Genomic DNA, 56,516 nt, shown 5'->3' on the forward strand with positions numbered 1-56,516 from the left:
CATATTCCTCGACCTTGTCCGCCGACATGAGCCGCTTTTCCAGCAACCAGGTTCGGGTCTTCTCCTGGAGCTTCGGCCAATACGGGTGCAGCCGCCGGGGAAACGCCGCCTCGATCACCGGAAGAGTAAGCGACGGTGGTACTGCCACCGCCTTCGACGCCGCACCGACGCCGCGTGTGGTGCTGTATGGGAGAGCGTGCACGAAGTACCCCTCTCAGCCGCCGTTCGCGCACACCCCTCCTGTCGTACCGGGCGTGCGCCGTCGCGTATCCCCGCACTCTCCATTCAGCACCACAACTGACCGTTCTGGGAACGGATTTGCTTCATTCACTACCCCAACGTGCCGAGAATCTCCCCCTATGTGACTGCTTATCGATCAAGAGATGTGCGCAGGGGATCGAACGTGCGACGGACAGACGAACGGCGTCCGCTCGGGCGGTGAGGCCCGAACGGACGCCGTTCCTGGGGTCGGTGTGCCGCGTCAGTCGTTGGCGACGACGGGGTAGCGCGGCTCGTTCTCGGCCATCTGCCGCAGCACGTCCTTGCGTTCACGCTTGGAGAGCCGGTCGATGTACAGGTAGCCGTAGAGGTGGTCGGTCTCGTGCTGCAAACAGCGCGCGAAGTAGCCGGTACCGCGCACCTTGACCGGGTTGCCCTGCTCGTCCTGCCCGGTGACCTCGGCGTAGTCGGGGCGCGCGAGCGGCGCGTACGCCGTCGGCACGGACAGGCAGCCCTCGTTGCTGTCGTCCAGGATGCGCCGGTCGGCCGGCAGCTCGACCAGCTTGGGGTTGCAGACCACGCCGACGTGCCGCACGCCGTTGTCGTCCTGGCAGTCGTAGACGAAGACCTTCAGGTCGACGCCGATCTGGTTGGCGGCCAGGCCCACGCCCTCGGCGGTGCGCTGCGAGGCGAACATGTCCGCGACCAGCTGCTGGAGCTCGTCGCCGAAGTCGGTGACGTCCTTGCACTCCTTGTGCAGGACCGGGTTGCCGACGACCGTGATCGGCCGCGAGGTGCCGCGCTCACGCCAGGCGGTCTCGCGCTCCTCGCAGTCCTCCGTGTCCACGACGAAACCCTCGTCGTCGACGGGGAGCACGCCCACGTGCTGCTGATCGGTGTCCTGCTGCGCCATGACCGACGTAAGCCTTCCTGAACAAAACAAAGGGATGCTGATACAGGGTACGGCGGGTCTAACAGACCTCTTCCAGATCCCGCCAGTCGCGCGAGTCCGGGCTGTCCGCGACCCAGCCGTCCAGCAGCCCCCGGACCAGCGAGGCCGGGGCGGCGACGCCGCACTCACGCTCAGGCACCCACAGCTGGCCGTCCGTGCGGTGGCCGAGCGGGCCGGGATGACCGGGCTCGCTGTGGTCGTGGGGGTCGAGATGCACACCGTCCCCCTCGTCCGACGGCATCCGCGACTCCGAGCACATCCGGCACAGCAGCCGCACCGACGACGACCAGTCCTCCGCGGCGAACCCGGCGTCCGCGGCCAGCTGCTCCAGCGCGTCCCGGTCGGCCTCGGTGGCCGCCTCGATCAGGACAACCCACGTCGGCACGGGCGAGGGCGCCCACAGCTCGATCTCGTCGAACACCGGGAAGGCATGCCCGGTGGAGGTGGTCCGCTCGCCGTGCGGGACCCCGTCGTGCAGCACGACCTCGCCCCAGCGCCGCCCGGACGACGGCAGCGGAATGGACAGCACCTCGATCCGGGCCGGGTCGAGCCGCCGGCCCCACACCACCTCGGCCTCGCCCTCCGGGGAGAGCCGTACGGCCGCGCTGCCCAGGTCCATGCCGACGGGCTCGCCGGCGGCGGTGGCGCCCCCGGGCACATGCAGCCCGTACGCCTGCCAGGCCCGGCGGGCCAGCGGCCAGTCCTGCAGCGCGGTGGCGGCGATGCCGACGTTCCACCAGTCGGGCGCGCCGGTCTCCTTCTCCAGCAGGGCCACGGCCCGCAGACCCGCGGCCCGGGCCTGCTCCCAGTCGTGCCGGAACTTGTGCAGCAGGGCGAGGTTGAACCAGGACTCGGCCAGCCAGGGCTCCAGATCCGCCGCGCGTGTCAGCAGCGCTCCCGCGTCCTCGTACCGGCCGTCACCGATCAGCGTGAACGCGCGGTCCGTGGCCTGCCGCCAGGAGGCGGAGGGCCGGTGCCGTCCCTTGCCGAAGATCCTCACGATTCCCGCCTGCCAGTTCCAGTTCCGGAAAGTGGGCTGGCTCACGCCCCCGGACACCCTCTCCCTCGCATCCAACCACGTACGCCGGGAGGGCCGCTCATTACCCATGGGTTACCCAGCTCGGGGCCGGGTCAGACTGTTGCCGGGACAACACCCGGGCCAGCGCTTCCACCACCTCCGGCGCGTAGTCGCCGGCCGTCCCGAGGCGCAGTTCCTCCAGGGCGGCCAGCGCCCCGCCCGCTCCGGTACCCCGCGCCTTCTCCTCGTAGGCGTTGACCGCCCGCACGATCCGCGCGGCGAGCGGCTGCTCGCGGCAGGGGTCGGCCTGCCGCTCCACGACCGTGGCGACCTGCCGGCTCACCCCGGTCTGCCGTACGACGGCCCCGCCGAGCAGCGCGATCCGCCGCTGCTGCTCCGCCGGGAGATGGGCGGTGGCCCCTTCCGGGACCGGGTCGAGCAGGCTCAGCTGCCCGATGTCGTGCATGAGCGCCGCGTACTCCAGCACCGTCAGCTCCGGCTCGCTCAGCCCGAGGTCGCGCCCGACCGCGTGGCTGAGCGCTGCGACACGGCGGGCGTGCCCGGCGGGCGTGTACCCGGCGATCTCGGTGGCCCGGGCCAGGGAGGCGATGGTCTGCCGGTAGGTGGCGCGCACGGCCGCGTACCGGCGGAAGGCCAGCTGGGTCAGCAGCAGCGGCAGACAGAACACCGGCAGCGCCCACAGGCCCGCGACGGCCACCGCCAGGGCCATCACCGCCCCGGTGGCGCACACCGCCGAGCCGACGCCGGGCAGCGCGCGCAGCTGGTCGCGCAGCAGCGGCCCGAACGGCCAGCGGGTGCGCGCGTGGGCCAGTGCGGCGGCGAGCACCGCGTCGCACAGGGCGGTCAGCGCGAGGAGGGCGACCAGCAGCAGCGCATAGGCGGGGCCGATCCAGGCATCGAAGACGCCCCGGTTGAACAGCGGCTGGAAACAGGCGGCGGCGAAGCCTGCGGTCAGCGTGCGCCGGGCCAGGTCGTCGAGGGTCGGCCCGCGTCCGCGCGCGATGTGCGGCACCGCGCCCAGCAGGGCGGCCGCGCAGACGACGGCGACGACCTGGGCCACCCCGTGCCCGGTCGGCCGCCCGGCGCACTGCCCGAGCAGGGCGTACGACAGCGCCCCGGCGGCGCCGAGCGGGGCGGGCTCCCGAAGATGCCGGCCGCTCCAGCGGGTGAGTTCACCGACGGCGACGAGAGCGCCGAAGGCGAGCGCGATGGGCCGGTCGGTGAGACCGGCGCGCAGGGTGCCGACGAGACAGACGAGCGCCAGCACCGCGGCACCGGTGTGCACACACAGCAAGGTCGCCGAAGCCGGCCGCCCGCTCACCGGCGGGTTCCCGACCGGCAGCCCGTCCGGGCCACCGCCGCGCACCGGCCCCCGTCTCCGCCGCAGCCGCAGCCGACGCCGACGCCGCTGTCGACGCCGCAGCCGCTGCCGATGCCGCAGCCGGGGCTGGGGCCGGGGCCGGCGTCCGGGCCGTACGGGCCGGGCCCCCTCACCGATGCACCCCTCGGCTCGACGCGGAGCGCGGGACGGGCAGCGTGCCCGCGGCGGGGCTCTCCTCGGCCGTGACCGTCGGGTGCCAGCCCTGGCGGGCCACCGCCCTGACCAGGGCCTCGACCATCTGCGGGTCGAAGTGGGTCCCCGCGCAGCGCCGCAGCTCCGTCAGCGCCGCCGGGACCGGGCGGGCCCTGCTGTAGGAGCGGGTGGACGTCATCGCGTCGAAGGCGTCGGCGACGGCCACCACACGGGCGGGCTCGGGGATCTGGCCGCCGCTGAGGCCGTAGGGATAGCCGCTGCCGTCGATGCGTTCGTGGTGGTGCAGGACGGCCGAGCGGGCCTCGCCGAGGAAGGAGATGCCGCGCACGATGTCATGGCCGTACTCGGGGTGCAGTTCGATGATCCGGCGTTCCTCGGAGGTGAGCGGGCCGTCCTTGCGCAGCAGGCGGGTGGGGACGCCGAGCTTGCCGACGTCGTGCAGGATCCCGGCGAAACGCAGGACCTCCACGCGTTCGTCGCTCATGCCCAGCTCGCGGGCGATCATCATCGAGGCCTGGCCGACGCGCTCGCTGTGGCCGCGGGTGTAGCCGTCCTTGATGTCCACGGCCTGCACCAGCGCGCGGATCGTGGCCTGGTGGGCGGCGCGCTGCCGGTGGTACTGCGCGAAGACCCACCACGACACACCCATCGGCAGCAGGACGAGGAGGGCGGCGACGGGGCCGTAGGGGCTGTGCCAGAGCACGGCCATCATCAGCCCGGCCAGCCCGTGCACGGCGAGCGGGCCGAGGGAGCGCAGGAACAAGCCGTGCCAGGCGCGGCGCAGCGGCCTGCGTTCGGCGAGGGCGCGGATGCCCCCGTCGAGCAGGACGAGGACCAGGCAGAAGGCGAGCACGGCGGCGCCGGCGGGCAGCAGCACGTACGGGAAGTGGCAGGCGGCGACGGCGTCGCGGCCGCCGAGCGCGCCGTGCACCCGGGCCGCCGCCCACGCGCCGACGGCGAGCTGGGCGGCGCGCCAGACCCGGCGCAGCACAACGGGGCGCTGCTCGACCGGTGCGAGCAGAGCGCCCGGCAGTGGCACGAGCGCCGCTGCGGGCGCCGGCAGCAGGAGGGCCCCGGCGAGCAGGACCGGGTAGAACGTTCCGGCGAAGCGTCGGCGGGCGACACGCTCACCGACGGCGTACACCGCCGCGAGCGGGACGACCGCCGGCCAGGGCACCGTCAGGGACGGCACGGGAAGCAGGCAGAGCAGCGCGCAGCACACGACACCGGCCACGTACACACGCGCCCGTGCCGGAACCGTCTCCATGAAGGACCTCCCCCCGACCGTGCCTGCTGCCAGGCTTGGGAGCCTAGGGCGGCGTCAGGGGGCTCCGCGGGCGTATGACCCGCGGATTAGCACATTCGGGTGACGGCAGGGCGGGTCAGGACTCCTGCGGGGTGGCCGTGACGTCGTGCTCGGGCACGGCCTGCCCGGAGCGGATCAGATCGAGCCGGCCCAGGACCTTGGCACGCAGGTCGGTCGGCACGTCGTCATGGCCGCAGCACCGCTTGACCAGCTTCTTCACGGCCTGCTCCAGGCCGTACTTCTCCAGGCACGGCGAGCACTCCTTGAAGTGCTGCTTGAACTTGTCGCGATCGACGTCCGGCATCTCACTGTCGAGGAACTCGTACAGGTGGTCGAGGACCTCACTGCAGTCCGTCTCGTGCGGCTCTCCGCAGCTCATGAGCCCGAGCCTTTCGCTTCGTTCGACTCTCCGGCGCCGGCCGGGACCAGTCCGCGCTCGCGGGCGTAGTCCTCGAGCATGCCACGCAGTTGACGGCGGCCCCGGTGCAGCCGGGACATCACCGTACCGATGGGTGTCCCCATGATGTCCGCGATCTCCTTGTACGCAAAGCCCTCTACGTCCGCGAGGTAGACGGCGATGCGGAACTCCTCGGGGATCGCCTGCAACGCTTCCTTGACGTCCGAGTCGGGCAGGTGGTCGAGCGCCTGCGACTCCGCGGAGCGCAGACCCGTCGACATGTGCGACTCGGCACGCGCGAGCTGCCAGTCCTCGATCTCCTCCGCGGCGGAGCGCTGGGGCTCACGCTGCTTCTTGCGGTAGGAGTTGATGAAGGTGTTGGTGAGGATCCGGTACAGCCACGCCTTGAGGTTGGTGCCCTCGCGGAACTGGTGGAAGGACGCGTACGCCTTGGCGTAGGTCTCCTGCACCAGGTCCTCGGCGTCGGCCGGATTGCGCGTCATGCGCAGCGCGGCCGAATACATCTGGTCGAGGAATTCGAGGGCGTCACGCTCGAAGCGCGCGGTGCGCTCCGCGGTCGTCTCCGTGCTCGCGTCCGCGCCGGCGCCCTGGCCCTCGGGCAGCCCCGTCTGGCCGTTGTCGGTCCCTGCGTCGGTACCGGGAACCGGACCCACCTCCTCAAACGTCGTCGGGCGGCCGAAACCGGTCCCACCCGAATCGGAGGATAGACGACGACCCGTGCCTGCCGCCGCTCGAATAGGAGCGGTCTTGGCCGCGTGCAGCACCGTCCAGTCCAGGTCGGCACGGAGCTCACGGCTCGGGCATGCGGTCGAACCCATGCGGCGGACTTCCTCTCCCACGACGTCGGTACTGGTTCACCAGCACTTCTGTCCGCCTCAACAGCGACCGTCCGTCCCACATTCCCGACCGTTTCAGGCCAGTGACGCGGACCACCGCACGACACCGTCGGTGATGATCTCCAGCGCCTGCTCCTGGGTGATCTCCGCCCGTTTGGGCACGGCGAAGCCGTGATCGCCGTGGTCCACCTCGATCAGTTCGTACGACCCGTCCGGGAACTCCTGCGGTCTGCCGAACGGGTCGTTGCCGCCCTGCACGACCAGGGTGGGCACCCCGGCACCGAGCAGTTCCGCGGCGCGGGACTTCTCCGGCTTGCCCGGCGGGTGCAGCGGGAAGCTCAGCGCGAGCACGGCGTGCGCGCCCAGTTCCGTGGCGGTACGGCAGGCCACGCGCGCCCCCGCGCTGCGGCCGCCGGAGATCACGGGCAGACCGGGCGCGGTCAGCGCCGGCCACAGGCCGCGCCAGCCGGTGTCCAGCGTCTTCGGTGCGGGCGCGACCTTCTTCCCGGCCACCCGCCAGGGCTGCTCGACCAGGGCGACACTCACCCCGTGTCCGGGCAGCACCCGGGCGAGGGCCTGGAGGTCGCGCGCTTCGATGCCGCCGCCGGCGCCGTGACTGACGGCCAGGACCAGCCGTGCCTTCTTCGCCGGGTGCCAGGTGATGCGGGCGTCCCCCGCGTCGGTGCTGATGATCTCGGTCGTCACGTCAGAAGAGTGTGCCCTCTTCCGGCGCGGCCAGCTCCTTCAGCAACTCCTCGCCGTTGTTGCGCACATTGCTCACGGCCGTGGAGACCGGGTAGGCGCGCATCAGTCCGGCTGGCGGCGGCGCGAGCAGCTCACGGAGCTCGTCGGGGTCGGTGCGGGCGGGGTCCAGCCAGGCGTCCCAGCGGTCCGGGGTCAGCATCAGCGGCATCCGCGGGTGGATGTCGGCGAGCGAGCGCGGGCCCTCGGCGGGGGCGACGGCGAGCGGGGTCTGCTCGGCCTCCGTGGTGATCACCGAGCAGGTCGCCCACCAGGCCTGCGGGTGGTCGCCGGGCAGGGTGCGGTCGCGCCAGAACTCGTACAGCCCGGCCATGGCGAACACCGAGCCGTCGGCCGGGAGCACGAAGTACGGCTGCTTGCGGGGCCGCTTCCGCTTCCCCTCGACCTCCAGCTCCCGCTCCTGCTCGCCGGTGACCCACTCGTAGTAACCGTCGGCGGGCACGATGCAGCGGCGGGAGGTGAACGCACGGCGGAAGGACGGCTTCTCGTGCACGGTCTCGGCGCGCGCGTTGATCATGCGGGCGCCGCCCTCGGGCGTCTTGGCCCAGGAAGGCACGAGCCCCCACTTCAGCTTGCGCAGCTGCCGAACCGGACGCGGGTCCGGGACGTCTTTGAGAGGGCGGTCCAGGACGGCGTACACCTCTTTGGTCGGGGCCACGTTGTAGTCGGGCGCCAGGGTCTCCTCCGGCACCCCCAGCTCGATCTCGAAGACTCCTGCGAGATCCTCGGGCCTACGACTCGATGCAAACCGTCCGCACATGCGTGCCACCTTGCCAGGCCCACCCGTCACCCGACCACCACCCCTCGACGACGGCGCTCGCGCCGGCCCTACTTGATCACGAGCAAAGGGAGCCACTTCCACACATGGACAGCATCGCCGCCACCGCGCTGCCCGACCTCTGGGACCGGCTCACCGGCACCCAGCCCGACCCGGATCTGTGGGTGGTGCTGGCCACCATGGTCGCGGCGCTGGCCGTGGTCGTCCCTCACACCCTGTGGCGGATATCCCGCAACGCCATCACCATCGCCCACGAGGGCGGCCACGGCCTGGTCGCGCTGCTCACCGGCCGGCAGCTCACCGGCATCCGGCTGCACTCCGACACCAGCGGCCTGACGGTGAGCCGCGGCAAGCCGTACGGGCTCGGCATGATCCTGACCGCGGCGGCCGGGTACACCGCTCCCCCGCTGCTCGGTCTCGGCGGCGCGGCCCTGCTCGCCACGGGCCGGATCACGCTGCTGCTGTGGGTGGCGACGGCCCTGCTGGTGGCGATGCTGGTGATGATCCGCAATGCGTACGGCGCGTTGACGGTCCTCCTTACGGGTGGCACGTTCGTGCTCGTCTCCTGGCTCGCGGGACCGCAGGTGCAGGCGGCGTTCGGGTATGTGGTGGTGTGGTTCCTGCTGCTGGGCGGCGTGCGCCCGGCCTTCGAACTGCAGGCCAAGCGTGTCCGGGGCGGCGCCGGGGACTCGGACGCGGACCAGCTGTCCCGGCTGACGCACGCCCCGGCGGGTCTGTGGCTGTTCCTGTTCCACGCGGTGTCGCTGTGCTCGCTGATCGGCGGGGGGCGCTGGCTGCTGGGGTGGTGACGACCCGGCGGCCGTACCGCCTGCCGACGGGCGCTCGCGACGACCTCCACCTCGCCGCTCCTTATAAAGTGGCCCCATGGCCCCGAACCCCGCACACACCGCCCTCTGGCCCGCCCCGCACGCGAGCGGAGCCGTCGACGCGACGGTCCACGTGCCCGGGTCCAAGTCGGTCACCAACCGTGCCCTGGTGCTCGCCGCCCTCGCCTCCGAGCCGGGCTGGCTGCGCCGCCCGCTGCGCTCGCGCGACACCCTGCTCATGGCCGGGGCCCTGCGCACGATGGGTGTGGAGATCGAGGAGGGCGTGGGCCCGGACGGCACCGGCGAGGCCTGGCGGGTGCTGCCCACGGGACTGCGCGGCCCGGCCACGGTCGACGTCGGCAACGCCGGCACGGTGATGCGGTTCCTGCCGCCGGTGGCCGCACTCGCCGACGGCCCCATCCGCTTCGACGGCGATCCGCGCTCGTACGAGCGGCCGTTGCACGGTGTCATCGACGCGCTGCGCGTGCTCGGCGCGCGGATCGACGACGACGGCCGGGGCGCGCTGCCGATGACCGTGCACGGCGGGGGTGCCCTGGACGGCGGACCGGTGGAGATCGACGCGTCCTCCTCCTCGCAGTTCGTCTCGGCGCTGCTGCTGTCGGGGCCGCGCTTCAACCAGGGCGTGGAGGTCCGGCACGTCGGCGCCACCCTGCCGTCCATGCCGCACATCCAGATGACCGTGGACATGCTGCGCGCGGTCGGCGCCCAGGTGGACACCCCGGAGTCGGGCGGCGAGCCGAACGTGTGGCGGGTGACGCCGGGCGCCCTGCTCGGCCGCGACCTGACCATCGAGCCGGACCTGTCCAACGCGCAGCCGTTCCTGGCGGCCGCGCTCGTCACGGGCGGCCGGGTCGTCGTCCCCGACTGGCCGGAGCGCACCACCCAGCCCGGTGACCGGCTGCGGGAGATCTTCACCGAGATGGGCGGCTCCTGCGAGCTGACCGACTACGGCCTCGTCTTCACCGGTTCCGGTTCCGTGCACGGCATCGACGTCGACCTCGGCGAGGTCGGCGAGCTGACCCCCGGCATCGCCGCGGTCGCCGCGCTCGCCGACTCCCCCTCGACGCTGCGCGGTGTGGCGCATCTGCGGCTGCACGAGACGGACCGGCTGGCCGCGCTGACCAAGGAGATCAACGAGCTGGGCGGTGATGTCACCGAGACCGCCGACGGCCTGCACATCCGCCCGCGCAAGCTGCACGGCGGCGTCTTCCACACCTACGAGGACCACCGCATGGCAACGGCGGGTGCGATCATCGGCCTGGCCGTCGAGGGTGTGGAGATCGAGAACGTGGCGACGACGGCGAAGACCATGCCGGAATTCCCCGAACTGTGGACCGGGATGCTCGGGGCGTAGGGGTTCACCATGCGCCGCTACGGCAAGCACACCGACGAGGACGACATCCGCAGCCGCCCCGGACGCCGGGGCAGCAGGCCGCGCACCAGCATCCGGCCCAAGCACGAGGACGCCGCCGAGGGCATGGTCCTCACCGTCGACCGGGGCCGGCTGACCTGCCTCGTCGACGGCCGCACGATCATGGCGATGAAGGCACGTGAACTGGGCCGCAAGGCCGCCGTGGTCGGGGATCGGGTGGCCATCGTCGGCGACCTGTCCGGCCAGAAGGACACGCTCGCGCGGATCGTGCGCATCGAGGAGCGCACGTCGGTGCTGCGTCGTACGGCGGACGACGACGATCCGTTCGAGCGGGTGGTCGTCGCCAACGCCGACCAGCTGGCCATCGTGACCGCCCTCGCCGACCCCGAACCCCGCCCGCGGCTGATCGACCGCTGCCTGGTGGCGGCGTTCGACGGCGGTCTGGAGCCGCTGCTGGTGCTGACCAAGTCGGACCTGGCCCCGCCGGACAAACTCCTCGAGCTGTACGGCGACCTGGACATCCCCTACGTCGTCACCAGCCGCGAGGAGCTGGAGAACGGCGATGCCGCGGACCGGGTGCGCGCGGAGCTGGACGGGCGGATCACGGCCTTCGTCGGCCACTCCGGCGTCGGCAAGACGACGCTGGTCAACGCGCTGGTCCCGGAGGAGCGGCGGCGGCTGACCGGGCATGTGAACGCGGTCACCGGCCGCGGCCGGCACACCACCACGTCGGCGCTGGCGCTGCCGCTGGCCGGCGACGACGGCTGGGTGATCGACACCCCTGGCGTGCGCTCCTTCGGCCTGGCTCACGTCGACCCTTCGCGGGTCATCCACGCCTTCCCCGACCTGGAGGCCGGCACGGAGGGTTGTCCGCGCGCGTGCAGCCACGACGAGCCGGACTGCGCGCTGGACGCGTGGGTCGCGGACGGCCACGCCGACCCGGCCCGGCTGTACTCGCTGCGCCGGCTGCTGTCCACGCGGGAGCGCACGGAGGGCGACTGAGCCGCTGCCGCGGTGCGTCCGCGTTGTTTGCCGGGGCTCGCGTTCGGTAAGTGCATAATCGCACCGAGCCGGAGATCCGGATCAACGGGAGGACAGCACATGGCGTGGCTGCTGGTCATAGTGGCCGGGATTCTGGAGACCGGTTTCGCCGTGTGCCTGAAGCTCTCGCACGGGTTCACCCGTCTCTGGCCGACGATCGCGTTCGCCTGCTTCGCGCTCGGCAGCTTCGGCCTGCTGACCCTGTCCCTGAAGAAGCTCGACGTGGGCCCCGCCTACGCGGTGTGGACCGGCATCGGCGCGGCCGGCACCGCGATCTACGGCATGGTCTTCCTCGGCGACCTCGTGTCCACGCTGAAGATCGTCTCCATCAGCCTGGTCATCCTGGGCGTGATCGGCCTGCAGTTGTCCGGCTCCACGCACTGACCGCCGCTCAGGCGGTCTGCCGGGGCAGGACGGCGCGCACCAGTTCGGTGAGGCCGCCCTCGCCGGGCGGGGCGGCTATGCAGGACAGCGCGAGCCGGACCACCAGTTCACAGGCGCGCGCGAGCTCGGCCTCGCCCGTCCGGGCCGTACCGGGCGCGGACAGCGCGACGACGGCGCGGTCGCGCACCTGCGCCACGAGCTCGCCGGGCGAGGGCAGCGGCCCGTCGGCGCGGCGCTGCGCGGGTACGGCGGAGGTGGACGGCACCGCGTTCAGGGGCGGCGTGGGCAGCCGCTCGCTCCAGCAGCCGGTGAGCAGAGCGCGCAGCAGCGGGTTTTCGCGGGCCGCCGACGCCGTCCATTCGGCGGTCGCCGCCAGCCGCTCCCCGGCGTCACCCTCTCCGGCGAGTGAGCGCTCGACGCCGGCGAGGTAGGCGTCCGCCTCCCTTCTGACGAGCGCCCGGGCGAGCCCCTCCTTGCTGCCGAACTCGTTGTACAGCGTCTGCCTGGACACTCCCGCCCCGGCGGCCACGTCCACCATCCGCACCGCCGGCCACGGCCGACGCGCCACCGCCGCGAACGCGGCCTCCAGCAGGGATTCCCTCGCAGCAGGCATCATCGCTCCCTAGGGCGACCGACTCTGCGCCCAGGTTTGACGGGCCTGTATGCACTGTCAAGGGTGTGCACGCCGCCGCGGGCAACCGTGTGTTCCGGCTGTCGAACCCCGCTGGTCCCACCCGCACCTGGCCGACTACCGTTCCCCACATGCCCGACTACCTCGACGATCTCCGCTTCGCGCACGTCCTCGCCGACGCGGCCGACGCCACCACCATGGACCGCTTCAAGGCCCTCGACCTCAAGGTCGAGACGAAGCCGGACATGACCCCGGTCAGCGAAGCGGACAAGGCGGCGGAAGAGATCATCCGCGGCCACCTCGCGCGCTCCCGCCCCCGCGACGCGGTCCTCGGCGAGGAGTACGGCATCGAGGGCACCGGCCCCCGCCGCTGGGTGGTCGACCCGATCGACGGCACCAAGAACTACGTCCGCGGTGTCCCCGTCTGGGCCACCCTCATTTCCTTGATGGAGGCCGGTGAGGGCGGCTACCAGCCCGTCGTCGGCGTCGTGTCCGCCCCCGCCCTCGGCCGTCGCTGGTGGGCCGCGAAGGGCCACGGCGCCTACGCCGGCCGCAGCCTCTCCCAGGCGACGCGCCTGAAGGTCTCCGGCGTCTCGCAGCTCTCGGACGCCTCCTTCGCCTACTCCTCGCTCTCCGGCTGGGAGGAGCGGGGCCACCTGGACGGCTTCCTGGACCTGACCCGCGCCGTGTGGCGTACGCGCGCGTACGGCGACTTCTGGCCGTACATGCTGGTCGCCGAGGGCGCGGTCGACATCTGCGCCGAGCCGGAGCTGTCGCTGTGGGACATGGCCGCCAACGCGATCGTCGTGACCGAGGCCGGCGGCACCTTCACCGGCCTCGACGGCCGTCCCGGCCCGCACAGCGGCAACGCGGCGGCGTCCAACGGCCTGCTGCACGACGAGTTGCTGGGGTACCTGAACGGGCGCTACTGAGAAACCCGAGGTGAGCGTGCGCGCCCCCAACGGGCCGCACGCGCCCTCTTGTTGACCACCGCTTTACCTGCCACCCTGAGAGTCCCCCTGCTTGTGAACTTGTGAATTCATGAACAAGCAGCAGGGGGCGACTCCAGGAGGTGGCTCTAGACCATGCTCGTCCGCGACGCCATGAGCACGGTGGTCCTCACCATCGGCCCGCACCACACCCTCCGCCAGGCAGCCGCTCTGATGTCCGCCCGCCGCGTCGGCGCGGCCGTCGTGTACGACCCCGACGCCGGCGGCATCGGCATCCTCACCGAACGCGACATCCTCAACTCGATCGGCCTGGGCCAGGACCCGGACACCGAACTGACCGACGACCACACCACCACGGACGTCGTGTTCGCGGCCCCCGCCTGGACCCTGGAAGAGGCGGCCCGCGCCATGGCGCACGGCGGCTTCCGCCACCTGATCGTCCTGGACGGTGACGAGCCGGCCGGCATCGTCTCGGTCCGCGACATCATCCGCTGCTGGGCACCCGCCCGCGAGCGCATCCCCGCGTGAGCACGCCGACGGGCCGGACCCCCGAGGGAACCCGGCCCGTCGGCCCTACGCGATCCGGCAGGTCAGCCCCGCAGCGCCTGCACCGCGACGTCCAGCCGCTTGCCGAAGTCGGCGTCGGCCCGGCGGAAGTTGTCCACCGCGCGCTCGGCGATGTCCTCGCGCGAGACCTGTGCGAGGGCGCCGGCCAGGTTGCCCACCAGGCGCTCCTTCTCGCCCTCGGTCATCAGCCGGTAGAGGTTGCCGGCCTGCACGAAGTCGTCGTCCTCGGCATGCAGCGGCGTCGGGTGGTTGCCGGTGCCGCCGGCGAGCGAGCCGAGCGGCTCCCACAGCGGGCGTCCGGTCTCCTCGGGGCCGCCGAAGCTGTTCGGCTCGTAGTTCTTCGCCCCGCCGTGGCGGCCGTCGTAGAGGTGGCCGTCCCGGGAGTGGGTGCGCGCCTCGGTGGCGTGCGGGCGGTTCACCGGCAGGTGGTCGGCGTTGATGCCGACGCGGTAGCGGTGCGCGTCGCCGTACGCGAAGAGGCGGCCCTGGAGCATCTTGTCGGGCGACGGGCCGATGCCGGGGACGAAGTGGGCGGGCGAGAAGATCGACTGCTCGACCTCGGCGAAGATGTTCCGCGGGTTGCGGTTGAGCTCCAGCTTGCCGATCTCGACCAGCGGGTAGTCGCCGTGCGGCCACACCTTGGTCAGGTCGAACGGGTTGAAGCGGTACGTCGCCGCCTCGGCCGCCGGCATGATCTGGACGTACACCGTCCAGCTCGGGAACTCGCCGCGCTCGATCGCCTCACGCAGGTCGCGCTGGTGGGAGTCGGGGTCCTTGCCCGCGAGGAGGTCGGCCTCTTCTGCGGTGAGGTTCTTGATCCCCTGGTCGGTCTTGAAGTGGTACTTGACCCAGAAGACCTCGCCCGCCTCGTTGTTCCACTGGAAGGTGTGCGAGCCGAAGCCGTCCATGTGGCGGTAGGAGGCGGGGATGCCGCGGTCGCCGAAGAGCCAGGTGACCTGGTGCGTGCTCTCCGGGCTCAGGCTCCAGAAGTCCCAGACGTTGTCCGCCTCCGTGGACCCGGTGTAGGGGTCGCGCTTCTGGGTGTGGATGAAGTCCGGGAACTTGATCGCGTCCCGGATGAAGAACACCGGGGTGTTGTTGCCGACGAGGTCGTAGTTGCCTTCCTCGGTGTAGAACTTCAGCGCGAAACCGCGCGGGTCGCGCACCGCGTCGGCCGCACCGAGGTTGCCGGCCACCGTGGAGAAGCGCAGGAAGACCTCGGTCTCCTTGCCCACCTCGGAGAGGAACTTCGCCCGCGTGTACGGCGTGACGTCGGCGGTCACCCTGAAGGTGCCGTAGGCGCCCGCGCCGCGGGCGTGCACCACACGCTCCGGGATGCGCTCGCGGTTGAAGTGGGCCAGCTTCTCGAGCAGGAGCTGGTCCTGGACGAGCACCGGGCCGCCGACCCCCGCGGTCTCGCTGTTGTTGTTGTCGGCTACCGGAGCACCGGCCTCCGTCGTGAGCGGTCCCGTGGTCACGAGCGCCTCCTGCCTGACTTCTGTCTGTTCCTGTCCCTTGGCCAAAGCCGTTGTCGATCCTACATTGGACAATGTCTAAGTCAAGTTGAGCTCCAACTTCACACCTATTCGGAACCTGGTCCCCTTGCTGTTACGCTGGTCTGCATGAGCGACCTTCTGGAACGGCTGCGCGGCCGCGGATGGCGGATGACCGCGCAGCGGCGTGTCGTGGCCGAGGTCCTGGACGGCGAGCACGTCCACCTCACGGCCGACGAGGTGCACGCCAGGGCCGTCGCCAAACTGCCGGAGATCTCCCGGGCGACCGTGTACAACACGCTCGGCGAACTGGTCTCCCTGGGCGAGGTGCTCGAGGTCAGCACCGACAAGCGCGCCAAGCGGTACGACCCGAACGCGCACCGGCCGCACCATCACCTGGTCTGCGCCAACTGTGGCGCGATCAAGGACGTGCACCCGACGGGCAACCCGCTGTCCGACCTCCCCGACACCGAGCGCTTCGGCTTCACGGTCTCGGACGTCGAGGTGACGTACCGGGGCCTGTGCCCGAACTGCGCGAGCGCGTAGCAGTACACCGAAAACCCCGGTACGGATGCCGTACCGGGGTTTTTCTCTGCCGTGAACCGGCGCGGGGGCCGACGCCCGCACGGGAAAACACCGAGAGCCGGGGGCCGGAAACGAAAAAACCGAGGGCCGGAAACCTTTCGGCTTCCGGCCCTCGGCCTTCAGTAGCGGGGACAGGATTTGAACCTGCGACCTCTGGGTTATGAGCCCAGCGAGCTACCGAGCTGCTCCACCCCGCGGCGATGAATGGAACACTACGTCAAGGAAGCCGGCAGAAGCAAATCGCTTCCGTACAGGTGGCTGCGACGGTCGCTCGCTCACCCTCCGCCACGGCTGGTCACACTTCCCCTCCTGCCCGGCTGCGATGCTGCCCAGCACCTGCCGTACTGCCTCCGGAGCGGGATCGGCTGCGGTCCCGTCGCGCGACCGGCCCCGCGTCAGGCTCACGCCGACAGTTCCTCGCGCAGCGCGTCGCGAAGACGTGCCGCCCGCTCCGAGACCTCCCCCGGCCCCAGCGTCACCGCGCGGTCGGCCCACCGCTGCGACTCCACCAGCTCGCCACGACGCGCGTAGACCAGGGCCAGCCGCAACGCCGCCCGCCCGTGCCCGGCGTCAGCCGCCCGCGTCCACCACACCGCCGCCTCCGGCTCGCTGCCCTCGCGCGCCAGCAGCAGTCCCAGGTTGAACGCCCCGTTCCGCGAACCTGCCTCGGCCGCCTCCCGGTACCACCGCGCCGCCTCGACGACGTCACCCCGCGCCGCGGCCAGCATCCCCACCCGCACCTGCGCCCGCCGGTGCCCCTGGGTCGCCGCCCGCTCGTACCACTCCTCGCACTCGGTCTTCTCGTGCAGCGACTGCAACGACTCGCCCAGCTCGTGCGTGGGCGCCGGCGGCCGCCGCGCGTCCAGCACCGCGGCCAGCCGGTACGCCGCCTCCGGGCTGCCGCCCCCCGCCGCGCACCGCAGATACCGCTCGGCCTCGGGCTCGTCGCCGTCCCTGAGGCGCGCGATACCGACCTGCAGTGCCGCCTCGGTGTGCCCGGCGGCCGCCGCCCGCTCGTACCACCGAAGCGCGGCCGCCTCCTCGCCCCGCCCGGCGTACAGAATCCCCAGGTTGAACGCGGCGTCCACGCTCCCGGCCTCCGCCGCCTTGGAGAACCACGGCTCGGCCCCGCTCTCGTCCCCGCCCCGCAGCAGCAGGATGGCCAGCGCGTTCGCCGCCTCCCGGTGCCCCGCGTAGGCCGCGCGCCGGTACCACTGCTCGGCCTGCGCGGTCCGCCCCTGCTCGGCGCAGAGCAGCCCGAGGTTGTACGCGCCGTTGACGTCCCCGGCGTCCATCGCCGCCCGGTACCACCGCTCGGCGGTCTGCGTCTCCCCGCGCTCGGCGTGCAGCGCGCCCAGCGCGTTGGCGGCGTTGCCGTCGCCCTCCTGCGCGGCCTTGAGCCACCAGGCGGCGGCGCTGTCGGAGTCCCCGGCATCGCGCAGCAGGAAGCCGAGCGCGCACGCGGCGCGCGGCTCGCCGTCCTTCGCGGACGTCAGGTACCAGCGGCCGGCCTCCTTCAGTTCGCCCCGCTTCTCCAGGATCGCCCCGAGGTGCAGCGCGGCCCGCCGGTGGCCGCGCGCGGCGGCCTGCCGGTACCACTGCTCGGCCTCGGCGACGAGGCCGACACCGTTGTCGTCGCCGGACTCCCGCGTGCCTCGCGCGTCGAGCGCTCTGGCCAGCCGGTACGCGGCCTCCCGGTGCCCGCGTTCTGCCGCGGCCCGCAGCCACCGCTCGGACTCGGCGTCTCCCCGGTGCTCCAGCAGGTCGGCGAGCGCGTAGGCGCCCAGCACGTGTCCCTGGTCGGCGGACTGGCGCAGCCAGTACTCGGCGGCGGGCTCGTCGCCGCGCTCGCGGTGGTGCCGGCCGAGCGCGTGCGCGGCGGCCGCGGAACCGGCGACGGCCGCGATCCGCCACCATCCGGCGGCCTCGTCGGCGTATCCGCGCTGGTGCAGCAGGACACCGAGGTTGTTGGCGGCGGCGCGGTCACCCGCGGCGGTGGCGGCGCGCAGATGGGGTTCGGCTCCGTCGAGATCGCCGCGGCGCAGCAGCATGGCCCCGAGGACGCTCATCGCCTCGACGTCGCCGGCTTCCGCGGCGAGGCGCTGGCGCAGTTCCTCCGCGGCCTCGCCCTCGTCCTCATCGCCCGAAGGCTGAACAAATCGCCCTGTCTCGAACAGAGTTGCCTTGTCCCCCATAACGTCCATCGTCGCACCACCTGCAACCTGGGTACACCCGGTATACCGCAGTCCGTGAGGTCACTTCAGCGTTTTGTCGACATGCCCACAGAGAGACAAGTCAAACACAGATCCCCCAACTCCCCACGGCGGCACGGCGCTCCTACCCGTCGGCACATGCGTTCGCACACACGAAGGCCCGGATCCCTGTGAGGATCCGGGCCTTCACCGTCGTACGACCACGTCGTCGACTTCAGTAGCGGGGACAGGATTTGAACCTGCGACCTCTGGGTTATGAGCCCAGCGAGCTACCGAGCTGCTCCACCCCGCGCCGTTGTGTGTACAACTGTACCACGGCGCGGGGCGGGGCATGATCAGCCGCTGCTCGGAGAGGGCGTCGGCTTGACAGCCGTGCTCGGAGCGGTTGTCGGCTTGGGGCTGGGGCTCGCGCCCTGGGCCTTGCCGCCCTGCGCTCCCTGGCTCGCCTTGGACTGCGCGTCCTCGGCCCGCTTCAGGGCGTCCTCCAGCTCCTTCTGGGCCTGGCCGTACGCCTGCCAGTCACCCTTCTTCAGGGCCTCCTGGCCGGCGTCGAACGCCTTCTGCGCGTCGTCCAGCGCCTGCTGGACCGTCGGGTTGCCCGTCGCCGGCGGCTTGGTGGTGCCGGTGCCCTGGTCCGGTGGCTGGGTCGAGCCGTTCGCTCCGAACACCTTGTTCAGGGCCTCGTCCAGGGTGTTCTCGAAGGCCGTGTTGCCGCCGTAGGTGACCAGGACCTTGCGCAGCAGCGGGTACTTGAGGTCACCGCCGCGCACGTAGACCGGCTCGACGTAGAGCAGGCCCCCGTCCAGCGGGACGGTCAGCAGGTTGCCGTACTCCACCTTGGAGTCGCCGCGTTGCAGCAGGCTGATCGACTCGGCGATGGAGGGTTCGGAGTTGAACTGGCTCTGCACCCGTTTCGGACCGTCGATCGTCTTGCCGGTCGGCAGTTTCAGGATGCTGATCTTGCCGTAGTCGCCGGACTGCGGTTCGGCGCTCACCGACATGAAGGCGCTGAGGTTGTCCCGGCCGTTCGGCGTCATCGTGGTCGTCAGCGAGAACGCCTGCGACTTCTGCCCCGGCAGCTTCATGCTCAGGTAGTACGGCGGCACCGCGTCGCCCGACTTGTTCGTCGGGTCGTCCGGGATCTGCCACACCTCGCTGCCGCTGAGGAAGGTCTGCGCGTCCTCGACGTGGTAGCGGGTGAGCAGCTCGCGCTGCACCTTGAACAGGTCCTGCGGGTAGCGCAGATGCTCCATCAGCGAGGCGGAGATGTCGCTCTTGGGCTGGACCGTGCCCGGGAACGCCTTCATCCACGTCTTCAGGACGGGGTCCTTGGTGTCCCACTGGTAGAGCTTGACCTCGCCGGTGTACGCGTCGACGGTCGCCTTCACCGAGTTGCGGATGTAGTTGACCTGGTTCTGCTGGGCCACCACCCGCTGGTTGTTCGCGGCAGTCAGCGAGTCGGTCGTGGTGTCACCGAGGGTGGTCCGCGAGGCGTACGGGTAGCCGTTGGTGGTGGTGTAGGCGTCGACGATCCACTGGATCCGGCCGTCGACCACCGCCGGGTAGGTCACGCCGTCGATGGTCAGCCACGGGGCGACCGCCTCGACGCGCTCCTTGGGCGTGCGGTTGTACAGGATGCGCGAACCGTCGCCGATCGCGCCGGAGTACAGGATCTGCGGCTCGCCGAACGCCACCGCGTACGCGGCCCGGTTGAGCGGATTGGCGAGATTCACACCGCTCTTGCCCTGGTAGCGGGTGGTCTTCTCGCCGCTGTCGTCGGAGTAGTCGATCTCGTCCTGGGGACCGCCGACGATGGAGTAGGTGGTGGTCTTCTCGCCGTAGTAGACCCGCTGCTGGTAGGTGCCGAGGTCGCCCTTGGACGGCAGGTCGTACTCGGTGAAGACCGGGCGGCCCTCGGAGTCGGCCTCGGTGCCCTTGGCCGCGACCACGCCGAAGCCGTGGGTGTAGCGGAAGTGGTCGTTGATCCAGTTGTGCTTCGGCACACCGTTGAGGTTCAGCTCGCGCAGACCGATGACCGTGTCCTGGACCTTGCCGTCCTTGGTCCTGTACCGGTCGACGGCCAGGTTGGACGGGAAGCCGTAGTAGTTGCGCACCTGCTGGAGCTGCTGGAACGTCGGGCCGACCACGTTGGGGTCCATCAGCCGGATGCTGGCGACGCTCTCGGCGTCGTCGCGCAGCTTCGTCGTGTCCTTGGTGGTGCTGGTGCCCGGGTACTCGCTGACCTGGGTGTCGTCGATGCCGTACGCCTCACGCGTCGCTTTGAGGTTCTTCTGGACGTACGGGGCTTCCTTGGCCTGCTCGTTCGGCTGGACCTGGAACTTCTGCACGATCGCGGGGTAGAGCCCGCCGATGAGGATCGCGGAGAGCACCATCAGACCGAAACCGATCACCGGCAGCTGCCAGGTCCGCCGCCACAGGGTGGCGAAGAACAGCAGCGCGCAGATGACGGCGATGCAGAACAGGATGGTCTTCGCGGGCAGATACGCGTTGGCGTCGACGTACCTGAGGCCCGTCCAGTTGTCGGTCGCCTTGAAGTCGCTGGACTTCACCGCCAGTCCGTACCGGTCGAGCCAGTAGGCGACCGCCTTCAGCGTGACGAACACGCCCAGCAGCACCGACAGATGCCCGGTCGCCGCGGCCGTGGCGCGCGCGCCGGGGCTGGTGACACGCAGCCCGCCGTACAGGTAGTGGGTGAGCGCGGCGGCGATCAGCGACAGGATCGTGGCGGCGAAGCCGAAGCCGAGCAGGAAGCGGTACCAGGGCAGGTCGAAGGCGTAGAAGGAGACGTCCAGATGGAACTGCGGGTCCTTCTGGCCGAAGGACACGCCGTTGACCCACATCAGCCAGGTGCGCCACTGGCCGGCGGCCGACGCCCCGGCGATCAGACCCACCAGGGCGGTGATCCCGAGCAGCAGCCACTTCTTGTACGGCGCGATGCCCATCCGGTAGCGGTCGAGGCTCTGCTGCTCCATCGACATCGCGCTCAGCGGCGGGCGCAGCCGGTGGGCCAGCCAGATGTTGAGACCGACGGCGACGGCCATCAGCAGGCCGAAGACGAAGAACAGTCCGATCTTGGTCCACAGAGTGGTGGTGAAGACCGAGGAGTACTTCACCGACCGGTACCACAGCCAGTCCGTCCAGAAGCCCGCGAACATGGTGAACGCCATGCCGAGTACGGCAAGGACGCCCAGCGTCGCGAGCAGGGTCCGGACACGCCGGGACGGGCGTCCCACTCTGATCCGCGGCCCCGTGGGGCCTCCGCCGCGGTCCGGCATCTGGAAAGCCAAGGTGCGCACCTCGAAGTTCGCTGTCGTCTCGTCAGGCCCGCGTTTTCGCCGGCCCTCCGTGGCCCCCCGTGATCGCGGGCCCACACCTATGCAACTTACTCACGGTTTACTCGGTTCCCGATTTCGGCCGGGAACGAGGCAGGATTGTGACCATGTCCAACACTCCCATGGCAGCGAACCCCCTCACCCGGGCCGTGCTCGAGATCGACGAGTACGCCTCCGGGCTCGGCTGGGACCAGCCCGCACGCCTCTTCGCCCTCGTCGACACCCAGCAGCTGCGGGCTCAGGAACCCTCGCTCGCCGACCAGCTCGGTCTCGGGGAGGACGAGAGCACCGGCCTCACCCCGATCGAGCAGGACGAGATTGCAACGGACCGGCCGCTGGATGAGTTCCTGGCCACCATCGCCTGGCCCGACGCGGTGGCCGGCTGCGCGCTGACCGTGGAGCGGCTGATGCTGCCGCCGTCCGCCGAGGCCCAGGTCCCGCAGGGCCTGGACGGAGCGAAGCTGGCGCAGTGGGTCGCCGAGCACCCCGAGCGGCAGGAGGTCCGGATGACGGTCGCGGTGCTGCGCGACGGCGCCCGCGAGTCGGCGCTCCGGCTGCGCGAGAAGGACTCCCCGACGGAGGTCCTCACCGGCCCGGACCTGATCCCGGGCCTGGCGGACGCGCTGGCGGCGACGTTCGAGGACTAGTCCCCGCTACTTGGTGCACTTCGGCAGGTCGGCGGTCCTGCCGCTGCCGATGTCCTTGAGGGCGTCGAGGGCGTCACCGATGGTCTTCACCTTGACCAGGGTGAGGCCCTCGGGGGTGTCCTTGGCGGCGGACGCGCAGTTGTCGGCGGGCGTGAGGAAGTACTGGGCGCCCTTGTCACGCGCGCCGACGGTCTTCATCTCGATGCCGCCGATCGGGCCGACCTTGCCGTCGTCGTCGATGGTGCCGGTGCCCGCGACGAACTTGCCGCCGGTCAGGGCACCGGGGGTCAGCTTGTCGTAGATGCCGAGCGCGAACATCAGGCCGGCGCTCGGGCCGCCCACGTCGGCGAGCTTGATGTCGATGGTGAACGGGAACGTGTGGTCGGTGCCGGCCGAGATGCCGACGACGGCCCGCTTGCGGCCCTGGTCGTCGGACGTCGCTGTGGTGATCGTCACATTCTTGGTCACGGTCGCCGTCCGGTGCTCCTTCTCGGCGGCCGCCTGCTCCTTGGCGGGCACGATCGTGAAGGCGACCTTCTCGCCGGGCTTGTGCTCGGTCACCAGCTTGGCGACGTCGGCGGGCTGCTTCACCGCGGTGCCGTCGACGGCCTTGATCACGTCACCGGCGTGCAGCTTGCCCTCCGCGGGGGAGCCCTTGACCACCGTGGAGACGATCACCCAGGACTGCACCGGGACGTGCAGCTCCTTCAGGGCGGCGACCTTGGCGCTCTCCTGGGACTGGCTGAACTCCTCGGCGTTCTCCTGGCTGGACTGCTCCTCGGTCTTGCCGTCCGGATACAGCGTGTCGTGCGGCACGATCTTGCTGTCGTGCGCGAGCCAGCCGTAGACCGCCTCCACGAGGTTCATCCGGTAGTCGGCGCTGGTGACCCGCACGGTGGTCATGTTGAGGTGACCGTCCGTGGGATAGGTCTTGCGCCCGGAGATCTGCAGCACCGGCTCACCGTCGTGGTCGCCGAGGGTGTTCACCGTCGGCCCCGGGGACATCTCCGAGTACGGCACGTTGATGAGCACTCCGGCGCACAGGAGTGCGATCAGCATCAAGGTGGAGGCGAGCATCGTCGCGGTGCGGCGTGGCATGGCACGACAGTACGGGACGTGTCTGTCGGAGCACCGTCAGGGCCGCCGACTTGATCACACGCCGTACCCGCGTCAGGTGCCGGAGTGCGACTTCTCCATCGCCTCGCGGAAGCGCGCATAGCCGTCCAGCTCGGGACCGTCGCTGCGGACCTTGCGGGTCCGGTTCGCCCAACTGCCCCACAGACCGGCTGCGACCGCAGCCACGAGCGGAATCACCAACCAGATGAGCGCCCCCATGGCGACCTCCCGACCCCAACTGAGCGACCGCTACCGACTGATCAGCAGATTAACCATCTGCCGTGTCAACGCTCACGTCAGGGGGTCGGTTACGCAACCGGAATTCCGGCGCTCGGCGGATCGGCGGCCGCCACAGCACGGATCGACAGGCGCCGCGGCCCGGATCAGCAGACGCCGTCACGCGGATCAGCAGGCGCCGACCCACTCCTCCGTGCCGTCGGAGAACCTCTGGTGCTTCCAGATGGGCACCTCGTGCTTGAGGTCGTCGATCAGCTTCCGGCAGGCGTCGAAGGCCTCTGCGCGGTGCGGGCACGACACGGCGACGACGACGGCGAGATCGCCGACGGCGAGATCCCCCACACGGTGGACGGCGGCAAGCGCCCGGACCGGGTACTCGGCGCAGACCTTCTCCGCGATGCGCCGCATCTCGGCCTCGGCGGAGGGGTGGCAGGAGTACCCGAGGGCGTCCACGTCGGCGCCGCCGTCGTGGTTGCGCACGGTGCCCACGAACAGCGCTGTCCCGCCGGCGGCCTCGTCCCCGACGGCCCGGAAGACCTCGTCCACGGACAGCGCCGTGTCCCGCACACCGATCAACTTGATGGGATCCGTCGCTGCCTGCTCACCGGGATGGTCGTACGTGGGTGCCATGCCCCCATCGTGCCCCACCGCACGCCCATCCGAAATAGACGTTTCACCAGGCACACGCGCGTGGCAGCTTGGAGCTACGTACGGAGCCGGGGACCGTCGGTCCCCCGCCCACGCAGCACCGGCCCCCGGCCCCCGGCCCGCCGAAGACGCCGGCTCACACTCGGCGCCGCGCCTTCCGGGCCCGCCGTACCACCGCCGCCGCGCCCAGCAGAGCCACCGTCGCTCCCGCGGCCCCCGCCGCCGTCGCGTCCTTGCGCCCCAGCCGCCGGCCGGCCACCGTGTGCCGCCCGGACGCCTCCTCCAGCAGCTCGGCCAGCACCTCCTCGTTCGTCCACCTGGGCCGCCACCCGGCATCGTGCAGCCGGCTGCCGCTGACCACCCACGGGTACATCGTGTACGCGAGGTCCCCCGCGGGCGACGGCGTCAGCCCGATGCGGTGCAACCGTGCCGCCGCGCCCAGCGCCACCGCGGACGGCAGCTCCATCCGCCGGATCCCGCTGAGCTCCTCGACCTCCTCCTGCTCCAGCCACCCGTCGCAGCCGACGGCCAGCTCCCCGTCGACCTTCTCGAGCACGGCGTACTCCAGCGCGCTGCACAGGTCCTCGACGTGGCAGAACTGCCAGGCGGGCCGCGAGCCGGCCACCACCAGCAGTCGTGGCGACTCGAAATACCTGGTCAGCGCGGTGTCCGTGCCGCCGACCAGGACTGCCGGCCGCACCACGGTGACGTTCAGCCCCGGATGCGCCCGCGGCGCGCGCCGCGCCAGCCGTTCGATCTCCAGCAGGTCCCCGACCCCCGTGGCCTCCGCCGTCGCCCGCAGCTCGGCGTCCTCCGACAGGGGCAGCTCGTTGTCCGGCAGCGCCCCGTAGACCATCGCGGAGGTGCACAGCACCACCCGGTGCACCCCGGCCGCCGCGGCGGCGGTCAGCACGGTCTGGGTCCCGCGGACGTTGTACGCCGTTCGGGCGGCGGCGTCCGAGCCGAGGTCGAGGTCGAGCGCCAGATGGACGACGACGTCTGCGCCGCGCAGCTTGTCGGCGATGGCGGGATCCCGGACGTCCAGGATCTGCCACTGCGCCGCCTCGCACTCGCCGCGCCGCTCGTCGATGGCGATGACCTGCTTGATCTCCTCCGCGGCGGCGAGCCGCTCGGTGAGCAGCGCGCCGACACCGGACGCGGCACCGGTGACCGCGACGACGGGCCCGCGCGCGGCGGATGTGGTTGAGTGGTTTCGCGCTGCGCGAACCTGCGGATCTGGGGAACTCACCGGGCGTCTCCAGCGGTTGTCTTCATACGAGCGCAAATGACGCGTACGTACCAGGTGGCATCCATCCTGCCGCAGGCGTTCACTCGGCGAAGCACCGAGGCCCGAACGGCTCGCGGTGTCTAGGCTGGGTGGTGTTGTCGGGCAGTCGTGCCGTCGGAGAGAGACCGGCGGCCTTACCAGCCGAGGAATCCCGTGAGTGACACCCCATTCGGTTTCGGCCTTCCGCCGGAGGAGCCGGAAGACGGCGACGAGGGCAAGAAGAAGGACCAGCAGAGCGGTGGTGGTCAGGGACCGTCCAACCCCTTCGGTTTCGGGCTGCCCGGTGCCGGAGGCCTGGGAGGCGGCGCGGACAATCCGCTCGCTGCCATGTTCGGTTCGCTGAACCCCACCGACCTGGGCGCCGCGTTCCAGCAGCTGGGCCAGATGCTCTCCTACGAGGGCGGCCCGGTGAACTGGGACATGGCCAAGCAGATCGCCCGCCAGACGGTCTCCCAGGGCACCCCGGACGGCACCAAGGACGCCAGCGTCGGCCCCGCCGAGCGCAAGGCCGTGGAGGACGCGGTCCGCCTGGCCGACCTGTGGCTCGACGACGCGACGTCGCTGCCGTCCGGCTCGGCGTCCGCCGTCGCCTGGAGTCGCGCGGAGTGGGTCGAGGCGACCCTGCCCGCGTGGAAGGAGCTCGTCGACCCGGTCGCCGAGCGGGTCGGCGGCGCCATGGGGGACATCCTGCCGGAGGAGATGCAGGCCATGGCCGGCCCGCTGATCGGCATGATGCGCTCGATGGGCGGCGCCATGTTCGGCACGCAGATCGGGCAGGCCGTCGGCGTCCTCGCGGGCGAGGTCGTCGGCTCCAGCGACGTCGGCCTGCCGCTGGGCCCGGCCGGCAAGGCGGCCCTCCTGCCGCTGAACGTCGAGGCCTTCGGCAAGGACCTGAGCGTCCCCCAGGACGAGGTGCGGCTGTACCTGGCCCTGCGCGAGGCCGCCCACCAGCGTCTCTTCGCCCACGTGCCGTGGCTGCGCTCGCACCTGTTCGGCGCCGTGGAGGGTTACGCGCGCGGGATCAAGGTCGACACGGCCAAGCTGGAGGACGTGGTCGGTCAGTTCGACCCACAGAACCCCGAGGAACTGCAGCAGGCTCTTCAGCAGGGCATGTTCCAGCCGGAGGACACCCCGGAGCAGAAGGCCGCCCTGGCCCGTCTGGAGACCGCTCTGGCCCTCGTGGAGGGCTGGGTGGACGCGGTGGTCCACGCGGCCGCCAAGCCGCGGCTGGGGTCGGCTGACGCGCTGCGCGAGACGCTGCGCCGCCGCCGCGCCTCGGGCGGCCCGGCGGAGCAGACGTTCGCCACGCTGATCGGTCTGGAGCTGCGTCCGCGCCGCCTGCGCGACGCCTCCCGCCTGTGGGCCTCGCTCACGGACGCGCGTGGGGTCGACGGCCGGGACGCCCTGTGGCACCACCCGGACATGCTGCCGACGGCCACCGACCTGGACGACCCGGACGGCTTCGTGCACCGCGAGCAGATCGACTTCTCCGAGCTCGACAAGATGCTCGGCGAGGCCGCCGGCGGCGCGAAGCCCGACCTGCGCAAGAAGGACGAGAGCGCCGAGGACGGCAAGCCCGAGGGCGGCGACGAAACCGAGTGAGCCTGTACGACGACGCGGTCCTCGTCCTGAAGGGGTACGAGGACCAGGAAGAGCTGCGCCAGGTCTACCTGGACCATCTCGCCGCCCACCCGGACGGCATGTGGAAGGCCTGCGAGGCGGGCCACATCACGGCGAGCGCGCTGGTGATCGACCCGGAACACGGGCGGGTCCTGCTCACCCTGCACCGGAAGCTGCGCATGTGGCTGCAGATGGGCGGCCACTGCGAGCCGCAGGACGCCTCCCTGGCGGCCGCCGCCCTGCGGGAGGGCACCGAGGAGTCCGGCGTCGAAGGGCTGCGCCTGCTGCCCGGCGGTCCGGTCCGCCTCGACCGGCACCTCACACCGTGCGCCTGGCACCTCGACGTCCAGTACGCGGCGCTGGCTCCCGCCGGGGCGGTGGAGCAGATCAGCGACGAGTCGCTCGACCTGCGCTGGTTCGCCTACGACGAGGTCGCTGACGTGGCCGACGATTCGGTCGTACGGCTGCTGGAGGCGACCCGCGCCCGGCTGTGAACGGCCGAGCCACGCTCTGAACGTGTAAGGGGCGTCCGCGGCTGACGGGCGCCCCTTACTTTTGGCCTGCTCGGAAGGCTCAGCTCCAGACGTTGCCCTGGTTCTGCCCGCGCGCGCCCTGCTGTCCCATGCCGAACTGGGCGGCGAGGCCCTGACCGATCTGGGCGTTCTGCGGCGGCAGCAGCTCACTGGGCTGCACCAGCGCGAAACCGTTGCCCATGAAGCTGAGCTCCCAGCCCTCGCCGGTGCTGCCGCGCCGCCGCCACACGCCCGAGGAGTGCGTCTGGGCCTGCATCTGCACGCGCAGCCCGGTGGACCAGGCGACGATGGCGTCGGCGTCGCAGTTGACGTACTTGTCGGGGGTGACCTGCATCAGCAGCGGCGCCCCGGACGTCATCAGGGCGACCTTGCCGCGCCCGGTGATGTTGAGCTGGTACTTCCCCGAGCCGGAGATGCCGTAGAGGCTGTCGACGGCGATGACCTCGTGGTGCAGCGAGGAGTCCATGGCGAGGACGTAGGAGCTGTCGACGGTCAGCCCGTCCTGCTCGACGTCCATGACATGGACGTGCTGTGCGAGGTTCGCGAGGTACACGGTGCCCTGCCCGTGGCAGCGCATCAGGTCCAGTCCCTCGCCGGTGTACGCACGCGCGCGTGCCTGGTTGTTGCTGCGGTACTCGGCGTCGAACTCGACGAGGCCCTGGTAGGCGACCATCGTGCCCTTGCGGGCCAGGATGTCGTCGTGGCCCTCCAGGGTGACGCGCAGCATCTGCTTGTTCTGCAGGCTCCAGCGCTCGGAGGTCTGCAGGTCGTTGTGGGCGAAAAGCGGGCTCTGCATGGCTTTCTGGCTCCCCCTCAGCCCCGGAACCGGAGACGGTCGGTGCTGTCCTCGCTGGGCTGGACGACGACGATGCCCTGGCCGGAGAAGGCCATCTGGTAGGCCTCACCGCTGCCGCGGCCGATGAGCGACTGCGCCTTGAAGCTGCGCTTGCCCTTCACCTTCAGGTTCGGGGACCAGGCGACCAGCGCGTCCGGGTCGACATACGTCTCGTCCTCGCCGCCGCCGCAGTCGACGACGATGGGCTTGCCCCGGGAGGTCAGCGCGACCCAGCCCTGCCCGGAGATCTTCGTGTTCCACAGGCCCTGTCCGGCGAACTTCGCCAGCCCCTTCACCCGCTCCACGCCCCAGGAGAGATGGGCGTCGAAGGCGAGGAGATTGGTGGCGTTGACGGAGATGCCGTCGCCGCCCAGCTGGATGACGACGACGTCCGCGCCGTAGTCGGCGAGGTACAGCAGGCCGTCGCCGGAGCACTTCATCAGCGGGGCGCCCTCGCCGGTGATCCAGTCCCGGGCGATCTGACGCACGGCCGGCGGGTTGGGCTCGTACTGGATGAAGCCCTCGTAGGCGACCATCGAGCCCACGCGTGCGAGGAGGTCGTGCCCGCTCTGCATGGCGACCTTCAGCATGTGGTTGCCGTGGTTCTCCATACGGGCGGTGACGGGTGCGGGGGCGAAGCCCGCGAGCGGCTGGTTCATGACGGGCTCCCTCAGACCTCGTACGGCTGGACGACGATGAAGTTGCCGGGAGCGCCCCGGAACTGGAGGTTGACGCTCTCCCCGGTGTCGCCCGGGTAGGCGTTGCGACGCATCCGCACCTGGCTGGAGACGATCACCTGGGAGGCGGCCGACCAGGCGACGACGGCGTTGCAGTCGGCGAACGTGGTCGGGGTGACCGGCAGGACGACGGGCGTGCCGTGCGTCTTCACGACGATCGTGCCGGTGCCCTGGAACTGCATGGTGAACAGGGCGCCGCCGGGAATGCCGTGGCCCTCGATGCGGCGCACCTCGTGCTGCAGGCTCTCGTCGAAGGCGAGGACGTTCTCCGCGGAGACGCAGATCGCGTCGCCCTGGAGCTCGATGGGGTGCAGGTGGGTGGAGTTCTCGGCGAGGAACACCTGGCCCTGGCCGGTGCAGCGCATCAACTGCATCTCCTGGCCGGTGGCGTTGCCGACGATCCGCCCGGCGAAGCCGGCACCCTTGTAGCTGAAGTCCACCTTGCCCTGGTAAAGCACCATGCTGCCCTGCCGGGCGAGCACGGGCTGGCCGCCGATGCCGAGGTCGACGCGGACCAGCTTCTTGTTCTGCTGCGTCCAGCGCTGGCCGGTCGGCGTCTCCTTGAACTGCTGGAGCGCGGCTGCGACACCGGGACCCTGCGGAGCGCCCTGGGGGACGCCGCCGTACGCCTGCTGGCCCGGGATCTGGCCGTAGGAGGGCTGCTGGCCGTATCCGGGGGGCGTCGGCGGCTGCCCGTAACCGGGAGCGGGCGGCTGCTGGCCGTAACCGGGCGGCGGGGTCGGGGAGTGCGGGGCCTGGGGCTGCGCGTAGCCGGGCGGCAGGGGCATGGTCGCCTGGCCGGGGTGCGGGCCGTGCGGGACGTTGGGTCCCGGGTAGGGGGCGGGCGGGGGCGGCGGCGGGGGTGTGTGCGGGTTGCTGCCGTGCGGCGTCAGGGGCGCGACGATGGTGGGCTGGGCGTGCACGGACGGCTGGGGCGCCGGGGCGGGAGCCGGGGGCGGCGTGGCTCCCGGCGGCGGCGCGAAGCCCTGCGCGGCGGGGGCCGGAGCGGGTGCCGGGGCCGCGGCGGGGCCCGCGGGCGCACCGAACGCGGGCGGGGCGAAGCCGGGAGCGGCACCGGTCTGGGGCGGCTGCGGCTGCTGCGGGGGCGCCGCGGGCGCCTCCTCTTCGAGCACCTCGCCGCCGAAGTTCTTCAGCAGCGCCTCCAGACCGCCGTCGAAGCCCTGCCCGACGGCGGCGAACCGCCACACGTCCTTCAGGTACAGGTCGCCCAGCATGACGGCGCGTTCGGTGGAGAACTCCGCGCCGCTGAAGGAGTACCGGGCCACTTCCTCGCCGCCGGCGACGATCCGCAGATAGCCGGGGTCGATCTGCGCCATCTGCCCGGCGCCGTCGATGGTCGCCGTGAAGGACAGCTTCTGGATGTGCGGGGGGATCTTGTCGAGCGTGACACGGAAGGACTCCGTGTCGCCCGCCTGGGAGCCCAGCAGCTGGATGGCCTCCTCCGGGGACTTCGGCTGGTTGAAGAAGACGAAGTACCGGTCGTCGGAGAGCCGTTCGGCGGCGTCCAGTCCGAAGCAGCTGATGTCGAAGCTCAGCCCGGGGGCGGAGATCTGCACGCCGACGTACAGATCCGTGCCCGCGGTGAGGTCACTGATCCTGGCCTTGTGGCCGCGTTGGAATTCCCTGGGCATGCGTTACGACCGTCCCCCATCCCGAAAGCGAGTGCGTCGCGCCAGGCTAACGGCAAACCCGGACATCGGCCGAGGCCGGTACAGAGCCGCTACACAACGGCGGCCGGGCTGCTGCACAGACGGTCCGCGCGATCACTCTCCGCGCGCCCCCGGCACGTGCGGCAGCCGGTCGGCCGCGACCACGCCCTCGAGATAACCGCGGGCCCGCTCGGTGCGCGGATAGGCGTCCAGCAGCCGCCAGAAGTCCGGGCCGTGACCCGGCACCAGCAGATGGGCCAGCTCGTGCAGCAGGACGTAGTCGACGACGTACTCCGGCATGCCCTGCAGCCGGTGCGAGAGGCGGATGCTGCCCTCGGCGGGGGTGCAGGAGCCCCAGCGGGTGTTCTGGTTGGTGACCCAGCGCACGGAGGCGGGGCGGGCGCGCCCGCCGAAGTACTGCGCCGACAGGCGCTCGGCACGCTCGGCCAGCTCGGCGTCGCCCAGCTTCCGCTTGCTCTCCTGGGCGGCCAGCTTGTCGAGCATGACCGTGACCCAGCGCCGCTCCTCCGCCTCGGACATGCGGGCGGGGATGAGCACGATGGTGCGGTCACCCTCGCGGTAGGCCGAGACCGTCCGGCGTCGGCGACTGCTTCTGCGCACCTCGATCGCGCTCGTCCCCGAGCCGGCGGGCGGCGGGCTCGTCGGCTTGCGCTGTGGCGCTCCGGCGCGGTGCAGGGGGTCGGCGGACACGCCCCGACGTTACCCGCTGCACACGGTGGAAGTCCCGGCTCGCGAACGGTTGTGTTCCGATGCCCCACCGAGCGCCGGATTTGTACGACCGGCGTGTACGACGATGTGCCGGATTGATCCGTACGACCAGTACGACGAATCCCGTCACCTGTGGACAACTTTCGGCGCCGTGCGGCCGGGCCGGGCATGCTGGCATGCGTCGGCGGGGCGAGGACGCCCCCACGCCCCCGCCCCGCCGGCACAGGGGGATTTGGATTCACTTCGTGATCTTGACCTTGTCTGTGACCTTGCCGACCTTCTCGGGCTACGGGGGCCTGTCATGCATCCAGTGGTGAAACCCGCGCTGCGGCGCGGCTGGCGCGATCTGAACACCGTGCAGTTCGGGATGACACCGACGCACGCCCTGACGCTGGGCCCGGTGGACACGGCGACGGGCAGCTTCCTCGAACTGCTCGACGGCACCCGCGGGCTGCCTCTGCTGCGGGAGCAGGCACCCCGCATGGACCTGCCCGACGGCCATGTCGACCGGCTGGTGGAGCGGCTCGCGCGGGCCGGCCTGCTCGACGACGCGCGCGGCGGCGGCCGGGCCGCCGCGGCGCTGCGCGCCAAGAAGGACGTCCTCGACCGGCTGCGGCCGGACCTGGAGTCACTGTCGCTGACGACGTCGGAACCGGGCGAGGCGATCTCCCTGCTCGCCGCCCGCCGCAGTGCGCGCGTGCAGGTGCGCGGAGCCGGACGCGTGGGGTCGGCCGTGGCCGCGCTGCTGTCCGCCGCAGGCGTCGGCGAGGTCGACGTCCGCGACACCGGCCGAGTCGAGCCGTGGGACGTCGCGCCCTGCGGCGTGCCCGTGGAGGCGGTCGGCGAGCGCAGGGACGAAGCCGCACGCCGCACCGCGCGCCGGGCCGCCCCGGACCGACCACCGCGCCGCACCCCGCACTCCCGTCTCGAGGACGACGAGCCCGTGCTGTCGTTGGTGATCATCGCCCCGCGGGACGACGTCGCCGTGCACGCCCCCGCCCCGTCCGCCGCGGACGCGCTCGTCGCCTCCGGCACCCCTCACCTGTACGCGGGCGTGGTGGAGGCGACCGGTGTGGTCGGCCCCCTCGTCCTGCCCGGCGAGAGTGCCTGCGCGGGCTGTCTGGACCGGGACCGTACCGACCGGGACGCGGCCTGGCCCCGCATGATCGCCCAGTGGCGCTCCGGACGGCAGCGGCCCGTGCGACCCTGTGACCTCACCCTCGCCACCACGGTCGCCGGGCTGGCCGCCGCGCACGCGCTCGCCTTCCTCGACCGCCGCTCCATCGCCGCGGTGGACACTCGCTGGGAGGTGTCCCTGCCGGGGCTGCAGTGGCACGCGCGACCGGTGTGGCCTCATCCGGACTGCCCCTGCGCCGCGGCCCTGCGCAGCCCGGCGAAAGCCGAAGGGGAAGGGGTCTTAGAGGACGGGGAAGCGCACGAGACAATGGCTGTACAACGGTCGTCGATTCGGGTACGCCGTCAGGCACGCGCGGCGCGGCCGGCTGGGACTTGGAGGGCGCATGTCTGATCTTCCTCGGAAGGCGGTCACCCGGACCGCCAAACTCGCCGCGCTTCCGCTCGGCTTCGCGGGCCGGGCGACCTGGGGGCTGGGCAAGCGGATCGTGGGCGAGTCCGCGGAGATCGTCGGCCGCGAGCTGCAGCAGCGCACGGCGGAGCAGCTGTTCAAGGTGCTCGGCGAGCTGAAGGGCGGCGCGATGAAGTTCGGGCAGGCGCTGTCCGTCTTCGAGTCGGCGCTGCCCGAGGAGGTCGCGGGGCCCTACCGTGCCGCCCTGACCAAGCTGCAGGACGCGGCGCCGCCCATGCCGACCCGCACGGTGCACGCCGTGCTGCGCGAGCGGCTCGGCGAGGACTGGCACGAGCTGTTCGATGAGTTCGAGGACAAGCCGGCCGCCGCGGCCTCGATCGGCCAGGTGCACCGGGGCGTGTGGCACGACGGCCGCGAGGTCGCGATCAAGGTGCAGTACCCGGGGGCCGGCGAGGCGCTGCTCTCCGATCTGAACCAACTGAGCCGCTTCGCCCGCCTGTTGGGTCCGCTCGTGCCCGGGATGGACATCAAGCCGCTGATCACGGAGTTGAGGGACCGCGTCTCGGAGGAGCTGGACTACGGCCTGGAGGCCCAGGCGCAGCAGGCGCACGCGGAGGAGTTCGCGGGCGATCCCGACGTGGTCGTGCCGGCGGTGGTCCACCAGTGCGAGCAGGTCCTCGTCACCGAGTGGATGGACGGCATCCCGCTGTCGGAAGTGATCGCCGACGGCACGCAGGAGCAGCGGGACCGCGCCGGGCAGCTGCTGGCCCGGTTCCTGTTCTCCGGCCCCGCGCGCACCGGCCTGCTGCACGCCGACCCGCATCCGGGCAACTTCCGTCTGCTGCCCGGCGGTCCGGGCGGTGAGGACGACTGGCGTCTGGGCGTACTGGACTTCGGCACCGTCGACCGGCTGCCGGGCGGACTGCCCACACCGATCGGCGACTCCCTGCGGATGACGCTCGACGGCGAGGCCGAGGCGGTCTACGAGCTGCTGTGCGCCGAGGGCTTCGTCAAGGAGTCGATGGACCTCGACCCGGAAGCGGTCCTGGACTATCTGCTGCCGATCATCGAGCCGGCCCGGGTGGAGGAGTTCACCTTCAGCCGGGGGTGGATGCGCAGTCAGGCCGCCCGGGTCGCCGACCCGCGCTCCCCCGCCTACCAGCTCGGCAAGCGGCTCAACCTCCCGCCGGCGTATCTCCTGATACACCGGGTGACGCTGAGCACCATCGGCGTGCTGTGCCAGCTCGGCGCGACGGTCCGGATGCGCGAGGAGCTGGAGGAGTGGCTGCCGGGGTTCGTCCCTGAGGACATCGCGGACGAGGAGAAGCCGGCGGCGCAGGCGTAGAGGCGGGCGAAGGGGCGGGCCGGCCCCTCGGTTCGCCGCCGGGCCGGGTCCGTCACCACCAGGACGAGTCCAGGCGGCCCTCGATGGCACGGAGATTCTCCCGGGAGCAGGCGTCGCAGAAGTAGCGGCGGACTCCGTTCTCCACGGAGAAGGTCCACGTGGTGGGCTGCGGTTCGGTGGCCGTGGTTCCGCAGCGGGCACACACCGGAGGCCGGGGCTCCGGGGAGCCGCCACCGTTGCCCCTGTTGCCGTTGCCGGGAAGGCTCGTCATCCGGCGACGATAACGCCCGGGCCGGTTGATCGCCGGGCACAACGCCCGTGGGGGCCGGTCCGTGCTGGACGGACCGGCCCCCACGAGGCGCCACGCCTCCCGGTACGGGAGGCCGCTGCGGTGCGCCACTCGCCGTGCCAGGGACACCGGCTGTGGCGGGCCACCCGCCGTGGCAGTGGGACCGCCGACCGTGGCAGTGCGCCACCCGCCGGGGCAGGGACCATCGGCCGTGGCGGTGCTCCACCCGCCGTGGCGATGCGCCACCCGCCGCGGCACGGGCCACCCGCCGTGGCGGTGCGCCTCCCGCCGTGGCGATGCGCCACCCGCCGCGGCACGGGCCACCCGCCGTGGCGGTGCGCCTCCCGCCGGGGCGCGGGCCACCCGCCGCGGCGGGGACCACCGGCCGTGGCAGAGACCATCGGCCGTGGCAGAGACCATCGGCCGTGGCGGTGCTCCACCCGCCGTGGCGATGCGCCCCCCGCCGTGACAGGGACCACCGGCCGTGACGCGGGCCGCCCGCCGTGGCAGGGTCCGCCGCCGTGGCAAGGGGCCACCCGCCGTCGGCGGTGGCCCCTCGGTGCCGGCGGATCAGTGCGTGACCGCGTCAGGGCTTGGCCGCCGTCAGTGCATGACCGCCATGGCGAGCGCGCGGCGGGCGCGCAGCGAGGCGCGCTCGGCCCTGCGCTGCATGCGCTGGGCGGCCGCCAGACGCACGGCCTGACGGTCCCGCTCGGCCTCCTGCAGTCGCTCGTGCATATGCGCACGGGCCATGGCTTCTGGGATGAGTTGCATCTCTCGGGTCCTGTTCTGGCGCGAGTCGGTCGCGCCGGTGGTGGTGACGTCTTCGATCGCGGAGCCGCTGGGCTCGCTGGTGGACGGCTTCATCGGGGCCTGCTTCTGGGGGTCGTGCGTGAGGGGGCGGTCGATCGTTCCTGCGATGGTGTTCATGCCATGACCGGGTTCTTGCGCGGGCGACCACGCGGCCGCTTCCGGGCGACGACGACACCCTGCACGAACAGCTCGCCACCCCAGACACCCCACGGCTCACGCCGCTCCTTGGCACCGGCGAGGCATGCCTCCATCAGCGGGCAGGTGCGGCAGAGGGACTTGGCGTACTCCACGTCCGCGGGCGACTCGGCGAAGAAGACCTCCGGGTCGTAGGAACGGCACGGGACGGGTACGCCCAGGTTCTCGATGGCGTCGTCAAGCGCGGTGAGCGCGGTGAGCGGGGTCAACGGGTCCTCCGTGGAGCCGGGCTTGGGGATCGTGTCGGAAGGCGGTACGGACGGGGCGTGCGCTTCGAGATGCACGGATCGTCTTCCTCGTCTGGTCGTTCCGGCCTGTTGGCCGGTTGGCGGCTGGTACCGGGTTCTTTTCTTGTCCCGGGCCCCTTCGCTCTGCCGTCCCCGTTCGGGAAAAACAGAAGGGCCGCGGATCCCGGATGGGGTTCCGCGGCCCTGAAGGCGCCGGCCTGATCGAATCAGGCTGGATCACTCCAGGGTTCTGGCCCACGGAAGGCCCACATCAGGTGGTGGTGCGTCGTCTGCTTCTGGACACCGGCACCGGTCGCCGTAAAGGCATAGGCCTGCGCCTGTGCCGCTACTGCTGCTTCCAGTGCCTTGGTCGGTCGCTCATTGCGCTCGCGGACAGGAAGACCCGCGGGGGCAATGGAGGACGCCGGACGCACGGCACGGATGCCGGACAGACCGGTGCCCTGGTTCGAGGCGCCGAGCATGCACAGGGAGACGGTCGAGCGATCGGTCATTTTGGCCGTGGTGCTGGTGTAGTTGGCGTTGATGTTGGTCACTGGACTCGCCTCCTCTCGGCGTCTCAAGGACTGGGATGAACCAGCCCAACGGATATGCAAGTACAACACGGCATCAGGGCCTTTGAGAAGGCCGCTGTTCCCGTGCCTAAGAACCTATGGGGATCGCTGGGGCATGCGCAAACTATTTTTTCGACGAGTTCGCATCAGTCGTCGATCTTGTCCCCCGCACCGCCGTCGCCCGGGTCTCGGCCTGCGCAAATGGCCAGGACGTCGGCGCCGTAGCGGTCCAGCTTGCGGGCGCCCACGCCGGGGATGCGCGACAGCTCCCGCTCGTCGTCGGGCACGGCTTCCGCGATCGCGATCAGCGTGCGGTCGGTGAAGACGCAGAACGCCGGCTGCCCGCTGAGCCGGGCCTGTTCCGCGCGCCAGTCCCGCAGCCGCTCGTACAGGCCCTCGTCCATGTCGGAGGGACAGTCCTCGCAGCGCATCAGCTTCATCTCACCGGCGTCGGTGAGGGTGCGCCCGCAGACCCGGCAGCGCGCCGGGGTGCGCGCTCTGCGCCGCGGGGCGGGCTCGGCCGCCGCACGGCCGCCGCTGCCGAAGCCCCGCTCCACGCCGCCCGCGCCGCCCGCGCCGCCTCGCCCGGCAGCACCGGAGGAGCCGGGGCGCAGCCCGTCCAGGAACCGGCTGGGGCGGCGGTTGGGACGGCCGCCGGGCGAGCGGGAGAGTGCCCAGGAGACATACAGGCGCTCGCGGGCGCGGGTGACGCCGACGTAGAGCAGCCGGCGCTCCTCCTCGATCTGTTCGTCGGTGCGCGCGTAGGTGATCGGCATCATGCCCTCGGCGACACCGACCAGGAAGACGGCGTCCCACTCCAGACCCTTGGCGGAGTGCAGGGAGGCGAGCGTGACGCCCTGCACGGTCGGGGCGTGCTGGGCGCCCGCCCGCTCGTCCAGCTCGGCGACCAGGTCGGCGAGGGTGGCGCCGGGTTTGGCGGCGGCGAAGTCCTGGGCGAGGTGGACCAGGGCGGCCAGTGACTCCCAGCGTTCGCGGACGGCCCCGGAGCCGGCCGGGGGCTCGGAGGTCCAGCCCTCGCCGGAGAGCACGGCCCGAACCTGGGAGGGCAGGTCCACGGCCTCGTCCAGGGCGGAGTCGTTCCCGCCGAAACGGGCCGCGCCCCGCAGGGCCATGCCCGCCTTGCGCACCTCGGGGCGGTCGAAGAACCGCTCGGCGCCGCGCAGCTGGTAGGGCACGCCCGCGTCGGCGAGGGCCTGCTCGTAGGTCTCGGACATGGCGTTGGTGCGGAACAGCACGGCGATCTCGCTCGCCGGGACGCCCGCGTCGAGCAGCTCGCGGATGCGGCGCGCGCAGCCCTCGGCCTCGGCGGGCTCGTCGGTGTACTCGGCGAAGACGGGCTCCGGGCCCGGCGCCCGCTGGGAGACCAGCTCGAGGCGGTGGTCGGCGGCGCGTCCGCTGGCCTGGGCGAGCAGGCCGTTGGCGAGGCGGACGACCTGCGGGGTGGAGCGGTAGTCGCGCACCAGCTTGACCACGGTGGCGCCGGGATGGCGCAGCCGGAAGTCGAGCAGGTGGTCGGGGGTGGCGCCGGTGAAGGAGTAGATGGTCTGGCTGGCGTCTCCGACGACGCACAGGGAGTCCCGGTCGCCGAGCCACAACTCCAGCAGGCGCTGCTGGAGGGGGCTGACGTCCTGGTACTCGTCCACGACGAAGTGCTGGTACTGGCTGCGCACCTGCTCGGCGATGTCGTGCCGGTCCTGCAGCACGGCGACGGTCAGCAGCAGGACGTCCTCGAAGTCGATCACGGCGCGCTGCCGTTTCAGGTCCTCGTAGGCGGCGTACAGCTGGGCGATCTCGGCCGGGGCGCGGGGGGTCTCACGGCCGGCCTTGGTGGCGGCGGGCGCGTAGTCGGCGGGGACGGTCTGGGTGACCTTGGCCCACTCGATCTCGGCGGTGACGTCGCGCAGCTCACCGCGGTCGAGGCGGAGGCGGCAGGCGGCGGCCGCGTCGGCGACGAGCTGGATCTTGCGGTCGACGAGCCGGGGCATGGAGCCACCGATCGCTTTCGGCCAGAAGTACTGCAGCTGCCGTAGGGCGGCGGAGTGGAACGTGCGGGCCTGCACGCCCTGCGCTCCGAGCTGGCGGAGCCGGCCGCGCATCTCTCCCGCGGCCCGGTTGGTGAAGGTGACGGCGAGCACGCTGGAAGGCTGCAGGATGCCGGCGCGCACCCCGTAGGCGATGCGGTGGGTGATCGCCCGCGTCTTGCCCGTTCCGGCTCCGGCCAGCACGCACACCGGCCCGTGCAGGGAGGTCGCGACCTCGCGCTGCTCGGGGTCGAGCCCTTCGAGCACCGCGTCGGCCGAGTCCGGTACCTGCGGGACGAGGGAGGAATGCGTTGCTGCTGTCACATGGCCATGCTGCCAGGTCGGCCGCGACGGCTGCGGCCGTTGTCCACAGGCAGGGGCCCGCAGTCGTACTAATGCGACAGGCGTCACTCCCCGGCGACGGGTGTCGGCGGGGGCGGTGCGACCGGTGTCACCCGCGGGTCGGTACCGGCCGCGGGAATGGTGGCCCTTTCAAGTACGTTCTCCCCTCAGCGAGCACCTGATCCCGAGCCGCCGAAGGAGCACGACGACATGCTGGGCACTGTGACGATGTACAGCACCACCTGGTGCGGCTACTGCCGCCGGCTGAAGAGCCAGCTGGACCGCGAGGGCATCGCGTACACCGAGATCAACATCGAGCAGGACCCGGAGTCCGCGGCCTTCGTGGAGAAGGCCAATGGCGGAAACCAGACGGTGCCGACCGTGCTCTTCCCGGACGGTTCGACGCTGACGAACCCGTCGCTCGCTCAGGTGAAGCAGAAGATCGGCGCGTAAGCGTTCCGTCGCGCGTTCACGACGAAGGGGTGGCCGTCCCCGTGCGGGACGGCCACCCCTTCGTCATGCCGGTCGTGTCGTGCCGGTCGTGCCTCACACGCCCCGCGTCGGGAGCGGCTTGCCGTACCACAGCTCGATCAGGCGGGCGGCGATGGAGATGCCGTACGGGGGCATGACCTCGCCCGCCTCGAAGGCGGCCGTCAGCTCGTCGCGGGAGAACCAGCGGGCCTCGTGGATCTCGTCGCCGTCGACGTCGATGGCGGTCGAGGTGGCGCGGGCCATGAAGCCGAGCATCAGGCTGGACGGGAACGGCCAGGGCTGGCTGGCGACGTACTCCACGGGCCCGACGCTGACGCCGACCTCCTCGTGGACCTCGCGGCGCACGGCCTGCTCTATGGATTCGCCGGGCTCGACGAAGCCGGCCAGCGTGGAGAAACGGCCCTCGGGCCAGTGCACCTGCCGGCCGAGCAGGATGCGGTCCTCCTCGTCGGTGACCGCCATGATCACGGCCGGGTCGGTGCGCGGGTAGTGCTCCGCGCCGCAGGCCTGGCAGCGGCGGATGTGCCCGGCGGCGGCGATGACGGTGCGCTCACCGCAGCGCGAGCAGAAGCGGTGGGTGCGCTGCCAGTTCTCCAGGCCGACGGCGTGCACCATCAGCCCCGCGTCGCGCGGGGAGAGCAGCAGCCCGGCCTCGCGCAGGCCGGCCGGGCGCGCGGACTGGTCGATCCGTCCGGGCAGCGCGTCCTTCTGCAGGGCGAAGTAGCTGACGCCGTCCTCGTCGATGCCGAGGAAGTAGCGGTGCGCCTCGGTGAGGGGGGCCTCGAACGACGGCGTCATGACGAGCTCGGTGCGGCCGTCGGGCGTCTCGTCGATGAGGACCTGGCCGCCGGAGACCACGAAACAGCGCGTCGAGGGGTGGCTCCACGCCGCCGCGAGCCAGGCCTCGTCGAGCCGGTGGTGGGCGGCCCGGTCGATGCCACTGGGCGCGGTGAGCGAGATGGGTCGGTCGGCGGTGCGGTCGGTCCAGGTGGTCACGGGTGCTTCCAACTCCCCCGGTGGAACGGTTTGGGTCGGCGGGCGGTTCAGCGGTTCGTACGGCATGCGGCGACCGGGTCCGGACGGGCTCCGCGGGCGGTGCTTACAGTGTGCCCCCGGTGCGAGGGCGCCCGGTCGGGTGCACCGGCGTCAGGGCGCATCGCGCAGGCCGGCCGCCAGCTCGCTCCAGAGGTACGCGCTGGTCTCGACGCCTTTGAGGAGCAGGTCCAGCTCGACCTTCTCGTTCGGGGCGTGCCAGCCGTCGGACGGGACGGAGATACCGAGGAACAGCACCGGGGCGCCGAGGACCTCCTGCAGGTCGGCGGCCGGTCCGGAGCCGCCCTCGCGCGTGAAGCGGACGGGCTGTTCGAAGGCGCGGCTCATGGCGCGCACGACGGACTGCAGCGCCGGGTGGTCCAGCGGGGTCAGGCACGGGCGCGTGGCGCCGCCGAAGGTGATCTCGTGGCGGATCCCGGCGGGCACCTGATCGGCGGCCCAGGCACGGACCACCTTCTCGATGTGGGCGGGGTCCTGCCCCGCGACCATCCGGAAGGTGAGCTTGACCATGGCCGAGGACGGGATGATCGTCTTGCTGCCGGGGCCCTGGTAGCCGCCGCCGATGCCGTTGACCTCGGCGGTGGGGCGGGCCCAGATGCGCTCCAGGGTGGAGTAGCCGGCCTCGCCGTGGGCGGCGTACGACTTGGCCGTGCCCAGCCAGCGCTGCTCGTCGAAGGGCAGCTCGGCGAACAGCTCGCGCTCGCGGTCGGTCAGCTCGACGACGCCGTCGTAGAAGCCGGGGACGGCCACGCGTGCGTGCTCGTCGTGCAGCGCGGCGACCAGGCGGGCAGCGGCGGTGGCCGGGTTGGGCACGGCACCGCCGAAGGAACCGGAGTGGATGTCCTGGTCCGGGCCGTACAGGTGGATCTCGCACTCGGCGAGGCCGCGCATGCCGGTGCACACGGTCGGGGTGTCCTCGGCCCACATGCCGGTGTCGGAGACGATCACGGCGTCGGCGGTGAGCCGGCCGACGCGCTCCTCGACCAGGGCGCGGAAGTGCGGGGAGCCGGACTCCTCCTCGCCCTCGATCAGCAGCTTGAGGTGGACGGCCGGGGCGGTGCGGCCGGTCGCGGCCAGGTGGGCGCGCACCCCGAGCGTGTGGAAGAAGACTTGGCCCTTGTCGTCGGCGGCGCCCCGCGCGTACAGACGGCCGTCGCGCACGACCGGCTCGAACGGCTCGGTGTCCCAGCCGTCCTCGCGGGCGGCGGGCTGGACGTCGTGATGGCCGTAGACGAGGACGGTGGGGGCGTCGGGGTCGTCGCAGGGCCACTCGGCGAAGACGGCGGGCGCGCCCTGGGTAGGCCAGACCTCGGCGGTCGGGAAGCCGGTGTCCTTCAGCTTGGCGGCGAGCCAGTCGGCGCTGCGGCGTACATCGGGAGCGTGGTCGGGCTGGGCCGACACGGACGGGATGCGCAGCCATACGGCGAGGTCGTCGAGGAAGGCGGCACGGTGCTGCTCGATGTACTGGCGGACGGCGCTGTCCGGGGTCTGGCTCATGGTCACGAGCCTATCGGCACCGAGTGACATCCTGGTTGGGCGGTTCGTCACACCTTCACGTACGCGTACCGGCCTCGGTGGCCGGTTCCGCCGTCAGCAGCCGCTCCAGCGCGGCCCGGTCCGGCAGATCGTCCGGTCGCACGATCTGCCCGGTGCGCACGTACAGGAACGCCGCCGTGACCGATTCCACATCGATGCCCTGCTGCTCGGCCCAGGCCAGCCGGTAGACGGCGAGCTGGAGGGGGTCCGCGTCGCGGTGGCGGTTGGTCTTCCAGTCGACGATCTCGTACGTCGCGTCGTCCCCGTCGCCGTTGCGGTAGACGGCGTCGATCCGGCCGCGGATCACGCGTCCGGCCAGGGACAGCTGGAAGGGCGCCTCCACGCGGTAGGGGGTGCGGTGGGCGTACTCGGTGCGTTCGAAGGCGTCCTTGAGCGCCTGAAGGTCGCGCTCGTCGGCGATCTCGGCATCGCCGCCGGGCAGCTCGTCCGGCTCCAGCAGGGGCAGCGTCAGCGCCTCGAAGCGGGCCTCCACCCACGCGTGGAAACGGGTGCCCCGCCGGGCGGCCGGCTGCGGCGGACGGGGCATGGGCCGCGCCAGGTCCTGCGCGAAGCCGTCCGGGTCGGCGGCCAGGCGCAGCAGCTGCGAGGCGGTCAGCGACGCGGGCAGGGGTACGTCGGTGACGGCCTCACGGGCGCGCAGGAGCTCCCCGGTGAGGGCGTCGAGGTCGCGGTCCCAGGACGCGATCACGCGGGCCTCCTCGGGTGTGAGGCGGCCCTCGGAGGCACGGGGATCCGCGGGGCCGAGGGTGTCCGGCTCACCGGCCCGGGGGCGGGGAGCCGGGGGCTCGGGCGCGCGGGCCGGGGACAGGTCGGCGGGCGGCTCGGGCGCGGGGGCCGGAGACCGGTCGGCGGCCGGGTCAGGCGCGGTGGCCTGGTGGGGCACCGTCGGGCGCTCGGCGGGCCATGCGTCCCAGTCCGCGTCATCCGTGAACGGGTCGTCCGCGAACGGGTCGGCTTCGGCGAACGGATCGGCTTCGGCGAACGGATCGGCTTCGGCGAACGGCGGCGCGGCGTCGGCCGGGTCCACAGGGGGCGGCTCGTCGTACGGCTCGACGTCCTCGGGGGGCGGCGGCCAGTCGGGGTCGTCGTACGTGTCCGGGTCGTGCGTCGCCGTCGCGTCGCCCGCGGCGAGGGCGTCGAGGTGGGCGAGGACCGTCGCGGCGGCGGCCCGGCGCCGGGCGAGGGCGGCCTCGTCCAAGGGCAGCGGCCACGCCTGCTCGATCCCGGCCCGCTGCAGGGCGGGGTTCTCCTCGTCCTCCTCCGGCTCGTCGGCCCACGCCTCGATCTCGCCGTACCCGGCGACGCAGTGCTCGTACAGGGCGAGCAGGAAGTCGGACGGGCCGCGCCGCTTCTTCTGGGTGGGGCCCCACCAGTGGCCGGAGCCCAGCAGCAGGGAGCGGGGCCGGGTGAAGGTGACGTAGCCGAGGCGGAGTTCCTCGGTGTGCTGGTGGTCCTTCATGGCCTCGTGGAAGGCCTTCATGCCGCGCGCGTCCCACGCCTGCACGTCGGGCAGGGTGTCGGCGTCGCCGCGCAGGGCGTGCGGCAGCACCTTGGCCTGCGCGGTCCACTTCTCGCGCCCCTGCCCGCTGGGAAAGGTGCCGGTGACCAGGCCGGGCACGGCGACGACGTCCCACTCCAGGCCCTTGGACTTGTGCGCGGTGAGAACCTTGACGGTGTTCTCCCCGCCGGGCAGGGCGTTGTCGAGCCCCTTTTCGTACTGGGCGGCGGTGCGCAGGAAGCCGAGGAACGCCAGCAGGGTGGCCTCGCTGTCGTTGGCGGCGAAGGAGGCGGCGACGTCGAGGAAGTTGGACAGCGTCTCGCGGCGGCGGGCGGCCAGCGCGTGCGGGGACGCCGACAGCTCGACCTCCAGGCCGGTGACGGCGAGGATCCGGTGCAGGACGTCCATCAGCGGATCGGACAGGGAGCGGCGCAGGTCGCGCAGTTCGGCGGCGAGGCGGGCGAAGCGCACGCGTGCGTCCGGCGAGAACGGCAGCCCGTCGTCGTCCTCCGCCAGGGGAGCTTCGAGGAACGTGTCGAGGGCGTCCGCGAGCGATATCACCTCCGAGGGGTCGACCCCCTCGACCGCTTCGGCGAGGCGCCGGTCCGGGTCGTCGTCGCCCACGCGCGTTGCGGACACCAGCAGCCGGGCGCGCCGGCCGAGCAGCGCCAGGTCGCGGGGGCCGATGCGCCAGCGCGGGCCGGTGAGCAGGCGCACCAGGGCGGCGTTGGCGCCGGGGTCCTGGAGGACCTCGCACACGGCGACCAGGTCGGCGACCTCCGGCAGGTGCAGCAGGCCGGACAGGCCGACGACCTCGACGGGGACGTCACGGGCGACGAGCGCGCCCTGGATCTCGGCGAAGTCGTTCGCCGTACGGCACAGGACGGCGATCTCGCCGGGCGGGGTGCCGGTGTGGACGAGGTGGGCGATCGAGTCGGCGATCCAGTCGATCTCCTCGGCGTGCGTGGGCAACAGGGCGCAGCGGACCATGCCGTCGCGTTCGGCGCCCGGGGCGGGGCGCAGGGCCTCCACGCCCGCGTGCATCGCGCGCAGCGGCTCGGCGAGGTGATTGGCGAGGTCGAGAAGGCGGCCGCCGCTGCGGCGGTTCTCGCTGAGCGCCTGCCGGGTGGCGGGGCGGCCGTCGGCGCGGCGGAAGTGGTCGGGGAAGTCGTCGAGGTTGGCGACGGAGGCGCCGCGCCAGCCGTAGATGGCCTGGCAGGGGTCGCCGACGGCGGTGACCGGATGCCCACTGCCGCCGCCGAAGAGCCCGGCGAGCATCACACGCTGGGCGACGGAGGTGTCCTGGTACTCGTCGAGGAGCACCACGCGGAACTCCTCGCGCAGCAGGCGGCCCACCTCGGGCACCTCCCCGAGCTGTGCGGCCAGCGCGATCTGGTCGCCGAAGTCGAGCAGGTCGCGTTCGCGTTTGGCGCTGCGGTAGCGCCGGACGAGGTCGGTCAGCTCGCGGCGGGCTGCGGCGGTCTCGGGGACCTTTCGCAGGTCGGCGTTGGAGAGCTTGGCGCTCTGCAGGGTGAGCAGCAGTTCGGCGTCGTGGGCACGCAGTGCTTCGGGGCGTACGAGGTGTTCGGCGAGCTCGGCGTCGAGCGCGAGCAGGTCGCTGATCAGGTCGGGGAAGGAGCGGGTGAGCGCAGGGTAGGGACCGGGCGCCTCGCGCAGGACGCGTGCGGCGAGCTGATAGCGGCTGGCGTCGGCGAGCAGGCGGGAGGTGGGCTCCAGGCCGAGGCGCAGGCCGTGGTCGGTCAGCAGGCGGCCGGCGAAGGCGTGGTAGGTGGAGATCACCGGCTCGCCGGGCGGGTTGTCCGGGTCGATGACATCGGGGTCGGTGACGCCGGCCTTGATCAGCGCCTTGCGGACACGTTCGGCGAGTTCGCCGGCTGCCTTGTTGGTGAACGTCAGGCCCAGGACCTGCTCGGGGGCGACCTGGCCGGTGCCGACCAGCCACACCACGCGCGCCGCCATCACCGTGGTCTTGCCGGACCCGGCGCCGGCCACGATCACCTGCGGGGCGGGCGGCGCCGTGATGCAGGCCGTCTGCTCCGGGGTGAACGGGATGCCGAGGAGCTCCTTGAGCTGCTCGGGGTCGGTGATATGTGCGGACACATCGAGAGAGGCTAGCGGCGGGCACTGACAGCGGGTGCCCCACTCACCTTCCGTGCCGGAAGAAACGCAGGTCAGCCCAGGAGGTGCGGTACGTCACGCCGCTCACTCCACGCCCTGGCGGCCGTCGGGGCTCACTCCACGACCTGGCGGCCCTCCGGCCGGGCGCTGCACGAGGCACGGAACGCGCAGTGCGTGCAGTGCTGGCCGGCGCTCGGTGCGAACCGCTCGTCGAGCACCTTGCCGGCCGCCGTCGCCAGCAGCTCACCGACCCACTCACCCTCCGGCGGCTCCTGTGCCTGCACCTTCGGCAGCGCCTCACCGCCGTCCCGTTTCGCGGCCCCCTGCCGCAACTGGACCAGCTCCGCACCGCCCGGCTCGGGCCGCACCCCGTCGAAGACCTCGTCGACGGCGCCCTCGCGGACCGCGAGCTGGTAGACGGCGAGCTGCGGGTGGCGGGCCACTTCGGCCGAGCTGGGGGCCTGCTTGCCGGTCTTGAAGTCGACGACGTAGGCGCGGCCGTCGCCGTCGGCCTCGACGCGGTCCATCTGGCCGCGGATGCGCACCGCGTACTCGCCCGCCTCCAGGGTGACCTCGAAGTCGTGCTCGCTGGCCACCGGGGTGCGGCCGCCGCGGTCCATGACGTGCCACTGCAGGAAGCGCTCCAGCGCCACGCGCGCGTTCTCCTTCTCCTGCTGCGACTTCCACGGCGCGTCGAAGGCGAGCGCGTTCCACACCGTCTCCAGGCGTTCCATCAGCACGGCGAGGTCGGCCGGGGTGTGCCCGGAGGCGACCTCGTCGGCGAGGACGTGGACGACGTTGCCGAAGCCCTGGGCGGCGGTCGCGGGGGCGTCGGCCTTGACCTCGCGGCCCAGGAACCACTGCAGGGCGCACGTGTTGGCGAGTTGGTCCAGCGCGCTGCCGGACAGCACGACGGGCTGGTCGCGGTCGCGCAGCGGCACCTTGGACTCGGTCGGGTCCCACATGCCCCACCAGCGGTAGGGGTGCGCGGACGGCACCAGGGGGCGGCCGTCCTCGTCGGCGAGCGCGGCGAGGCGGGCCAGGCGCTGCGCCGCGGCCTCCCGCAGCGCGTCCGAGACCCGCGGGTCGACGGTGGTGGCTCGCAACTCGGCGACCAGGGCGGCGACCGACAGGGGGCGGCGCGGGCGGCCCGTGACGTCCTTGGGCTCGACGCCGAGTTCGGTGAGGAAACGAGAGGGCTGGTCTCCGTCGTCGGCGGGCGCCTTCACCGCGGTGACGACGAGGCGTTCACGCGCGCGTGTGGCGGCGACGTAGAACAGACGGCGTTCCTCGGCGAGCAGGGCCGCCGGGGTGAGGGGCTGGGCGAGCCCGTCGCGGCCGATGCGGTCGGCCTCCAGCAGGGAGCCGCGCCGGCGCAGGTCCGGCCACAGGCCCTCCTGAACGCCCGCGACGACGACCAGGCGCCACTCCAGTCCCTTGGAGCGGTGGGCGGTCATCAGCCGGACGGCGTCCGCGCGCACCGCGCGCCGGGTGAGGGTGTCGGCGGCGATGTCCTCCGCCTCGATCTGCTCGAGGAAGTTCAGCGCGCCCCGGCCACCGGTGCGCTCCTCAGCGCGCGCCGCGGTCGCGAACAGCGCGCATACCGCGTCCAGGTCGCGGTCTGCGTTACGGCCGGCGGCGCCGCCGCGCCGGGCGGCCCGCTCCAGACGCCCGGGCCAGGGCGTGCCCTCCCACAGGTCCCACAGCGCCTCCTCGGCGGTACCGCCGCCGGCCAGCCGCTCGCGCGCCTTGCGCAGCAGCGCGCCGAGGCGCTGGGCGCCACGCGCGTACGTCGGGTCGTGCACGGCGAGGCGTTCGGGCTCGGCGAGGGCGCGGGCGAGCAGGTCGTCGGAGGGCGGCGGCAGCGGGTTGCCGGCGGCGCGTTCCTCCTCGCGCAGGGCGCGCCCGAGACGGCGCAGGTCGGCGGCGTCCATACCGGCGAGCGGCGAGGCGAGCAGGGTGAGGGCGGTCTCGGTGTCGAGCCAGCAGGGGCCCGCGACGGCGCCGTCCTCGGGGCCCTGTGGCGCGTCGGACTCGGGCTCGGTCGCCTCCCCGGTCCCCGGAGTTTCGGCAGAGTCGGCGGCCTCCTCGACCCCTCGGGGCTCAGAGGCTGCGCCCGCTTCCGCCGTGGCCACCGCCCGCAGGGCCGCCAGCAGGGGCGCCACGGCGGGTTCGTGCCGCAGGGGCAGGTCGTCGCCGTCGATGTCCAGCGGGACGCCGGCGGCGGTGAGGGCGCGGCGGACCGCCGGGATGGTCCGGCCGCCCGCGCGCACCAGGACGGCCATGTCACGCCAGGGGACGCCGTCCTCCAGATGGGCGCGACGCAGGATGTCGGCGACGTTGTCCAGTTCCGTGCCGGGCGTCGGATACGTGTACACCTCGACGCGGCCGCCGTCACGCACCGGCGTCAGCTCGCGGTGGGCCCGCACCTTCTCGGCGGGCAGCCGGGTCAGCGGCATCCGCTGGGTGATCAGCCGGGTGGCGGCGAGCAGGGCCGCCCCGGAGCGCCGGGAGGTGCGCAGCACCGCGACGGGGGCGGGGCGGCCGTCCGCGCGCGGGAAGGCGTGCGGGAAGTCGAGGATGCCGTTCACGTCGGCGCCCCGGAAGGCGTAGATCGACTGGTCCGGGTCGCCGAAGGCCACGAGGTCGCGTCCGCCTCCGGCGAGCGCGCGCAGCAGCCGTACCTGTGCGGGGTCGGTGTCCTGGTACTCGTCGACGTACACGGCGTCGTACCGGGCGGCCAGCTCGCGGGCGACCTCCGGGCGCCGGGCGAGGAGCACCGCGCGGTGGACCAGTTCGGCGTAGTCGAGGACGCCCTGCAGGTCGAGTATGTCCAGGTACTCGGCGAGGAACGCGGCAGCAGCCCGCCAGTCGGGGCGCCCGATGCGTCGGGCGAAGGCGTCCAGGGCGTCGGGCCCGAGTCCGAGTTCCCGGCTGCGGGCGAGGACGGCGCGGACCTCGTCGGCGAAGCCGCGCGTGGTCAGGCAGGCGCGCAGTTCGTCCGGCCAGCGCACGTGCGCGAGGCCGAGCTTCTCCAGCTCGATCTCGCCGGCGAGCAGCTCGCGGACGGTGACGTCCTGCTCGGGGCCGGACAGCAGCCGCAGCGGCTCGGCGAACAGCTCGCTGTCCTGGTGGGCACGGACGAGGGCGTAGCAGAAGGAGTGGAAGGTGGTCGCCTGGGGGGCGCGGGGCGCTCCCATGCGCAGCGCCATGCGGTCACGCAGCTCGACGGCGGCCTTGCGGCTGAACGTCAGCACGAGCACGCGCGCGGGGTCACCGCCGCGGGCGACGCGGGCGGCCACGGACTCGACGAGGGTGGTGGTCTTTCCGGTGCCGGGACCTGCCAGGACGAGCAGCGGGCCGGTTTCGTGGTCAACCACGGCGCGCTGGGCGGCGTCCAGACGAGGGGGGTCCGGGCGGTCTGGCGGGGTACGCAGGAGTCGGTAGGCGCCACGGCTCCCCTGGCGCACCTGGGGGTGCGGCAGGCGCCTGGTGGAGGAAGAGGAGCTCACGTGGTTCGCCGGTCCTGGTGGGTGTGCTGGTGGTGCGGCCACCCGCGTGTGCGTGGGGGTGGCCGCGGGCCGAGGGGGACACGCGCAGGTGACGCTACGCCGGACGGTCGGGCGGAAGCAGGACTTCCGCTTCTTCCCGTCAGACGCTCATGTCACGCGAGTCCCTCGACCCTCGAACGTACGTCATGCCACGCTCGTGCCCTTGTTCACCCGTACGGGTCACATGTCACACAGGGGCGGGCGGCATGGCGGAAGCTGTCAGATGTGAGCGTCAGCGCGTCCGCCGCCGTCCCACCGCGCGCGTTTCATGTCGAGGCGCGGCAGATGGCCCTGCGCGGCCCGGCTCGCCTGCTTCAGCGGTGTGCCCTCCGCGCGGTAGCGGGCGAGCGCCCGCTGCTCGTGCCCCGGCAGCAGCACCCCGTCGGACCGCACGACACGCCACCAGGGGACGGCGCCGCCGTACAGGGACATCACCCGGCCGACCTGGCGGGGGCCGCCCTCCTCAAGCCACTCGGCGACATCTCCGTACGTCATGACGCGCCCCGGCGGGATCAGCTCGGCGACCTCGAGGACCCGCTCGGCGTACTCCGGGAGCGCACCGGCGTCCTCCGGGCGGGCGGCGGCGTACTCCGCACGGGCGTCGTCCGGCAGGCTCTGCTCGCTCATTCGTCCCATCCTGCACCACCCCACCGACAGGGTGACCGACTCCACACGGTGGGTGACCCTCGCCCCGGGCGGTGCTTCCGGCAGACTGTGCGCCCCCGCATCTGCACCCTGATGCCCCCATGTGTCGGTGGGGCATGCCACCATCGTGCGGGCGGTGACCGGTGATACGAGATCAAGAAGAGGCGATGAAGCAGCAGGGCGTGCACCCCGGGGACGCGGAGGGCACCTCTGACGCTGCGTCGCGCCCGGGCACCGGCGGCAGTGGCGACAAGGGCGGCGAGCCCGCGAACGCCGGCAAGGACGACGTGCCCACGAAGGGCGACCGGCCCGTGCGGCACACCAAGGACGCGGACACCCCGGATGCCTCGCGCGGCGGTGACGAAGCAGGTGACGTGACGCACATCGACGAGGTGGAGGGCGACGAACCGCTGCTCCCCGCGCGCGTGCACCGCCCCTCCGACCTGATGCGGCTGGCGGTGGGCGTGCTCGCCGTCGTCGTCCTGCTGGGCATCGCCGCGTTCGCCCACGGCACCACCTCCGGCCTCGAACAGGACATCAACAAGGGCACCGGACAGGCGCCCGACCTGCTCATCAAGATCGCCGGCCTGGCCTCCAGCATCGCGATCCTGCTGGTGCCCGTCGCGTTCGCGATCGAGCGGCTGATCAAGCGGGACGGGCTGCGCATCGCGGACGGCGTCCTCGCCGCCGTCCTCGCACACGGCGTGACACTGGCCACCGACCTGTGGGTCGCCAAGGCCGCCCCCGACTCCATCCAGGAGGCGCTCACCCAGCCCTCCCCCGGCGACATCCACGCACTGACCGACCCGGTGCACGGCTACCTCGCCCCGGTCATCGCCTACATGACCGCCGTCGGCATGTCCCGCAGGCCGCGCTGGCGGGCCGTGCTGTGGATCGTGCTGCTCCTCGACGCCTTCTCGATGCTCGTCACGGGCTACACGACACCGTTCTCGATCATCCTGACGGTGCTCATCGGCTGGACCGTGGCCTACGGCACCCTGTACGCGGTCGGCTCGCCCAACGTCCGCCCCACCGGCCGCACCCTGATGGCCGGCCTGCGGACCGTCGGCTTCCACCCCGTCAGCGCCGCCCGCGAGGAGGCGCCGGAGACCGCCGAGAACGGCGACCGCGGCCGGCGCTACTTCGTCACCCTGGAGGACGGCCCGCCGCTGGACGTCACGGTCGTCGACCGTGAACAGCAGGCCCAGGGCTTCTTCTACCGCGCGTGGCGCAATCTGACGCTGCGCGGCTTCGCCACCCGCAGCAGCCTGCAGTCGCTGCGCCAGGCCCTGGAGCAGGAGGCCCTGCTCGCCTACGCCGCGATCGCCGCCGGCGCCAACGCGCCCAAGCTGATCGCCACCTCCGAGCTCGGCCCCGACGCCGTCATGCTCGTCTACGAGCACACCGGCGGACGCACGCTGGATTCGCTGGCCGACGAGGAGATCACCGACGAGCTGCTGCTCAACGCCTGGCACCAGGTGCGCGCCCTGCAGTCGCGGCGCATCGCGCACCGCAGGCTCGCCGGTGACGCGATTCTGGTGGATCGTTCCGGCAGGGTGATCCTGACCGACCTGCGCGGTGGCGAGATCGCGGCCGGAGATCTGCTGCTGCGTATGGACGTCGCCCAGCTCGTGACCACACTGGGCCTGCGGGTGGGCGCTGAGCGGGCGGTGGCCTGCGCGGTGAGCGTCCTCGGCCCCGACACCGTGGCCGACTGCCTGCCGATGCTGCAGCCGATCGCGCTGACCCGCTCCACGCGCGCGACGCTGCGCAGACTGGCACGCGAGCGTGCCCAGCGCGAGCGCGATGCGGTCCTGGCGGCAGCCAAGCACGCCAAGGAGGCCCGCGCCGAGGCCCACGAAGAGGGCTCCACCCTGCCGGACATGGCCGACAAGAAGGCCGTCCGGGCGCATGCGCGGGCCGAGAAGCGGGCCATCGACGAGGCGCTGGAGGAGGCGCGCGAAGAGGCCCGCGAAGAGGATCTGCTCAGCCAGATCCGGCACGAGGTCCTGCTGATCAGGCCGCAGGCGCCGGTCGAGCCCGCCCGGTTGGAGCGGGTGCGGCCGCGCACGCTGATCAGCTTCATCGCCGGCGCCATCGGCGCGTACTTCCTGCTCACCCAGCTCACCCACATCGAGTTCGGGCCGCTCGTGGCCAACGCCCAGTGGGGCTGGGTCGCCGCGGCCGTGCTCTTCTCCGCACTGAGCTATGTCGCCGCGGCGATGAGCCTGCTGGGCTTCGTTCCCGAGCGGGTGCCCTTCCTGCGGACGGTGGCCGCGCAGGTCGCCGGGTCCTTCGTGAAGATCGTCGCTCCCCCCGCGGTGGGCGGCGTCGCCCTGAACACCCGCTTCCTGCAGCGCGCGGGGGTGCGGCCGGGGCTCGCGGTGGCGAGCGTGGGCGCCTCGCAGTTGTTCGGCCTCGGGGCGCACATCTTGATGCTGCTGTCGTTCGGCTATCTCACGGGCACCGAGAAGACGCCGTCGCTTTCGCCGTCCCGCACGGTCATCGCGGGTCTGCTGACCGTCGCGGTCCTCGTGCTCGTCGTGACGTCGGTGCCGTTCCTGCGGAAGTTCATCGTCACGCGCGTGCGGTCGCTGTTCGCGGGCGTCATCCCGCGCATGCTGGACGTGCTGCAGCGGCCGCAGAAGCTCGTCACCGGCATCGGCGGCATGCTGCTGCTCACCGCCTGCTTCGTGATGTGCCTGGACGCCTCCATCCGCGCCTTCGGCGACGGCTCGGCCTCGCTGAGCATCGCCAGCGTCGCCGTCGTCTTCCTGGCCGGCAACGCGCTCGGCTCGGCGGCGCCCACCCCGGGCGGTGTGGGTGCCGTCGAGGCGTCCCTGACGCTGGGCCTGATCGCCGTCGGGCTGCCCAAGGAGGTCGCCGCCCCCGCGGTGCTGCTGTTCCGCCTTCTCACGCTGTGGCTTCCGGTGCTGCCGGGCTGGCTGGCGTTCAACCAGCTCACGCGCAAGGGAGCGCTGTAGGACTCGCGGCGGACTCCACGGCCGGCCGCGGCGGACTCGGTGAAGCCCCGCGGGCAAGAGAGGCCGGCCTGTCGTCCCCCCAACGGCCCGCGCCCCGCGCGCGTGGGCGCACGTGGCCGCACGATGGGATCATGCCCAACCCCTCCCGGCTGCGCGCCGCCGCCCTCACCGCCACCGCCCTGCTGCTGTCGGCAGCCCTGACGGCCTGCGGTGACGACAACAAGGACGAGGACCTGACGGATCAGAAGCTGAGCTGGAAGGACTGTCCCGCGCCCTCGCAGGCGGAGGGCGGCGGCAACGCCCCCTCCGCGCTGCCGAACGGCGGCCAGTGGCAGTGCGCGACCATGAAGGCCCCCCTCGACTGGGCCAACCCCAAGGGCGACACGATCGGCATCGCGCTGATCCGGGCCAAGGCCAGCGGTCCGCAGAACCGGCGCATCGGCTCGCTGCTCTTCAACTTCGGCGGCCCCGGCGGCTCCGGGGTGACCACGCTGCCCGCCTTCGGCCAGGACTACGCCACCCTGCGCACCCGCTTCGACCTGGTCAGCTTCGACCCGCGCGGGGTGGGCCGCAGCACGCCGGTGAAGTGCGAGAACGACGAGCAGCTGGACGCCTACTTCCAGCAGGACGCCACTCCCGACGACACCGCCGAGCGCACGACGTACCTCGACAACACGAAGGACTTCAACGCGGCCTGCGAGCACAACTCCAAGCGGGTCCTGCCGCATGTGCGCACCACCGACGCGGCCCGCGACATGGACCTGATGCGCCAGGTCCTCGGCGACGCCAAGCTGTACTACTTCGGCATCTCCTACGGCACCGAGCTGGGCGGCGTCTACGCCCACCTGTTCCCCCGGCGCGTCGGACGGGCCGTGTTCGACGCGGTCGTCGACCCGACGCAGAACGCCGAGCAGGGCGCGCTCGGCCAGGCCAAGGGTTTCCAGCTCGCCCTGGACAACTTCGCGAAGGACTGCACCTCCAAGACGGAGGACTGCCCGCTCGGGGACACCCCGCAGGCCGTCGAGGAACGCATCGCCAAGCTCCTGAGGGACCTCGACCGCAAACCGATCCCGGGCATCTTCCCCCGCCAGCTGACCCAGACCGCCGCCACCAACGGCATCGCGCAGGCCCTGTACTCCAAGGACTTCTGGGACTACCTCACCGAGGGACTCCAGGATGCCTACAGCGGCAACGGCAGGATCCTCATGGCCCTGTCCGACTCGATGAACGGGCGCAACGAGAACGGCGAGTACAGCAACATCACCGCCGCCAACGTCTCCATCAACTGCGCCGACGACAAAGCGCGCTACACCGCCGACTACGTGCAGAAGGAGCTGCCCGCCTTCCGGGCCGCCTCACCACTGTTCGGGGACTTCCTGGCCTGGGGCATGGTCAGCTGCACCGACTGGGCGGTGCCCGGCGCCGCCGACCACCCCGACGTCAGCGCACCCGGCGCGGCCCCGATCCTCGTCGTGGGCAACACCGGCGACCCGGCCACGCCGTACGAGGGCGCCCGCAAGATGGTGGACGCCCTCGGCAAGGGCGTCGGTGTGGAGCTGACGTACAAGGGGCAGGGGCACGGCGCTTACGACAGCAAGAACAAATGCGTGCAGTCCGCGGTCAACGGCTATCTGCTGGACGGCAAGGTGCCGCCGGCCGGCACGGTCTGCTCCTGAGCCTGGGCCGCACCGAAACCCCAGGTCACGGGGTTATCCACAGGGTCCACCGGGCCGTGCCCGATCAACCTACGATGGCCTGACCGCCGTTCGCCGCCCGGTGCGGACGGTCCACGAGGGGGTAAGGCACATGGCACGTCCGATCCGGTGGGCGGCGCTCGCCGCCGCTGCCGCGCTGCTGCTGTCCGGCTGCGACGGCGGCTCGTCACCCGAGGGCGGCAAACCCGAGGGGAGCGCCACGCACCCCTCGGCCACCGCCCCGGACACGGCGGCGGGACTGCCGTCGGCACTCACCGCGCAGAAACTCGACTGGGGCCGCTGCAAGAGCACCGCCGACTCCCCAGCGCCGAGCGGCGAGTGGCAGTGCGCCACGCTCAGGGCACCGCTGGACTGGTCGCGTCCCGGCGGCCGGACGATCGGCCTCGCCCTGATCCGGGCCAAGGCGGACGGAGGCGACCGCATCGGCTCACTGCTGTTCAACTTCGGCGGCCCGGGCGGCTCCGGCGTGGCCGGCATGCCGTCGTACGCACCGCTCGTCTCGCGCCTGCGGGAACACTACGACCTGGTCAGCTGGGATCCGCGCGGAGTGGGTGCCAGCAAGGGCGTGCGCTGCCGAGGCGACCGGCAGATCGAGGCCGCCGAGGCGATCGACGCCACACCGGACACACCGGCGGAGGAGCGCGCGTTCCTCGCGGACGCCACCGCCTTCGGCAAGGGCTGCCGACAGGCCGCCGGCGAGCTGATGGCGCACGCCTCCACCACCGACACCGCACGCGACATGGACCTGATGCGCCAGGTCCTCGGCGACGCGAAGATGCACTACTTCGGCATCTCCTACGGCACCGAGCTGGGCGGCGTCTACGCCCACCTGTTCCCGCGCACCGTGGGCCGGCTGGTCCTCGACGCGGTGGTCGACCCGAGCGCCGACACGGTGGGCCACGCGCAGAACCAGACCCGCGGCTTCCAGCGGGCGCTGGACGACTACCTGAAGTCCACCGGCCAGGACCCGCAGCAGGGCACCCGTGAGATCGCCGACCTGCTGAACCGGCTGGACACCCGTCCGCTGCCCACCGCCTCGGGCCGGAAGCTGACCCAGACGCTCGCGGTGACGGGCATCGTCCTGCCGCTGTACAGCAAGGAGAGCTGGCCGAACCTGACCAGCGCGCTCGGCTCAGCGGAACGCGGCGACGGCACGGAACTGCTGGCGCTCGCCGACGGCTACAACGAACGCGACGCCTCGGGCCACTACGGCACCTCGTCCCACTCCCAGCGGCTCATATCCTGCCTGGACGAGAAGGAGCGCCCGACGCCGCAGCAGACCAGGCAGCGCCTGGCCTCCTTCACCCGCATCTCGCCCGTCTTCGGCCCCTTCCTCGCCTGGGACACGGCCGGCTGGTGCCACGACTGGCCGGTCCCGGGCCAGTACGACACACCGCAGGTGAGCGCCCCGCGCGCGGCCCCCGTCCTGGTCGTGGGCAACACGGGCGACCCGGCCACGCCGTACGAGGGAGCGCGCCGCATGGCCGACGAACTCGGCAAGGACGTCGGCACCCTGCTCACCTGGAAGGGCGAGGGCCACGGAGCGTACGGCAGCGGCAGCGACTGTGTGGACACGACGGTGAACGCGTACCTGCTGAAGGGCACGCTGCCGAAGCCCGGCACGGTCTGCACATGAAGACGGCGGGGGCTCCGAGCGCCGCGGAAGGCACCCGGGACCCTGGCCGCTCACACCGGGGGCGCTGCTCAGTACACCGGGGTAGCAGCGCGGCACGTCATCATGAGGCATGGGGATTGATCTGGAGCTGCACTCGTCACGGCCGGCTAGCAACAACTGGCGCACATCCCGCGTAACGCTCCTGCGGAGTTCCTACGGGCACGGCGACGCACTGGCCGACGCACTCGGCTCGCTCCAACTCGCCGGAGTGTCCGGGAGGCTCACCGCCGTCGATCCCTACGGGGACACCTTGATGAACGAGCAAGAGGCCGCGGCCGCCCTCCAGGAGATCCCCGGTCTGAGGCGGAGTTGCGCTGATGAGCGTCAGCTCGCTGCGCTGGACGATCTCAGAGCGATGCTGGAACAGTGCGCTGCCACCCCGGGCAGCTACCTGTGGTTCGCAGGCGACTGAGCCTCCGGCCGGCTGCCGAGTGCCGTTCCCGGGCCGTCGCCGGACCGTCCAAGGTCAGCCGAAGCCGACCGGCAACGACAGAA

48 protein-coding genes and 2 tRNA genes (1 of these 50 running past the window's edge) are annotated in these 56,516 nt (G+C 72.1%); 17 read left to right on the forward strand and 33 right to left on the reverse strand.

What is annotated here, in order from left to right; translation table 11 throughout:
* The 9 genes from cyc1 to ACZ67Q_RS08795 all read right to left on the reverse strand — a co-directional run.
* A protein-coding gene (cyc1, locus tag ACZ67Q_RS08755; RefSeq protein ID WP_471178285.1) for an epi-isozizaene synthase crosses the window boundary here: on the reverse strand, window positions 1-202 show its start. The gene continues 896 nt to the left of window position 1, outside the view; 202 of the gene's 1,098 nt are visible here — the first part of the coding sequence; it begins with the start codon at window positions 200-202; the stop codon falls past the left edge of the window.
* A gap of 279 nt (window positions 203-481) precedes the next feature.
* Window positions 482-1,132, reverse strand: coding sequence for a peptide deformylase (gene def, locus ACZ67Q_RS08760; RefSeq protein ID WP_471178287.1), 651 nt, complete (start codon window positions 1,130-1,132; stop codon window positions 482-484).
* 58 nt (window positions 1,133-1,190) lie between these two features.
* Window positions 1,191-2,171: a tetratricopeptide repeat protein gene (locus tag ACZ67Q_RS08765; protein ID WP_471178935.1), complete on the reverse strand. Its 981-nt coding sequence runs from the start codon at window positions 2,169-2,171 to the stop codon at window positions 1,191-1,193.
* Between the two features lie 100 nt (window positions 2,172-2,271).
* On the reverse strand, window positions 2,272-3,495 hold the full coding sequence (locus tag ACZ67Q_RS08770; protein WP_471178290.1) for an HD-GYP domain-containing protein: 1,224 nt from the start codon (window positions 3,493-3,495) through the stop codon (window positions 2,272-2,274).
* A gap of 205 nt (window positions 3,496-3,700) precedes the next feature.
* Entirely contained in the window at window positions 3,701-5,011 is a 1,311-nt protein-coding gene (locus tag ACZ67Q_RS08775; RefSeq protein ID WP_471178292.1) for an HD-GYP domain-containing protein, read from the reverse strand.
* Between the two features lie 115 nt (window positions 5,012-5,126).
* Window positions 5,127-5,429, reverse strand: coding sequence for a mycothiol system anti-sigma-R factor (gene rsrA / locus ACZ67Q_RS08780; protein WP_361631161.1), 303 nt, complete (start codon window positions 5,427-5,429; stop codon window positions 5,127-5,129).
* The gene (locus ACZ67Q_RS08785; protein WP_361631164.1) at window positions 5,426-6,121 is read right to left on the reverse strand and encodes a sigma-70 family RNA polymerase sigma factor; all 696 of its coding nucleotides are present in this window, start codon (window positions 6,119-6,121) and stop codon (window positions 5,426-5,428) included. Before ACZ67Q_RS08785 ends, rsrA begins: the two co-directional genes overlap by 4 nt.
* A 258-nt stretch (window positions 6,122-6,379) precedes the next feature.
* Window positions 6,380-7,009: an alpha/beta hydrolase family protein gene (locus tag ACZ67Q_RS08790; protein ID WP_471178297.1), complete on the reverse strand. Its 630-nt coding sequence runs from the start codon at window positions 7,007-7,009 to the stop codon at window positions 6,380-6,382.
* Window position 7,010: 1 nt separating this feature from the next.
* Complete coding sequence (locus ACZ67Q_RS08795; protein WP_471178299.1) at window positions 7,011-7,826, reverse strand: SOS response-associated peptidase; 816 nt, start codon at window positions 7,824-7,826, stop codon at window positions 7,011-7,013.
* A 104-nt stretch (window positions 7,827-7,930) separates the two neighbouring features.
* Here ACZ67Q_RS08795 and ACZ67Q_RS08800 point away from each other — a divergent pair, with 104 nt between their 5' ends.
* The 4 genes from ACZ67Q_RS08800 to ACZ67Q_RS08815 all read left to right on the forward strand — a co-directional run bounded on the left by ACZ67Q_RS08800 (window position 7,931) and on the right by ACZ67Q_RS08815 (window position 11,489).
* Window positions 7,931-8,653: a M50 family metallopeptidase gene (locus ACZ67Q_RS08800; RefSeq protein WP_471178302.1), complete on the forward strand. Its 723-nt coding sequence runs from the start codon at window positions 7,931-7,933 to the stop codon at window positions 8,651-8,653.
* A 76-nt stretch (window positions 8,654-8,729) separates the two neighbouring features.
* Window positions 8,730-10,046 (forward strand): 3-phosphoshikimate 1-carboxyvinyltransferase, encoded by a 1,317-nt coding sequence (gene aroA, locus ACZ67Q_RS08805; protein WP_471178304.1) that lies wholly within the window; start codon window positions 8,730-8,732, stop codon window positions 10,044-10,046.
* Between the two features lie 9 nt (window positions 10,047-10,055).
* On the forward strand, window positions 10,056-11,066 hold the full coding sequence (gene rsgA / locus ACZ67Q_RS08810) for a ribosome small subunit-dependent GTPase A (RefSeq protein WP_471178307.1): 1,011 nt from the start codon (window positions 10,056-10,058) through the stop codon (window positions 11,064-11,066).
* A gap of 99 nt (window positions 11,067-11,165) precedes the next feature.
* Window positions 11,166-11,489 carry a DMT family transporter gene (locus ACZ67Q_RS08815; protein WP_361631181.1) on the forward strand — a complete coding sequence of 108 codons (324 nt, stop codon included), beginning with the start codon at window positions 11,166-11,168 and terminating at the stop codon, window positions 11,487-11,489.
* Between the two features lie 7 nt (window positions 11,490-11,496).
* Here the strand turns inward: ACZ67Q_RS08815 and ACZ67Q_RS08820 are convergent, their stop codons facing one another.
* Window positions 11,497-12,102, reverse strand: coding sequence for a TetR/AcrR family transcriptional regulator (locus tag ACZ67Q_RS08820; protein ID WP_471178310.1), 606 nt, complete (start codon window positions 12,100-12,102; stop codon window positions 11,497-11,499).
* 149 nt (window positions 12,103-12,251) lie between these two features.
* Here ACZ67Q_RS08820 and hisN point away from each other — a divergent pair, with 149 nt between their 5' ends.
* Window positions 12,252-13,052: a histidinol-phosphatase gene (gene hisN, locus ACZ67Q_RS08825; RefSeq protein ID WP_471178313.1), complete on the forward strand. Its 801-nt coding sequence runs from the start codon at window positions 12,252-12,254 to the stop codon at window positions 13,050-13,052.
* 153 nt (window positions 13,053-13,205) lie between these two features.
* Window positions 13,206-13,598, forward strand: a complete 393-nt coding sequence (locus ACZ67Q_RS08830) for a CBS domain-containing protein (protein WP_471178316.1) — start codon at window positions 13,206-13,208, stop codon at window positions 13,596-13,598.
* Between the two features lie 62 nt (window positions 13,599-13,660).
* Here the strand turns inward: ACZ67Q_RS08830 and ACZ67Q_RS08835 are convergent, their stop codons facing one another.
* Window positions 13,661-15,115, reverse strand: coding sequence for a catalase (locus ACZ67Q_RS08835; protein WP_471178319.1), 1,455 nt, complete (start codon window positions 15,113-15,115; stop codon window positions 13,661-13,663).
* Window positions 15,116-15,259: 144 nt separating this feature from the next.
* On the opposite strand from ACZ67Q_RS08835, the gene ACZ67Q_RS08840 reads away from it, so the two are divergent.
* Window positions 15,260-15,676: a Fur family transcriptional regulator gene (locus tag ACZ67Q_RS08840; RefSeq protein ID WP_361631193.1), complete on the forward strand. Its 417-nt coding sequence runs from the start codon at window positions 15,260-15,262 to the stop codon at window positions 15,674-15,676.
* A gap of 162 nt (window positions 15,677-15,838) precedes the next feature.
* Here the strand turns inward: ACZ67Q_RS08840 and ACZ67Q_RS08845 are convergent.
* From ACZ67Q_RS08845 to ACZ67Q_RS08860, 4 genes are all read right to left on the reverse strand, one after another.
* Window positions 15,839-15,912, reverse strand: a tRNA-Met gene (locus ACZ67Q_RS08845).
* A gap of 204 nt (window positions 15,913-16,116) precedes the next feature.
* Window positions 16,117-17,919, reverse strand: coding sequence for a tetratricopeptide repeat protein (locus tag ACZ67Q_RS08850; protein WP_471178323.1), 1,803 nt, complete (start codon window positions 17,917-17,919; stop codon window positions 16,117-16,119).
* Window positions 17,920-18,146: 227 nt separating this feature from the next.
* A tRNA-Met gene (locus tag ACZ67Q_RS08855) sits at window positions 18,147-18,220 on the reverse strand.
* Window positions 18,221-18,263: 43 nt separating this feature from the next.
* Window positions 18,264-21,224, reverse strand: a complete 2,961-nt coding sequence (locus tag ACZ67Q_RS08860) for a UPF0182 family membrane protein (protein ID WP_471178938.1) — start codon at window positions 21,222-21,224, stop codon at window positions 18,264-18,266.
* Window positions 21,225-21,388: 164 nt separating this feature from the next.
* Here ACZ67Q_RS08860 and ACZ67Q_RS08865 point away from each other — a divergent pair, with 164 nt between their 5' ends.
* Complete coding sequence (locus ACZ67Q_RS08865) at window positions 21,389-21,928, forward strand: PPA1309 family protein (protein WP_471178326.1); 540 nt, start codon at window positions 21,389-21,391, stop codon at window positions 21,926-21,928.
* Between the two features lie 6 nt (window positions 21,929-21,934).
* Here the strand turns inward: ACZ67Q_RS08865 and ACZ67Q_RS08870 are convergent, their stop codons facing one another.
* The 4 genes from ACZ67Q_RS08870 to ACZ67Q_RS08885 form a co-directional block, all read right to left on the reverse strand.
* Window positions 21,935-23,026, reverse strand: coding sequence for a YlbL family protein (locus tag ACZ67Q_RS08870; protein WP_471178329.1), 1,092 nt, complete (start codon window positions 23,024-23,026; stop codon window positions 21,935-21,937).
* 72 nt (window positions 23,027-23,098) lie between these two features.
* A complete protein-coding gene (locus tag ACZ67Q_RS08875; RefSeq protein ID WP_471178331.1) occupies window positions 23,099-23,263 on the reverse strand; it encodes a hypothetical protein in 165 nt (54 codons plus the stop codon).
* Between the two features lie 186 nt (window positions 23,264-23,449).
* A complete protein-coding gene (locus ACZ67Q_RS08880; protein ID WP_471178334.1) occupies window positions 23,450-23,911 on the reverse strand; it encodes a molybdenum cofactor biosynthesis protein MoaE in 462 nt (153 codons plus the stop codon).
* A 154-nt stretch (window positions 23,912-24,065) separates the two neighbouring features.
* The gene (locus tag ACZ67Q_RS08885; RefSeq protein ID WP_471178337.1) at window positions 24,066-25,178 is read right to left on the reverse strand and encodes an SDR family oxidoreductase; all 1,113 of its coding nucleotides are present in this window, start codon (window positions 25,176-25,178) and stop codon (window positions 24,066-24,068) included.
* A 192-nt stretch (window positions 25,179-25,370) separates the two neighbouring features.
* On the opposite strand from ACZ67Q_RS08885, the gene ACZ67Q_RS08890 reads away from it, so the two are divergent.
* The gene (locus tag ACZ67Q_RS08890; protein ID WP_471178340.1) at window positions 25,371-26,819 is read left to right on the forward strand and encodes a zinc-dependent metalloprotease; all 1,449 of its coding nucleotides are present in this window, start codon (window positions 25,371-25,373) and stop codon (window positions 26,817-26,819) included.
* Window positions 26,816-27,331 (forward strand): NUDIX hydrolase, encoded by a 516-nt coding sequence (locus ACZ67Q_RS08895; RefSeq protein ID WP_471178343.1) that lies wholly within the window; start codon window positions 26,816-26,818, stop codon window positions 27,329-27,331. Before ACZ67Q_RS08890 ends, ACZ67Q_RS08895 begins: the two co-directional genes overlap by 4 nt.
* Window positions 27,332-27,410: 79 nt before the next feature.
* Here the strand turns inward: ACZ67Q_RS08895 and ACZ67Q_RS08900 are convergent, their stop codons facing one another.
* From ACZ67Q_RS08900 to ACZ67Q_RS08915, 4 genes are all read right to left on the reverse strand, one after another.
* The gene (locus ACZ67Q_RS08900; RefSeq protein ID WP_471178346.1) at window positions 27,411-28,166 is read right to left on the reverse strand and encodes an AIM24 family protein; all 756 of its coding nucleotides are present in this window, start codon (window positions 28,164-28,166) and stop codon (window positions 27,411-27,413) included.
* 17 nt (window positions 28,167-28,183) lie between these two features.
* On the reverse strand, window positions 28,184-28,864 hold the full coding sequence (locus ACZ67Q_RS08905; protein WP_471178348.1) for an AIM24 family protein: 681 nt from the start codon (window positions 28,862-28,864) through the stop codon (window positions 28,184-28,186).
* Window positions 28,865-28,875: 11 nt separating this feature from the next.
* The gene (locus tag ACZ67Q_RS08910; protein ID WP_471178351.1) at window positions 28,876-30,594 is read right to left on the reverse strand and encodes a TerD family protein; all 1,719 of its coding nucleotides are present in this window, start codon (window positions 30,592-30,594) and stop codon (window positions 28,876-28,878) included.
* 132 nt (window positions 30,595-30,726) lie between these two features.
* Entirely contained in the window at window positions 30,727-31,323 is a 597-nt protein-coding gene (locus tag ACZ67Q_RS08915; protein WP_471178354.1) for a M48 metallopeptidase family protein, read from the reverse strand.
* Window positions 31,324-31,642: 319 nt separating this feature from the next.
* Here ACZ67Q_RS08915 and ACZ67Q_RS08920 point away from each other — a divergent pair, with 319 nt between their 5' ends.
* Both ACZ67Q_RS08920 and ACZ67Q_RS08925 read left to right on the forward strand, forming a co-directional pair.
* Complete coding sequence (locus tag ACZ67Q_RS08920) at window positions 31,643-32,869, forward strand: ThiF family adenylyltransferase (RefSeq protein ID WP_471178356.1); 1,227 nt, start codon at window positions 31,643-31,645, stop codon at window positions 32,867-32,869.
* Window positions 32,862-34,232, forward strand: coding sequence for an ABC1 kinase family protein (locus tag ACZ67Q_RS08925; RefSeq protein WP_471178358.1), 1,371 nt, complete (start codon window positions 32,862-32,864; stop codon window positions 34,230-34,232). Before ACZ67Q_RS08920 ends, ACZ67Q_RS08925 begins: the two co-directional genes overlap by 8 nt.
* 52 nt (window positions 34,233-34,284) lie before the next feature.
* On the opposite strand, the gene ACZ67Q_RS08930 is transcribed toward ACZ67Q_RS08925, so the two are convergent.
* The 5 genes from ACZ67Q_RS08930 to ACZ67Q_RS08950 all read right to left on the reverse strand — a co-directional run bounded on the left by ACZ67Q_RS08930 (window position 34,285) and on the right by ACZ67Q_RS08950 (window position 38,694).
* Window positions 34,285-34,503 carry a hypothetical protein gene (locus ACZ67Q_RS08930; RefSeq protein WP_471178361.1) on the reverse strand — a complete coding sequence of 73 codons (219 nt, stop codon included), beginning with the start codon at window positions 34,501-34,503 and terminating at the stop codon, window positions 34,285-34,287.
* 621 nt (window positions 34,504-35,124) lie between these two features.
* The gene (locus tag ACZ67Q_RS08935) at window positions 35,125-35,451 is read right to left on the reverse strand and encodes a hypothetical protein (protein WP_471178363.1); all 327 of its coding nucleotides are present in this window, start codon (window positions 35,449-35,451) and stop codon (window positions 35,125-35,127) included.
* Window positions 35,448-35,813, reverse strand: coding sequence for a WhiB family transcriptional regulator (locus ACZ67Q_RS08940; RefSeq protein WP_471178366.1), 366 nt, complete (start codon window positions 35,811-35,813; stop codon window positions 35,448-35,450). Before ACZ67Q_RS08940 ends, ACZ67Q_RS08935 begins: the two co-directional genes overlap by 4 nt.
* 170 nt (window positions 35,814-35,983) lie before the next feature.
* Window positions 35,984-36,268, reverse strand: a complete 285-nt coding sequence (locus ACZ67Q_RS08945; RefSeq protein WP_471178941.1) for a hypothetical protein — start codon at window positions 36,266-36,268, stop codon at window positions 35,984-35,986.
* Between the two features lie 206 nt (window positions 36,269-36,474).
* A complete protein-coding gene (locus tag ACZ67Q_RS08950; protein ID WP_471178368.1) occupies window positions 36,475-38,694 on the reverse strand; it encodes an ATP-dependent DNA helicase UvrD2 in 2,220 nt (739 codons plus the stop codon).
* A 228-nt stretch (window positions 38,695-38,922) separates the two neighbouring features.
* Here ACZ67Q_RS08950 and ACZ67Q_RS08955 point away from each other — a divergent pair, with 228 nt between their 5' ends.
* Entirely contained in the window at window positions 38,923-39,165 is a 243-nt protein-coding gene (locus ACZ67Q_RS08955) for a mycoredoxin (RefSeq protein WP_189942747.1), read from the forward strand.
* A gap of 93 nt (window positions 39,166-39,258) precedes the next feature.
* Here ACZ67Q_RS08955 and nudC read toward each other — a convergent pair whose 3' ends face one another.
* The 5 genes from nudC to ACZ67Q_RS08980 form a co-directional block, all read right to left on the reverse strand.
* On the reverse strand, window positions 39,259-40,200 hold the full coding sequence (gene nudC, locus ACZ67Q_RS08960; RefSeq protein WP_471178370.1) for an NAD(+) diphosphatase: 942 nt from the start codon (window positions 40,198-40,200) through the stop codon (window positions 39,259-39,261).
* 150 nt (window positions 40,201-40,350) lie between these two features.
* Complete coding sequence (locus tag ACZ67Q_RS08965) at window positions 40,351-41,754, reverse strand: dipeptidase (protein WP_471178372.1); 1,404 nt, start codon at window positions 41,752-41,754, stop codon at window positions 40,351-40,353.
* Window positions 41,755-41,809: 55 nt separating this feature from the next.
* Window positions 41,810-45,433 (reverse strand): ATP-dependent helicase, encoded by a 3,624-nt coding sequence (locus ACZ67Q_RS08970; RefSeq protein WP_471178374.1) that lies wholly within the window; start codon window positions 45,431-45,433, stop codon window positions 41,810-41,812.
* Between the two features lie 131 nt (window positions 45,434-45,564).
* Window positions 45,565-48,963 carry an ATP-dependent helicase gene (locus ACZ67Q_RS08975; protein WP_471178377.1) on the reverse strand — a complete coding sequence of 1,133 codons (3,399 nt, stop codon included), beginning with the start codon at window positions 48,961-48,963 and terminating at the stop codon, window positions 45,565-45,567.
* Window positions 48,964-49,221: 258 nt separating this feature from the next.
* On the reverse strand, window positions 49,222-49,629 hold the full coding sequence (locus tag ACZ67Q_RS08980) for an MGMT family protein (RefSeq protein WP_471178379.1): 408 nt from the start codon (window positions 49,627-49,629) through the stop codon (window positions 49,222-49,224).
* A 185-nt stretch (window positions 49,630-49,814) separates the two neighbouring features.
* On the opposite strand from ACZ67Q_RS08980, the gene ACZ67Q_RS08985 reads away from it, so the two are divergent.
* The 4 genes from ACZ67Q_RS08985 to ACZ67Q_RS09000 all read left to right on the forward strand — a co-directional run bounded on the left by ACZ67Q_RS08985 (window position 49,815) and on the right by ACZ67Q_RS09000 (window position 56,433).
* Complete coding sequence (locus tag ACZ67Q_RS08985) at window positions 49,815-52,631, forward strand: lysylphosphatidylglycerol synthase transmembrane domain-containing protein (protein WP_471178381.1); 2,817 nt, start codon at window positions 49,815-49,817, stop codon at window positions 52,629-52,631.
* Window positions 52,632-52,762: 131 nt separating this feature from the next.
* Window positions 52,763-54,307: an alpha/beta hydrolase gene (locus ACZ67Q_RS08990; RefSeq protein ID WP_471178384.1), complete on the forward strand. Its 1,545-nt coding sequence runs from the start codon at window positions 52,763-52,765 to the stop codon at window positions 54,305-54,307.
* Window positions 54,308-54,437: 130 nt separating this feature from the next.
* On the forward strand, window positions 54,438-55,982 hold the full coding sequence (locus ACZ67Q_RS08995; RefSeq protein WP_471178386.1) for an alpha/beta hydrolase: 1,545 nt from the start codon (window positions 54,438-54,440) through the stop codon (window positions 55,980-55,982).
* Window positions 55,983-56,091: 109 nt separating this feature from the next.
* Window positions 56,092-56,433 carry a hypothetical protein gene (locus ACZ67Q_RS09000; protein ID WP_471178388.1) on the forward strand — a complete coding sequence of 114 codons (342 nt, stop codon included), beginning with the start codon at window positions 56,092-56,094 and terminating at the stop codon, window positions 56,431-56,433.
* Window positions 56,434-56,516: the final 83 nt, after the last annotated feature.

The sequence above is a fragment of the Streptomyces sp. NPDC036813 genome, assembly GCF_055609245.1.

What these genes read in the sequence shown, in the direction of transcription:
- ACZ67Q_RS08965 (WP_471178372.1), bottom strand. Translation starts at nt 41,754, where the DNA reads ATGAGCCAGACCCCGGACAGCGCCGTCCGCCAGTACATCGAGCAGCAC.
- ACZ67Q_RS08870 (WP_471178329.1), bottom strand. Translation starts at nt 23,026, where the DNA reads ATGCCACGCCGCACCGCGACGATGCTCGCCTCCACCTTGATGCTGATC.
- ACZ67Q_RS08795 (WP_471178299.1), bottom strand. Translation starts at nt 7,826, where the DNA reads ATGTGCGGACGGTTTGCATCGAGTCGTAGGCCCGAGGATCTCGCAGGA.
- ACZ67Q_RS08930 (WP_471178361.1), bottom strand. Translation starts at nt 34,503, where the DNA reads ATGACGAGCCTTCCCGGCAACGGCAACAGGGGCAACGGTGGCGGCTCC.
- ACZ67Q_RS08945 (WP_471178941.1), bottom strand. Translation starts at nt 36,268, where the DNA reads ATGACCGATCGCTCGACCGTCTCCCTGTGCATGCTCGGCGCCTCGAAC.
- ACZ67Q_RS08875 (WP_471178331.1), bottom strand. Translation starts at nt 23,263, where the DNA reads ATGGGGGCGCTCATCTGGTTGGTGATTCCGCTCGTGGCTGCGGTCGCA.
- ACZ67Q_RS08985 (WP_471178381.1), top strand. Translation starts at nt 49,815, where the DNA reads ATGAAGCAGCAGGGCGTGCACCCCGGGGACGCGGAGGGCACCTCTGAC.
- def (WP_471178287.1), bottom strand. Translation starts at nt 1,132, where the DNA reads ATGGCGCAGCAGGACACCGATCAGCAGCACGTGGGCGTGCTCCCCGTC.
- ACZ67Q_RS08850 (WP_471178323.1), bottom strand. Translation starts at nt 17,919, where the DNA reads ATGGACGTTATGGGGGACAAGGCAACTCTGTTCGAGACAGGGCGATTT.
- ACZ67Q_RS08935 (WP_471178363.1), bottom strand. Translation starts at nt 35,451, where the DNA reads ATGAACACCATCGCAGGAACGATCGACCGCCCCCTCACGCACGACCCC.
- ACZ67Q_RS08815 (WP_361631181.1), top strand. Translation starts at nt 11,166, where the DNA reads ATGGCGTGGCTGCTGGTCATAGTGGCCGGGATTCTGGAGACCGGTTTC.
- ACZ67Q_RS08820 (WP_471178310.1), bottom strand. Translation starts at nt 12,102, where the DNA reads ATGCCTGCTGCGAGGGAATCCCTGCTGGAGGCCGCGTTCGCGGCGGTG.
- ACZ67Q_RS08775 (WP_471178292.1), bottom strand. Translation starts at nt 5,011, where the DNA reads ATGGAGACGGTTCCGGCACGGGCGCGTGTGTACGTGGCCGGTGTCGTG.
- ACZ67Q_RS08865 (WP_471178326.1), top strand. Translation starts at nt 21,389, where the DNA reads ATGTCCAACACTCCCATGGCAGCGAACCCCCTCACCCGGGCCGTGCTC.
- rsgA (WP_471178307.1), top strand. Translation starts at nt 10,056, where the DNA reads ATGCGCCGCTACGGCAAGCACACCGACGAGGACGACATCCGCAGCCGC.
- hisN (WP_471178313.1), top strand. Translation starts at nt 12,252, where the DNA reads ATGCCCGACTACCTCGACGATCTCCGCTTCGCGCACGTCCTCGCCGAC.
- rsrA (WP_361631161.1), bottom strand. Translation starts at nt 5,429, where the DNA reads ATGAGCTGCGGAGAGCCGCACGAGACGGACTGCAGTGAGGTCCTCGAC.
- ACZ67Q_RS08925 (WP_471178358.1), top strand. Translation starts at nt 32,862, where the DNA reads ATGTCTGATCTTCCTCGGAAGGCGGTCACCCGGACCGCCAAACTCGCC.
- aroA (WP_471178304.1), top strand. Translation starts at nt 8,730, where the DNA reads ATGGCCCCGAACCCCGCACACACCGCCCTCTGGCCCGCCCCGCACGCG.
- ACZ67Q_RS09000 (WP_471178388.1), top strand. Translation starts at nt 56,092, where the DNA reads ATGGGGATTGATCTGGAGCTGCACTCGTCACGGCCGGCTAGCAACAAC.
- ACZ67Q_RS08800 (WP_471178302.1), top strand. Translation starts at nt 7,931, where the DNA reads ATGGACAGCATCGCCGCCACCGCGCTGCCCGACCTCTGGGACCGGCTC.
- ACZ67Q_RS08840 (WP_361631193.1), top strand. Translation starts at nt 15,260, where the DNA reads ATGAGCGACCTTCTGGAACGGCTGCGCGGCCGCGGATGGCGGATGACC.
- ACZ67Q_RS08920 (WP_471178356.1), top strand. Translation starts at nt 31,643, where the DNA reads ATGCATCCAGTGGTGAAACCCGCGCTGCGGCGCGGCTGGCGCGATCTG.
- ACZ67Q_RS08990 (WP_471178384.1), top strand. Translation starts at nt 52,763, where the DNA reads ATGCCCAACCCCTCCCGGCTGCGCGCCGCCGCCCTCACCGCCACCGCC.
- ACZ67Q_RS08880 (WP_471178334.1), bottom strand. Translation starts at nt 23,911, where the DNA reads ATGGCACCCACGTACGACCATCCCGGTGAGCAGGCAGCGACGGATCCC.
- ACZ67Q_RS08830 (WP_471178316.1), top strand. Translation starts at nt 13,206, where the DNA reads ATGCTCGTCCGCGACGCCATGAGCACGGTGGTCCTCACCATCGGCCCG.
- ACZ67Q_RS08980 (WP_471178379.1), bottom strand. Translation starts at nt 49,629, where the DNA reads ATGAGCGAGCAGAGCCTGCCGGACGACGCCCGTGCGGAGTACGCCGCC.
- ACZ67Q_RS08955 (WP_189942747.1), top strand. Translation starts at nt 38,923, where the DNA reads ATGCTGGGCACTGTGACGATGTACAGCACCACCTGGTGCGGCTACTGC.
- ACZ67Q_RS08905 (WP_471178348.1), bottom strand. Translation starts at nt 28,864, where the DNA reads ATGAACCAGCCGCTCGCGGGCTTCGCCCCCGCACCCGTCACCGCCCGT.
- ACZ67Q_RS08910 (WP_471178351.1), bottom strand. Translation starts at nt 30,594, where the DNA reads ATGCCCAGGGAATTCCAACGCGGCCACAAGGCCAGGATCAGTGACCTC.
- ACZ67Q_RS08900 (WP_471178346.1), bottom strand. Translation starts at nt 28,166, where the DNA reads ATGCAGAGCCCGCTTTTCGCCCACAACGACCTGCAGACCTCCGAGCGC.
- ACZ67Q_RS08995 (WP_471178386.1), top strand. Translation starts at nt 54,438, where the DNA reads ATGGCACGTCCGATCCGGTGGGCGGCGCTCGCCGCCGCTGCCGCGCTG.
- ACZ67Q_RS08860 (WP_471178938.1), bottom strand. Translation starts at nt 21,224, where the DNA reads ATGCCGGACCGCGGCGGAGGCCCCACGGGGCCGCGGATCAGAGTGGGA.